Here is a 46348-nt window from a genome sequence, read left to right as displayed (position 1 = left end):
ACTCCCAAGGAGCTGTGGGAGCAGTACCACGCACTCGTGGAGCGCCTGGGCTGAGCCAGGACACGCCCTGAAGAAGGGCCGCGGCTTCGGCGCCGGTGCTCTGTGGGGCGAACCCGAAGGGTCAGACCGTCTCGGGGAGCTCTTCGAGGCCCTCGGCGACCAGCTTCGCGAGGCGGTCCAGGGCGGCCTCCGCGCCCTCGGCCTCGGAGGCGAGGACGATCTCCTCGCCGCCCTGGGCGCCCAGGCCCAGGACCGCCAGCATGGAGGCGGCGTTGACGGGGTCGCCGCCGGACTTCGCGATGGTCACCGGGACGCCGGAAGCGGTCGTCGCACGGACGAAGATCGAGGCGGGACGAGCGTGCAGGCCCTCGGCCCAACCGACGTTGACGCGGCGCTCTGCCATGGTGATGCCCTTCAGGTTCTTACGATTGTCTAGACCAGTCTCTCACGGCGCCCCGAATGCTCGGACCGACCCTCGGCCTGAATTCCTTGTTCTCGCCGCTGGACGAGCGTCCTCAGCTTGCACCGGTTCGTCCCGGCTTGCCTACTGCGCCGCGCGAGCGCTGTCCGGCCCGGTCCGGCCGTAAGGTATGCGCATGACCATAGAGTCGGACCCGTCCTACCCGGCCCACTGGGAAGCCGATGTCGTCCTGCGCGACGGCGGCACCGCCCGGATCAGGCCCATCACCACCGAGGACGCCGGCCGGCTCGTCAGCTTCTACGAGCAGGTCTCCGACGAGTCGAAGTACTACCGCTTCTTCGCGCCCTACCCCCGCCTCTCCGACCGCGACGTGCACCGCTTCACGCACCACGACTACGTGGACCGCGTGGGCCTCGCCGCGACCATCGGCGAGGATTTCATCGGCACCGTCCGCTACGACCGCATCGGCCCCGACGGCCGGCCCGCCTCCGCCCCCGCCGACGAGGCCGAGGTCGCCTTCCTCGTCCAGGACGCGCACCAGGGCCGCGGCGTCGCCTCCGCGCTCCTCGAACACATCGGCGCGGTGGCGCGGGAGCGCGGCATCCGCCGGTTCGCCGCCGAGGTGCTGCCCGCCAACACCAAGATGATCAAGGTGTTCACGGACGTCGGCTACCAGCAGAAGCGCAGCTTCGAGGACGGCTCCGTCCACCTCACCCTCGACCTCGAACCCACCGCCGAGTCCCTCGCCGTGCAGCGCGCCCGGGAACAGCGCGCCGAAGCCCGATCCGTCCAGCGCCTGCTGGCCCCCGGCTCGGTGGCCGTCGTCGGGGTCAGCCGTTCCGGCGCCGGGGTGGGCGCGGCCGCCCTGCGCAACCTGCGCGACAGCGGCTTCCACGGCCACCTCTACGCCGTCAACGAGGCCGTCACCCGCGACCTCCTCGACGGGGTGCGGGCCTACCGCACCGTCGAGGCCATCGGCGCCCCCGTCGACCTCGCGGTGATCGCGGTGCCGGCCGACCGGGTCCCCGACGCGGTGGCCGCGTGCGGCGAGCACGGCGTGCAGGGGCTCGTGGTCCTCTCCGCCGGATACGGGGACAGCGGCCCGGCCGGCCTCGCCCGCCAGCGCGAGCTGCTGCGGCAGGTGCGCTCGTACGGGATGCGCCTCATCGGACCCAACGCCTACGGGGTGATCAACACCGCCCCGGACGTGGAGCTCAACGCCTCGCTGACCCCCGCGCCGATGCCCGTGCGCGGCCGGACCGGCCTGTTCACGCAGTCCGGGGCGATCGGGATCGCCCTGCTCTCGGCGCTGCTGCGGCGCGGCGAGGGCCTGTCGTCCTTCGTCTCCGCGGGGAACCGGGCCGACGTCTCCGGCAACGACATCCTCCAGTACTGGTACGAGGACGAGGCGACCGACGTCGCCCTGATGTACCTCGAAACCCTCGGCAACCCGCGGAAGTTCACCCGCCTCGCCCGCCGGACGGCGGCCGTCAAACCGGTGGTCGTCGCCAAGGGCGGCCGACACACCCCCGCCGGGCACGTCGTCCCCGGCACCCGGCTGTCGGAGGACACCGTCTCCGCCCTCCTGCGGCAGGCCGGCGTCATCCGGGTCGACACGGTCACCGAGCTGGTGGACGTCGGCCTGCTGCTGTCCTCCCAGCCGCTGCCCGCCGGACCCCGGATCGCGATCCTCGGCAACTCCGAGTCCCTCGGGGTCCTCACCTACGACGCCTGCCTGGCCCAGGGCCTGCGCCCGCTGCCGCCCCTGGACCTGACGACCGCCGCGTCCCCGGAGGACTTCCGCACCTCCCTGGCCTCGGCCCTCGCCTCCGACGACTGCGACGCGGTGATCGTGACCGCCATCCCGTGGGTCAGCGAGCACGCCCTCGCCGACGACCTCGCCGACGCGCTGCGCGAGGCCGTCGCCGGCACCCCGGGCAAGCCGGTGGCGGTCGTGCACGTGGAACTGGCCGAGCTGGTGCAGGCCCTGTCCGCGACCCGCGGGCCCGCCGACGAGCCGCCGGCCCGCCCCGCCGACGCGACGACGGCCCACCCCGCCGCCGACGCCCTCCGGACCCCGGCCGCCCCCGCCGCCCCCGGCCGGGCCGCCTCCACCCCCGAGCCGGACCGGATCCCCAGCTATCCCGCCGCCGAGCGCGCCGTCAAGGCCGTGGCGGAGGCCGTGCGCTACGGCCAGTGGCGCCGCGCCCTCGCCGATGCCGGGCAGGTCCCCGAGTACGAGGACATCGACGAGGCCGGCGCCGCCGCACAGCTCGCCGGGCTGCTCGCAGACGTCGACGGCGGCGCCGTGCTGACCCTCAGCGACTGGGACGCCCGCGAGCTGCTCGCGCGCTACGGGATCCGCGTCCTGCCCACGCTCCCCGCGCCCAGTCCCGACGCCGCCGTCCGGGCCGCCGAGGTCCTCGGCTACCCGGTCGCCCTCAAGACCACCGCCCCGCACCTGCGCCACCGCGCGGACCTGGGCGGCGTACGGCTCGACCTCACGAACGAGGCCGAGCTGAGGCGCTCGTACGAGGAGCTCACCGACGCGCTCGGCAAGCCGGCCGAGCTCCAGCCCGTGGTGCAGCCCATGGTGCCGCGGGGCGTCGACACCGTCGTGCGGTCCGTCATCGACCCGGCCGCCGGCGCCGTCCTCTCCTTCGGACTCGCCGGGGTGGCCTCCGAGCTGCTCGGCGACACCGCCCACCGGCTGGTCCCGGCCACCGACCGGGACGCCGCCGCACTGATCCGGTCCATCCGGGGGGCACCGCTCCTCTTCGGCTGGCGCGGCAGCGACCCCGTCGACACCCCCGCCCTGGAGGCGACGCTCCTGCGGCTGTCCCGGCTCGTGGACGACCACCCCGAGGTGATCGCAGTCACCCTGGAGCCCGTCGTGGTCGCCGCCGAGGGCGTCTGCGCCCTCAGCGCGACCGTCCGCGTCGCCCATCCGCCCGCCCGCGGTGATCTCGGCCCCCGGACGCTCCCCAGTTACTGAGCGGGTACGGCGCGGTAGGAGGGCAGCCGGGGGGCCTTACCATTGACCCCATGGCGAAATCCGGTACGACGACCCAGGGGCTGCGCACGGCGATCGAGCGCAGCGGCTACTACCCGGCCCTCGTGGCCGAGGCGGTGGAGGCCGCGGTGGGCGGCGAGCCGATCTCGTCGTACCTGGTCCACCAGGAGACGACCTTCGACTCCAACGAGGTGCGCCGCCACGTCACCGTGCTGGTCCTGACCGGCAACCGCTTCATCGTCAGCCACACCGACGAGCAGGCCGCCGACGCCGGGTCCCCGTCGCCGTACGCTACGACCTCCACCGAGTCGGTCAAGCTCTCCAGCATCTCCTCCGTGGTGCTCAGCCGCGTTGTCGCCAACCCGGAGTCCTACACCCCCGGCACCCTGCCCCGCGAGGTCGTCCTGACCATCGGCTGGGGCGCCGTCTCGCGGATCGACCTGGAGCCGGCCGCCTGCGGAGACCCCAACTGCGACTCCGACCACGGCTACACCGGCAACTCCACCGCCGACGACCTCAGCCTGCGGGTCAGCGAGGCCGGCGACGGACCGGAGGCGGTGCGCCAGACCCTCGTCTTCGCGCAGGCGCTCAGCGAGGCGACAGCGGCCACGTCCTCCCCCTCCGCCCGCTGATGGCTTACTCGGCACCGCAGGACTGGACCGAGCCGGAGCTGCTGGACCTGGCCGGCGCCCCCGTCCCGGAGTACGGCGCCGGGTCGCTCGCCGATCTGCTGCCGACGCTCGTGGCCGGACAGGGCGTCCCCGGCTACACCGCCGCCATCGCCGAGCTGACGCCGGCCGACCGCAACTGCGTGTTCCTGGTCGACGGCATGGGCTGGGAGCAGATCAAGGCCCACCCGGACGAGGCCCCGTACCTGGCCTCCCTCCTCGGCAGCTCGCGCGGCGGCACCGGGCGCCCGATCACCGCGGGCTTCCCGGCGACTACCGCCACCTCACTGGCGTCCGTCGGAACCGGGCTGCCGCCGGCCCGCCACGGCCTGCCGGGCTACGCCGTGCGCAACCCGGCCACCGGTGAGCTGATGAACCAGCTCCGCTGGCAGCCGTGGGCGCCGCCGAAGCCGTGGCAGCCGTACCCGACGGTCTTCCAGGAGGCCGACAAGGCCGGTGTGGCGACCGCGCAGGTGTCCTCGCCCGCCTTCCAGACCACCCCGCTCACCAAGGTCGCCCTGAGCGGCGGCACCTTCCTCGGCCGGATGACCGGCGAGGAGCGGATGGACCTGGCCGCCGAACGCCTCGCGGCCGGCGACCGCTCGCTCGTCTACACCTACTACAGCGAGCTCGACGGGGCCGGCCACCGGCACGGCGTGAACTCCGACGCCTGGCGCGGCCAGCTGATGTATGTGGACCGGCTCGTCCAGCGGCTCGCCGAGCAGCTGCCCGCGCGCACCGCGCTGTACGTGACCGCCGACCACGGCATGGTCGACGTCCCCTTCGACGAGGACTGCCGGATCGACTTCGACGAGGACTGGGAGCTCGGCGCCGGCGTGGCCCTGCTGGGCGGCGAGGGCCGGGCCCGGCACGTGTACGCGGTGCCGGGAGCCGAGGCCGACGTGCTGACCGTGTGGCGCGAGGTGCTCGGCGACCGCTTCTGGGTCGCGAGCCGCGAAGAGGCCCTGGACCTGGGCTGGTTCGGCCCGCCGGGGGAGTGCGACGAGCGCGTGCTCGGCCGGATCGGCGACGTGGTCGCGGCGGCCCAGGCCGATGTCGCGATCACCGCGTCGCGCAACGAGCCGAAGGAGTCGGCGCTCGCCGGAATGCACGGCTCCATGACCGCGGAGGAGCAGCTCGTCCCGCTGCTCGAAATCCGCACCTGACCGGTCACGCCGGCCCCGTCACTCCACCCACGATCCGAAAGGTCCCGTACTTCCCATGCCCGAGCTGGTGTTCTTCTCCGGAACGATGGACTGCGGAAAGAGCACACTGGCTCTCCAGATCGCCCACAACCGTGATGCGCGGGGGCTCCAGGGCGTGATCTTCACCCGTGACGACCGGGCGGGCGAGGGCAAGCTGTCCTCGCGCCTGGGACTGGTGACGGAGGCGGTCGAGGCGCCGGAGGGCATGGACCTGTACGCGTACCTGGTCGCGCAGCTGTCGAAGGGCGGCAGGGCGGACTACGTGATCGTGGACGAGGCCCAGTTCCTCGCCCCCGAGCAGATCGACCAGCTGGCGCGCATCGTGGACGACCTGGACATGGACGTCTTCGCCTTCGGCATCACCACGGACTTCCGCACCAAGCTCTTCCCCGGCTCCCAGCGCCTGATCGAGCTGGCGGACCGGATCGAGCAGCTCCAGGTCGAGGCCCTGTGCTGGTGCGGAGCCCGCGCCACGCACAACGCCCGTACGGTCGGCGGCGTGATGGTCGTCGAAGGCGAGCAGGTCGTGGTCGGGGACGTGAACCGCCCGGCCGAGGAGATCGGCTACGAGGTCCTCTGCCGCCGCCACCACCGCCGGCACATGACCTCCGCCGCGGCCCACGCCGCCGCCCTCTCCCCGGACGTCCTCCCGGTCAACAGCCGCTGATCGAATCGATCAGCCGGGGCGGTGGCGGGCGCCGATGCCCTGGGGATCGGTCGTGCGGGCCAGGGTGCGGCGGGCGGGGTCGGTGTACGCGCGGTCGACGGACTCCCGCAGCAGGGACAGTTCGGTGTCGACGGCCGGCCGGGACACGGCCGGCACGGCGTGGAGGAGGCCCTCCAGCAGGGCGCCGAGCCGCCGGCAGACCTGGACGGACGAGGTGCCGTACTCACGGATCTCCGTCACGGCCAGCTGGAGGTAGTCCTCCCAGTCTCGGCCCTGGACCACCAGCCGCGGGGTGCCGTGCGGGTCGCCGAGCACGTAGCGGTCGCGCAGACCGGTGCGGCCGACCGTGTGGAGGAACGCCTCGATGTGGTTGAGCACTTGCACCGCGGTGGTCGGGTCGTTCACGGCGGGGGAGAGCGCCCGGACGGCGATGTCGACGAGGACCCGCAGCGCGAACGCCGGGTCCTGTTCGATGGTCCGCTCGGAGCCGAAGGCGATCAGTCCGGTCACCCGCCGCGGATCCGGTGCCGATGACCCGCCATGGACCTCGACGACGACCGCGCCCGGCGGTACGTAGTCCCCGACCAGGCGGGTGAGCACGAGGACGCAGTCGTGGCGCGCCGCCAGGGCCGTCAGCCGCCCCGCGTGGCACGCCTGGATCACGCCGCCTCGCTCGGACCGTACGTAGGCGACCGGTCCGCCGTCCGCCGCCGGTACGGGGTCGCCCCCGCGCGGCGCGGCGCCGAGGACCGCCGCTTCCCCGCGGGCCAGGACCGTTTCGCCCATCCGTCCGACCAGTTCGGCGATGGCCACGGGCCGGAGGTTGTGGGTGAACCGGTTGAGGTAGACGAGCAGCAGCAACAGGCTGACGGACACGGCGGCGCCGGCCAGGGTGACCCCGATGTCGGGCACGGAGTCCGCCTCGATGGTGCGCAGCAGGGCGAAGGAGAAGGAGAAGGTCCCGGTGAAGGTGGCCAGCACCGCCTTCTGCAGCCGGTCCCGGTACCACAGGCGCATGTAGCGCGGGGACAGGGTGCCCGTCGCCTGCTGGACCACGAGCACGCCGATCGTGACGACGAACCCGAGCAGGGCGATCATCGCACCGACGATGGCGGTGAGCACGCCGGTGGCCGTGGAGGCGGAGTACCGCCAGCCGGCCGGGAGCCCGCTGGTGTCCACGGAGACGGCCCATTCCGCGAGCAGTACGCCGAGGAGCAGACCGAGCAGCGGCACGATCCAGAGGCTGGCCTTCGTGTACTGCAGCAGCCGGAACCGGGAGGCCCAGGACATCAGGGGCCGCAGCGGAATTCCGGTCGCCGGCCGGGCGGCGTCGTACGTCGGTACGGCACGGGTGACCTCCGACCTCCGGTTCGCGGTTCGGGACGGCCTTCAGCCCCACGGTAAGGCCGCTCGGCGCCCTCCGCACGCCGCCGCCGCAGGCCGCCGCCCCACGCCGCCGGACGTGCTGCCACGCCGCCGCCGGACCCGTCGCGGCCCCCCGGTGCTCCGCAGGAGCGGCCCGGACATTCCTGCCTAAGCTGACCGTGTGACATCGGATCGGCCTTCTCCTGTCCGTGTTCCGGCCGGGCCGTACCCGCGGACCGAAAGGTGTTCCCGATGGACGAGTACCCCCTGATCGAGAACCACGGCCTGATCGGCGATCTGCAGACGGCCGCCCTGGTGGCCACCGACGGGACGATCGACTGGTTCTGCTGTCCGCGCTTCGACTCGCCGAGCGTGTTCGGGGCCCTGCTGGACCGGGAGAAGGGCGGGCACTTCAGGGTCGCCCCCCTGAACGCCACGTACACGACGAAGCAGTTGTACCTCCCTGACACGGCTGTTCTCGTGACGCGCTTCATGACGGAGTCGGGCGCCGGCGAGGTCATCGACTTCATGCCGCCGACGGGGAGGACGGCCACCGACCGGCACAGCATCGTCCGCATGCTCCGGTGCGTGCGAGGCAGCATGACCTTCGAGGTCGACATCGCGCCGCGCTTCGACTACGGCCGGGCGCCCCACACCCTGCACACGACCGAGCACGGCGCGGTGTTCGTGTCGGAGGGGATGGAGCTGACCGTTCACGCCGTCCGCGAGCGGGAGGACGAGCGGTTGCTGACCAGCCTGTCGAAGGAGCACGACCTGCACTTCTCGCTGACCCTGCAGGCCGGCCAACAGCGGGGGGTCGTACTGGAGTCGGCGGCCGGCGGGCCGCCGCGCGAGATCCTGCCCGCCGACTTCGACATGATGTTCGCCGAAGCCGTCGAGCACTGGCGTACCTGGCTGCGCCAGTCCCGGTACACCGGCCGGTGGCGGGAGGCCGTCGAGCGCTCCGCCATCACCCTGAAGCTGATGACGTACGCGCCGAGCGGCGCCCTGGTGGCGGCACCCACGGCGGGGCTGCCCGAGCAACTGGGCGGCGAGCGCAACTGGGACTACCGGTTCACCTGGATCCGCGACGCCTCCTTCTCCGTGTACGCCCTGCTGGGCCTCGGCTTCACGGAGGAGGCGACGGCGTTCATCGGCTGGCTGCGCGACCGGGTCAGGGAGAAGGCTGGCAGCGACGGGGACACCGGGCCGATGAACATCATGTACCGCGTCGACGGCTCGTCCGACCTCTTCGAAGAGACCCTGGAGCACTGGGAGGGCTACCAGGGCTCCCGCCCCGTACGCATCGGCAACGGCGCGGCCACCCAACTGCAGCTGGACATCTACGGCGAGGCACTGGACAGCATCTTCTTCGCCCACCAGCACGGGATCCAGCTGGACCACCGGGCCTGGACCTCGCTGCACACCCTCCTCGACTGGCTGACCGACCACTGGGACCAGCCCGACGAAGGCCTGTGGGAGACCCGGGGAGGCCGCCAGGACTTCACATACGGCCGGGTGATGTCCTGGGTCGCCTTCGACCGCGCCCTGCGCCTGGCGGCCTCCAGCGGCCGGCCCGCGGCCAGCGGCCGCTGGGTCCAGGCCCGCGACGCGATCTACGAGCAGGTCCTCCAGCGGGGCTGGGACCCGCAGCGCAAGGCATTCGTGCAGCACTACGGCAGCGCCGTCCTCGACTCGGCCCTGCTGCGGATGCCGACGGTCGGCATCATCACCCCCGACGACCCGATGTGGACGTCCACCCTGGAGGCGATGGACCGGGAACTGGTCACCGACAGCCTCGTCTACCGCTACAACCCCGAGGCATCGCCCGACGGGCTGCGCGGCTCCGAAGGGACCTTCTCGCTGTGCACGTTCATGTACGTCGACGCGCTCGCCCGCGCCGGACGCACCGACCAGGCACGGCTGGTGCTGGAGAAGATGCTCACCTACGCCAACCACCTGGGCCTGTACTCGGAGGAGATCGACCTGACCGGGCGCCAGCTCGGCAACTTCCCGCAGGCGTTCACCCACCTGGCGTTCATCGACGCGGCCATCACCCTGGACGCGAACCTCAACCGAGCTCGGACCCGGGCGGCGTGAGCGGTACGGGACCGAGCAGTACGAGGAGGTCTCCCTCCGCCGGGGTGACGGCCTCGCCGACCGGGACGAGCCGGCCGTCGGCCCGCACCACGAACAGCGTCTCGAAGTCCGGCGGGGCCGGCCGGGTGGCCGGCTGCACCAGGTACCGGGCGCCCTGCCGGTAGTGCTCCGCCAGGACGTGCCGGACCAGCCGGGAACCGAAGAGGACGTCGCCGCCCGTGTAGGGGGCGATGACGCCGCGGCTGGTGTGCGGCGGGCCGACGCGGTAGACGGGGCCTTCGACGTTGCCCTGCACCATGACCGAGGCCAGGGCGTTGAAGTCGTCGTCGTCCGTGAGCAGGAAGACGGCGGTGACGCCCTCCAGCCGTGCGCGCGGGTTGGTGGCCGTCGCCAGCAGCTCCCCCTGAGCCAGTTCGATCCCGGCGTCCTTGATCCGCTCCCGTTCGGCCTCGTCACCCGCCCACATGAGGACGTCGAGGCCGGCCGACCGCAGCGCCTTCCCCATGTCGACCACCCAGCGGTCTCCGCCCACCAGCAGGGGGCGTGTGCGGGAGGGGCGGACGACACCCAGTCTGCGGGCCACGGGGGCGGCGGTCAGCGCGTAGAGCAGAACCGTTCCCACGATCACCAGGAAGGTGACCGGGAGGATCTTCGAGGCCCCGGGCAGGCCCTTGTCGGACAACGTGGCTGCGAACGCGGAGGCGGTGGAGGCCGCCACGATGCCGCGCGGCGCCATCCAGGCGAGGAAGCCCCGCTCCCCCCGGGTGAGCCCTGAGTTCCGGGTCGACAGGAAGGCGATCACCGGCCGCAGGACCAGGACGAGGAACGCGATGAGGATGAGGGAGGGAAGGAGCACGGGTGTCAGGGACGCCGGGGTGACGGTCGACGAGATCGAGATGAAGAGCAGCCCGATGATCAGCTGGACCAGCGTCTCGAAGAAGGGGCGGCGGGCGGGCATGTCGAAACCGGGGAGGTTGGTGACGGCCAGCCCCGTGACGATCGCGGCGATCAGCCCGGTGTCGTCGCGGACGATGTCGCAGCCGGCCGACACCGTGATCACCACGGCCAGCTGGGCGAGCGTGCCGAGCGTCTCGCCGAGCCGCATGATCCGCAGCGTCAGCCACAGCAGGGCGCCGCCCACGGCCCCGCCGATCAGGCCGACACCCATGCTGATCAGGAACTGGCCGATCTGGTAACCGCGGCCGAGGTCGATCCGGTGGGAGGAGGAGACGGCGTGGAAGACGAGCGCGCCGAGGATGCCGCCGATCGGGTCGATCAGCGTCCCTTCCCAGACCAGGATGCGCCGTACCTTGTCCGTCGGCCGCACGTACTCGAGCAGCGGACCCACCACCGTCGGGCCCGACACCACGAGGATCGTGCCCAGCATCGCGCCGGTGGCGAGCGACATGCCGAACAGGGCGGGGGAGACGAAGCCGACGGCGAGGAAGGTGCCGAGGACGCCGACCGCCAGGAGCCTGCCCACGATGCCCCGGGTGCGGCCGGTGAGCCGGCGCAGGTTGAGTCCGAGACCGGCGTCGTAGAGGATCACGGCCACGGCCAGGGAGACCAGCGCATCGAACTCCGCGCCGATGAGCTCGTCCGGGCGGATGACGTCGGTCAGCGCCCCCGCGACGAAACCGGCCGGCAGCAGCAGGATCAGCGCCGGCACGCGCAGCCTGTTGGCCAGGATCTGCGAGACCGCGGCCAGCGCCACCGTCAGGGCGATGCCGAGGAGGATCTGGTCCTCGCTCACGGGGCCGGTGCCTCTCGGACGAGGCCCGCCGGGGGCCGGCGGCCGTCAGTCACCATCGCTCCTCCCGCCCGGTCCGGCGCCGTCGCGCCGCAGGTCGGCGTCGGTGAGCGACTCCAGCTCGCCGTGCGTGTCCAGCCAGTACAGGAGGGCGACGGCCGGGGCGACGATCACCAGGGCCACGAGCGTGACGAACGCCAGCCACGTCAGGGTGGAGGGGGCGCCCGCGGCGTCGGCCACGGTCAGCGAGGTGGGGATGAGGTAGGGCCGCTGGGCCATGCCCCAGGCGAGGACCGCCGCGGCGACGACCCCCACCGCCGTGACGCGTACCCAGATGCCCGGCGGGCGCAGCAGCAGCCATGCCGTGGCGAACGTGGCCGCCACGGCCAGGAGGACGAACAGGAGCCCCAAGCCGTGGGTGAGGCCGTGCCAGATGTGCGGGGCGTCCGAGCGCGTGACGAACAGCGCGACCACGGCCAGTACGGCGACGACGGCCAGCGCGGCCAGGGCCCGCCCCCGGAAGTGGTCGACCAGATCGGGCACGTCGAAGCGGCGGGCGTCACCGGAGAGGAACACGGCGCCGAGGAAGGCCGTCGTCGCGATGGCCAGCAGCCCGAACACCAGGGAGGTCGGGTTGGACCAGGCCCTGGCCGAGGCCTCCGTGCCGAGCGCGACCCGGCCGGAGGCGATGCCGCCGACGGCCGCGCCGAGGAAGAAGGGCGTCACGAGTGAGGACAGGGCGAACAGGACCCCGAACAGGCGCCTCCCGGCGATCCGCCGGGAGGCCTTGCGGAAGGCGAAGCCAGCGCCGCGCAGGACCATGCCGACGGCGGCCAGGGCGAGCGGCAGCCACATCGCGGAGAAGACCGTCTGGAAGAAGACCGGGAACCCGGTCCACATGATGACGAAGATGAAGATCAGCCAGACGTTGTTGACCTCCCACACCGGAGCCATGGCGTGGTCGATGAGCCACCGGGTCCGCTTGCCCCGCTCCGCCCCTCCCGCGGCCAGGTCCCAGAAGCCGGCCCCGTAGTCGGTGCCGCCCGCACAGGTGTACGCGGTCACGGCGAGCAGCAGCACGAAGGCGATGACGTCGGCGCTCACGGGCGGCCGTCCCCGGACGTGGACGGGACGGGCGAGCGCGGGCCGTACGGAGTGTCCGCCTCCGGGCCCTCACCCGGGCCCTCCGCCTCCTGTTGCGCGTCGGCGAGCCGCCATCGGGTGCGCATCTTGAGGAGGACGGCGAGGAACGCGCCGAAGACGAACACGTACACCACGATCACCAGCCCGAACGTGATCCACAAGGTCGTCGAGCGGGTCGCCGTGACCGCCTCGGCGACCCGCATGTTCTGGTAGACGATCCACGGCTGGCGCCCCACCTCGGTGGTGACCCAGCCGCACTCCACGGCGACGACGGACGCGACGCCCGCGCAGGCCGCGCTGCGCCAGAACCACTTGGATTCCGGCAGCCTGCGGCGCCGCCACCAGACCAGCGCGTACCAGAGGGCGAGCAGCACCAGCACCGACCCGATCACGACCATGAGGTCGAAGGCCCAGTGGGCGAGGGTCGCCTGGGTGGCGTTCGGCCGGTCGCTCGCGGGCACCGAGGTCAGCCCCGTCACCTTGGTGTCCGGGCTGAAGCCCGCCAGGACGGAGTCGAGCTGGGGGATCTTGATACCGCCCGAGACGGTCCCGTCCGGGTGCAGACGGCCGAACAGGTACTCGGGCATGTGGGTGTCGGTCTCCCAGACGATCTCCATGGCGGCGAACTTCACCGGCTGCTTCTGGAACACCTGCCGGGCGATGGAGTCGCCCAGGAAGAACTGGATCGGGGTGGCGATGGCCGCGACGGTGAAGGGCACGGTGAAGCCGAGCCGGTGGTAGTGGTCCCGGCGGCCGCGCAGCCAGCCGACGGCGTACACGCCGGCCACCACGTACCCCGCGGTCAGCAGCATCGCCACGACGAAGTGCCAGTACTGCGGCCCGAACATCGGGGTGAAGACGGCCTTCCAGATGTTCACGTCGACCGGGTTGCCGGCGGAGTCGAGGGAGAAGCCCCGCGGGGTGTTCATCCACGAGTTGGCGGCCAGGATGCCGAACGCCCCCATCAGGGCGGCGGCCGGCAGCGGCAGTCCGAGCAGGAAGTGCGTACGGGGTCTCAGCCGGCGCCAGCCGTACAGGTAGACGGCGATGAGCACCGCTTCGAGGAAGAAGGCCCACGCCTCGACGCCGAAGCCGATCCCGAACACGTCACCCCACTTGCCCATGAGCCCCGGCCAGAGCAGGCCGAACTCGAAGGACAGGACGGTGCCGGTGACGACTCCGACGGCGAACTGCACCGCCATGACGGCCGACCAGCGCCGTGCCAGCAGCAGGGCCGTGGGGTCGTTGTGGCGGAGCCCCCGGTAGTGCATCAGCAGGGTGATGAACGGCAGGGCCACGCCCATCGGCACCAGGATGATGTGCGAGGCGAGCGTGAAGGCCATGAGCTGTCTGGCCGGGAGCAGCTGGGCCGGGGCGTCCGCCGCCAGCAGGAGAACCGTGGTGTGCATGCGTGCCTTCGCTGCTAGGAAGCCGGGCCGTCCAGGCCGTCTCTTTCGGATCTTGCCGGGCCCGCGTCGTACGGCACCGCGCCCAGCCCCGTTGTCGGGGCTCCCGAGTGCGTCCGGTCCGAGAGGGACGACCTAGCCGCCGGTGGCGAACCCGGGGAAGAGGGTCATTCCGCCGTCGACGTAGAGGGTGGTCCCCACCACGTAGTCCATGAGGTCGGAGGCGAGGACGACGACCGCGTCGGCGATGTCCTCGGGATCGCCGATCCGGTCGTACGGGATCAGCTTCAGCAGGTCTTCGCGGGCCTGCGGGGTCTCCCAGGCGCTGCGGTTGATCGGCGTCCTGATGGCTCCGGGGGCGACCGCGTTCACCCGGATCTTCTGCGGTGCGAGCTCCTGGGCCAGGGTCTCCATCATCATCTGCACGCCGCCCTTGGAGGAGGCGTAGTTGACGTGTCCCGCCCACGGGATGAGCTGGTGCACCGAACTCATGCAGATGATCTTCCCGGCCGCCCGGGACACCTCGGGCACGACGCCGCGCCGCACGAACTCCTTCGTCGCCTCGCGGGCGCACAGGAACTGCCCGGTCAGGTTGACGTCCAGGACCTTCTGCCACTGCGCGAGGGTCATCTCGGTGAAGGCGGAGTCCCGCTGCAGACCGGCGTTGGCGACCATGATGTCGATCGTCCCGAACTCCCGGACCATCCGGTCCACCATGGCGACGACCTGGTCCTCCTGCGACACGTCCGCCTCGTACGCCGCCGCGCGCACGCCGAACGAGGTGATCTCCCGGACCACCTCCTCGGCGGACTCCTGATCGGCCACGTAGTTCACGACCACGTCGGCGCCGGCCCTGCCCAGCCCGATGGCGGTCGCCTTCCCGATACCGGAGTTGGCGCCGGTGACCAGCGCCTTCTGGCCCTTGACCAGTTGAGCCGGAACCACACCCTGCGGTGCGCCCACGGTGGAATCCACGTTGTGCTGCCTCCTCGACGAGCTGGCCCCGGCGTGCCCCGGCCGCGGCCGGCCGGACCGACCGCCCACGTAATCACCGGCAGTGGCGGGGGGCCTGCCGGGCGGGTCCTGGTTGGGCCGTTCGGCGGAGGTTCTTCCTCCGGTCGGCGCAGGTCGGCGCGGCTCGGGCGAGGACCCGCGCGAGGGCCCGCGCGCGGCCCGGGGAGGCGGTCAGTTCAGCCGGGACAGGAGGTGGTCGCCGACCCGCAGGGCGTTGGCGATGGCGGTCAGGGACGGGTTGACCGCGCCGATGCTCGGGAAGAAGCTCGTGTCGACGACGTAGAGGTTGTCGAGGTCGTGGGCCTTGCAGTTGACGTCCAGCGCCGAGGCGGCCGGGTCCGTGCCGAAACGTACGGTCCCCGCCTGGTGCGCGGTCGCCCCGATCGGCATGCCCTTGTGCAGGTAGATGCTGTGCGGCAGCAGGTGGTGTTCGTGCATGCCCAGGTGCCCGAGCATGCTCTGGAGCTTGTGCCTGAGCCGCCCCAGGCCCTCGATGTTGTTCTTCTCGTCGAGCGAGAGGTGGATGGCGCCGTCGGCGTCCAGGGTGACCCGGCTGTCGGGCAGCGGAAGGTCCTCCCCGCACAGCCAGAAGTCGACCGCGTGGTGCGCCAGCACCTCGAAGGGCATGTCCGGGGTGACGGCTCCGGCCCAGCGCGGGGCCTCACCGTGGATCTGCTCGGCGTCCGACTTGCCCAGCATCTGGATGCCGCCCAGCGGGAAGTCCCAGTCGTCCGCGCCCAGATACCAGTCGTGCAGCGCGAGGGTCTTCTGGAACTGCGTGGGGTTGGGCTCCTTCGACACCGCCATCAGGGCCAGGTTGTTGTGCCGCATGTAGTGCCGGCCCACCACGTCCGAACTGTTGGCAAGCCCCCGCGGGTGACGGTCGTTGGCCGAGGCCAGCAGTAGGGCGGCGGAGTTGACCGCCCCGCAGGAGACGACCACGACGTCCGCGCAGAAGCGGGTCTCGGACCCGTCGGCGAGCCGGACCACGACCGCCGTGACGGTGCGCCCGGTCGCGTCGGTCTCCAGGCGGACCACGTGGGCATGGGTGACCAGCTCGACGCCCGGGTGTTCCAGGGCGGGCTCCACGCAGATCACCTGGGCGTCGGACTTGCCGCGCACCAGGCAGGGGAAGCCGTCCACCCGGTTGCAGCGGATGCACACGCTGGAGGGAACGGCCCGCCCGTCGGCGTCCTGGACGAGGTCGACACCGATGGGCAGGTGGAAGGGGTGCAGCCCCCGCTTCTCCAGGTCTTCGCTCAACTGCTGGATGCGCGGCTCGTGTTCGACGGGCGGGTAGGCGTACTGCGCGCTCGCCGGCCCCTCGCCGGGGTCCTCGCCGTGCCGTCCGTGGACGCGGTAGAGGTGCTCGGCCTGCGTGTAGTACGGCTCCAGGTCCTCGTACCGCAGGGGCCAGGCGGGGGAGATGCCGCCGTGGTGCCGGATCTCGCCGAAGTCCTCGGGCCGCAGCCGGAAGAGCGCGGCCCCGTAGAACTTGGTGTTGCCGCCGACGTAGTAGTTGACCTCGGGCGGGAACTCGTTGCCGTGCTTGTCGAACCAGAACTCCGGCGCCCGGTACTTGCCCTTGATGAACACGGCGGTGGACTCCCAGTTGTCCCGCTCCCGCGGCAGGTAGCCGCCGCGTTCGAGGAGGAGCACGCGCTTGCCGGAGGGCGCCAGCCGATGCGCGAGGGTACCGCCCCCGGCGCCGGTGCCGATGATGATGACGTCGTAGTGGGGAGAGTCGCCCACGTCGACCACCGTCCTTGGGCTCGTGGCCCCGCCCGGCGGGCCGGACCTGTCACTCCGCGGAGCGGAGGCCAAGCATCCCCACCCATTCGAAGCTAGCCGCCCTTCCACCTGACGGCGACCCGGAGGAGACCCCCGCGGTTCGGCCGCGGCGGGCGGCCCCGGCCGCGGGCCGCCCGTTCACAGCACGGCGATCGGGTTCACGGGCGAGCCGGTGGCGCCGGGCAGGCGCAGCGGGGCGACCACGCACAGGAAGCTCCACCGGCCGGTCAGCGCGCAAGTCCCCGCCAGCTCCTCGAACTGCAGGTAGTCCATGAGGTGCACGCCCATCGCGTGCACCGCCAGCACGTGCACGGGGAAGGCGACGTCCGCCACCGCGCTGGGCGCGGTGTCGTTGTTCCCGTCGCCGCCCAGCACGGCCACCTCCCGCTCGGCCAGGAACTCCATGGCCTCCGGGTGCAGCCCGGCCCTGGCCCGGGCCGCCTCCCACGCCCCGAGCTCCCCGCGGCGACGCCGGTGCCCCACCCGTACGAGCAGCAGGTCCCCGGGGCCGACCCGGACGCCCTGGGCGGCCTCGGCCGCCGTCAGGTCGTCCGCCGTCACGTGGTCCCCCGGCTCCAGCCAGGGCACACCCCGCAGCAGTGGGACGTCCAACAGCACACCCCGCCCGGCGATGCCCTCCCGGACCAGGTCCACGGAGAGCGAACGGACCTCCGCGGCCGTCGCGCCGACGGCTGGGACACCGCCGTAGAGCTCGCCGTCGTACAGCACGTGGTTCAGCGCGTCGAGGTGGCTGTCCGCGTCACCGTGGACGTTCATGGCGAACCGGTCGAGCGCGAAGTGCAGTCCGTCGGCCCCGGCCTCCCCGGGGGCGGGGCCGGTCATGCGGTGCTTCGCCGGCTCCGGGTTGTCCGGGCCCGGCCGGGTCTCGATCGGCGCGGCCAGGGACACCGTGCGGCCCAGCCGGACCTCGGCCGCGGCCGCCGCGACACGGGCGGGCGTCAGATGGCGCAGCGCCCCTCGGTGCGCCCCTCGGCGGCCGCCGTCCGCGCCGCCGTCCGCGCCGCCCTGCACGCCCGCCCGTGCCGCCCGGCGCAGCCGTTCGTGGAGCGTCCGGAAGTCCTCCCCGCTCATGGGCCGTGCGACGGGCGGTTCCGGTTGCCCGGTCATCGGAACGCCGCCCCACCGGCGGTCACCCACGGGCGCAGGCCCCAGCGGAGCGCATGGCCCGCCCCCGGCTCCAGGACGGTGAGAGCGGTACCCGTGCGGAAGGCGTCCGCGGGGCACGACATGGCTTCCACCGCGACACCGCGCCGGCGCCGCTCGGGCTGCCCCAGGGTGTCGCCCGTGTAGACCTGCACGTACCGGGTGCCCTCGCCGAGCCACAGGTCCGTGCCGCGCCGCCCCGACGGATGCGCCAGCCGGACCACGGCGCGGCCGGTCCCGTCGCGTTCGAGTCCGGTGAAGGCGGTGTCCAGCGCCCCAGCGCCGATGGGACGGGCGGTACGGAAGTCGTACTCCGTCCCCTCGACGGGCTCCTCACCCGTCGGCAGGCCCTCGTCGTCGGTGGTCAGCCGGCGGCCGGCGGGCACGGTCAGCAGCGCCGTGTCGACGAGATCGGTGCCGACCGTCAGGTACGGGTGCTGCCCCACGCCGTACGGGGCCCTCGTGGTGCCGGTGTTGACGGCGCCGACCAGGACCTCCAGCCCGTCGTCGGTGAGCCGGTATTCGGCGGACACCTCCAGCAGGAAGGGGTATCCGGGCTGCGGATGGAGGGTGGTGCCGACCCGCACCGCTTCACCGGAGCGGGCCAGCAACCGCCACGGGACCCAGCGCAGCAGCCCGTGGATCGCGTTGTGCCTCTCCGGCTCGCTCAGCGGAAGGTGCAGGTCCGCGCCGTCGAAGCGGTAGCGGCCGCCGCCGACCCGGTTGGGCCAGGGCACGAGCAGCTGCCCGCGCCCCGAGGTGACGGGCTCGTCGGCGGCGAACCCGTCCAGCAGGGGCACGCCGTCGGCCTCGTAGTGGCGCAGGGCGCCGCCCAGTTCGACCACGACGGCGCGCTGCCCGCCGTGGCGCAGCTCCCACTGCTCACCTGTCGGGCCTGCGGACCGGGGTGCCTGCTCGGACACGGGAGCCTCCTCGGACGGGGCGGACGGGGCCGACGAGGCGGTGATGCCCAGTAGGGAGAGTGCGGCCGCCACCACGGCCCGCGGCGGCTGGTCGATCTCCACGACCACGGGGTGCTCGTCGGGCTGCGGTTCCTGGAGGTCGGCGAACTGGCTGTCCAGCAGGGCCGCCGGGAAGAAGTGGCCGTGCCGCGCCTGCAGGCGGGCCCGGAGCAGCTCCCGCGCCCCGTGCAGGTACAGCAGGCGCACGCCGGGCCGCCCCTGCAGCAGCCGGTCCCGGTAGGAGCGTTTGAGCGCGGAGCAGGTGACGACCGCCGGCCGGTGCGCGGCGGCCTCCTGGTCCATCCAGGCGCCGATGGCTGCCAGCCAGGGGGCCCGGTCGGCGTCCGTGAGGGGTTGGCCTGCGGCCATCTTGGCGCGGTTGGCCGGGGAGTGGAACTCGTCCGCGTCCCGGTGGGGCCAGCCGAGCCGCTCCGCGAGCAGCCCGGCCACCGTGGTCTTGCCCGAACCGGACACGCCGACGACGAGCACCAGCGGAGTCGGCTGCCCGGCTTCCGCCGGCATCCGGGCTCAGTCCCCCGTGAGACCGGGTGCCGTGCACAGCGCCCAGACGATCAGGCCGTCGATCGCCAGGAGCACCAGGGCCCAGAACGGCGTGTACGGCAGCCACATGAAGCTCGCCACCATGCTGAGGCCCGCCAGCACCAGGCCCACGATCCGCGCCCACAGGGCGCCCCTGATCACGGCCAGTCCGGCGAGGAGGATCACGATGCCCAGCATCAGGTGGATCCAGCCCCAGCCCGTGAGGTCGAACTCGTAGGCGTAGTGCGGGGTGGGGATGAAGACGTCGTCCCCGGCGATAGCGGAGAGCCCCGAGAACAGCATCATCAGTCCGCCGAAGACCATCAGGAACCCGGCGAAGAGCAGCCAGCCGTTGCGGGCGCCGAAGCCGCCCTTGCGCGCGGCCGGGGCAGCGCTGTTCGGGCGGGCTCCGCCCACGTGACTCGTCATGACACGCTCCTTGCGATCCGGATCGGCGGGCGGCCGCGCCTGTCACCTCGCGGCGGGGGCCGGGGCGCCGACCGCCTTGCCCACCGGGGGAACTTCGGGCCCGGGCGGCAGCAGTTCGGTGACCACGAAGGCGACCACGGCCGAGATGATGACGACGGGGATCATCGCGCCGCTGCCGAGCAGCAGGACGACGAGCACCACGCTGCTGACCGGAAGCCGCAGCGCGCTGGTGGCCGCGGCGGCCATGCCGGCCGCGAGGCCCGGTACGACTCCCAGCCCGGGCAGCGGCGCGAACAGCACACCCGCGGCGGCGCCCAGGAACAGCGCCGGGAAGATGGGGCCGCCGCGCAGGCTGCCCAGACAGAGCGCGTAGGCAGCGCCCTTGCACAGCAGGACGGCGACCAGCGCCCCGATGCCCCAGGCCTGCGGATCGGCGGCCAGGCTGCCCATCACGGCCTGGCCCGAGGAGGCCACGTCGACGGGGGAGTTGCCGGTGACGAGCGCGTACAGCGCGCCGAAGGCGCCGGCCGCCACGGCGCATACGGTCGTGTGGGCCACCGGCCGCCTGGCCACGTACACCGCGGCGTACCGGCCGCCGGCCAGCACCACGTGCATGAAGACGCCCATGACGGCCGCCAGGACCACCGACCACAGGACGTCGCCGGCGTCGAGACGGGGGAAGGGGGCGTTCAGGTCCAGCGTCAGGCTGCCCGACGACAGGCCCGTCCAGCGGCCGAAGCCGGTGAACACGAGCTCGCCGATCCCGCTGGAGAGCAGGGCCGGCAGCATGATCGCGAACAGCTGCGGTCCGCCCACTCCGGCCACCTCCATCAGCAGCACGGCGCCGACCAGCGGGTTGCCGAAGATCGCGGAGATGGCCGCGGCGGCTCCGGCCGCCGCCAGGATGACCGTGCTCTGCGGTGTGGCGGGCGCTTGGGCCAGGTCCCTGAAGAGCAGCGCGAGCCCGCCGCCGAGTGCGATGAGCGGCGCTTCCGGGCCGAGGGTCGCACCGAGCGGCAGACTGAAGACCGCCGCCAGGACGACCCCCGGCAGCGCCGCCGAGGTCGCGCCCCCGGCGTGCAGCCCGGACGCGGGGATGTGGCCGCCCGCCCCGGGCAGCCTGGTCACCACCAGGGCGACCAGGACGCCTGCGACCAGCAGCAGCGGCAGGGGCCACCACCAGGGCGGCTCGTTCCAGCCGAGCGCCTCCGGGAGGTCGGCCCACATCACGTGCTCCAGCTGGTGGAGCGCGACCAGGAACCAGAACGCCGCGAGGGAGACCGGGATGCCGATGAGGGCGCACAGGACGAGCAGCTTCAGGTAGCCCGGCGTGCGCAGCATGTCCCGCAGCCGGTCGCCCTCCGCGGATTCCCCGGCCGGTGCTGGTGCTGGGGTACGCGCTGCCGTCATGGGGCCATCCCCTTCCGTCCCCCGTGACCGACCGGCCTCTCAGCCGAGGAGTCTGCTCTTCTGCTGCGTGAACTCCTCCTCGGTGAGCAGCCCCTGGGCCTTCAGCTCGCCCAGCTTCTGCAGCTGGTCGAGCTTGCTGCTCATGTCGTCGCCGACGGGCGGGGCGGCCGGGGCGGGCGGCGGAGCGGCCTGCGGCTCCTCCTGCTGGGCCCAGCGGCCCGCCTGCCGCCGCGACACGCGGTTGGACACCGCGGTGGCGGTTCCCGCCACCACGGCGGTACGGGCGACACCGCGAAGAAGTCCGGGCATGGATCGTCATCTCCCAGGTTGTTCAAGGGGGGAGACGGCCGCGACGCGCGGCCGTCTCCCCGGATCGGGAAGCAGGGCCGAGCCGTGCGGCCCGCGCTCACGCCTCCATCGCGTCGAGCGAGGCCAGCAGTGCCTGGACCGGAATCCGGCCGCTGGCCACCAGCTGGGCTCCGCCGCGCCGCAGGGCACGGGCGAACGGCGCCGCCCAGACGTTCTCGTACACCAGGATCCCGGCGGAGCTGTTCGCCTCCAGGGCGGCACCGGCCTCGTCGATGTCGTCCTGGCCGAGCAGGCCCGAGGCCGCGCCCTCGAAGACGGACAGGTCCATCTCGCCGCCGCCGACGTCTCTCAGCTCCAGTGCGACGACCGAGCCATCGGCATCCTTGCGGACGAAGACCAGGTCGAGGATGCGGATGATCCCGCGGTCCACCAGATCGACGAGCAGGGGGAAGCCCTCTCCGGTCATCCTGTTGCCCGGGAACTCGACGACCAGGTAGTCGACAGGCCCCATCATCTCGATGTCGTCGCTCATCACCACTCCTCGTGTGCGCCGCGGTGGGGGTGACCGCGCCGTGGGCCGGCCGCCCGATTCCGGTGGCGCATTCCGCGGCACACCGGCTCAGGGGCGGCCCACCAGCTCATTGCAGCACCCCGCCGACGCCTTCGCACCTTCGGCCACCGGGCCGCGACGGACGCGGGTGGACCGGTGTCGTGAACGGCGTATGGCAGTCGTGTTGCGGGCCGCGCCGTCCCCTTCACCCGGGCCGGGCGGTGCGCCTACGGTCGTACCCGAAGCGCCACCACGACCGTGTGCCCGAGTGGCCCAGGGGCCGGACTGCAAATCCGGTGACGCGGGTTCGAATCCCGCCACGGTCTCTACGACGGGGGCTCCGCCCGGTTCCAGTCCATCCGGGACCAGGGCAGGGCCAGTCCGTCCCGGCCCACGACCTGCCGGGGAGCCAGCGAGTCGATCGGCGCGGCCTCGCGGTGCCGCGCGTACACGGTGTCCACGTAGCGGTGGCCGGTGTCGGCGGCGACGAAGAGGACCGTGCGCTCCGGCGACCGGGCGCGCTCCCAGCGGGCGGCGAGGTAGCCCGCCCCCGTGGACAGTCCGGCGAAGACCGCGTGCCGGCGCAGCAGGTCGACACTGCCGGCCAGCGCCGCGTCGAACGAGATCCAGTGGAGCGTGTCGTACGACGCGTGCCTGACGTTCCCGAAGGGGATGGAACTGCCGATCCCCGCGATGATGATCTCGGGGTCGGCGACGTGCTCGGCACCGAAGGTGACGCTTCCGAAGGGCTGTACGCCGACCAGCTCGGTGCCGGGAGCGTCCTCGCGCAGGTAGTGGGCGAGGGCCCCGGTGGAGGCGCCCGACCCCACGCCGCCGACGACGGTGAGCGCCTCGCCGCCCGTGGACGAGCGGACCAGGTCGGCCACGGCCCGGTAGCCGAGGTAGTGGATCTCGTCGTGGTACTGACGCATCCAGTGGTGACCGGGGTGTTCGGCGAGGATCTCGTGGACGCGCTCCACGCGCCGCTTCTGGTCCAGCTTCAGGTCACTGCACGGCTCCATCTGCTCCAGCGTCGCCCCGAGGACGGCGAGTTGGGTGCGCAGGGTGTGGTCGACCGTCGTCGAGCCGACGATGTGGCAGTGCATGCCGTGCCGGTGGCAGGCCAGGGCGAGGGCGTACGCGTAGATCCCGCTGGAGCTGTCCAGCAGGGTGTCGCCGCGCCGCACCACTCCGGCGTCGAGCAGATGGCGGACCGCGGCGAGGGCGGAGACCACCTTCATCGTCTCAAAGCGCAGGCAGACGAGCCGGTCGTCGAGGCGTATCAGGTCCGGTCGGCCGATGGCCTCCGCGATGTGCTGGTCCACTCGGGGACTCCTTGGGCGTCGGGAACTTCGGGAGGGTCGGATCATTCGGGCAGGGCGTGGGGTGGGGGAAGGTCGTGAACGTACGGGTGGCGGGGATGCCGTCGCTCTCCAGGGCCCGTACGCAGCCGCGGACCCGGTGGCGCAGCCCCGGGGCGGCCGGGTCCAGGAGCAGCCCGGCCACGGCGCCGCTGTGCGCGATCTGGACGCCCACGGCCCCGAGCCTGCGGGCGATGCCGACGAGCGCGTCGAACTCCGGGTGGCGCAGGACCCGCTGACCGCGCCGGGCGCTCGCGGTCGCCACCCGGCCGAGCAGTCCGGCGTCGCCCGTGGCCACGGCCCGCCGCAGCAGCACGCGCAGCCGCTCGAAGGCGCGTACGTCGTGGTCGTCGTGCACCCGGGCCGGGAGGGAGAGCGTGTCCACGGGCACGCCCCCGCCCAGCGCGCAGCCCACGACGACCAGCGGCGGCAGGCGGCTGCCGAGTACCTCCAGGACCCGTCCCTCGCGCTGGGCGAAGAGCACCGGGCGGGCATCGAGCATCAGCGGGTCACAGGCCAGCTCGGCACGGACGGCGAGCCGGGCGACGACGGCGGGCGCGAGCCGCACCGCGTACGAGTCCGCGACCGCGCGGATGACGGCGATGACGTCGCTGGTGGAGCTGCCCATGCCCAGGCCCAGCGGGATGTCGCCGGAGATCCGCAGCTCCCCGCCGCAGGGCGGCTCCCCGCGCCGCCGGGCGCACTCCTCGACGGCCAGGGCCGCCGCGCGCGCGGCCTTCGTACGGTCTGCGGGCCGTACGGTGAGCGCCGTCGGCGGGCTGCCGGCCCGCAGGGTGAACTCCGCCCGGCTGCCCGGGCCGCTCATCGGCAGGGTGACCAGGCCGGCGCACCGGCGCCCGGCGGAGTCGAGGAAGGTGCCCTGGAGGATCTCACCGTGGTGGCAGGAGGCGTGCCCGGCACCGCGTCGGTCGGTGCCGGGGTGATCCCGGCGGCCCGCCGGGATCACGCCGGCCCCGCCGTGCGGTAGCGGTACAGCGTGGTCGCATCGGCGCTGAACTGGGAGAAGGGGAAGGGCTCCGCGGACACGGCGGTCACCCCGGAGCCGAGGAAGGCGCGGGCCACCGCGCTGCCGCTCTGGGCGTAGACGACGAGCGGGATCCCCCTGGCGCGGCAGCGGTCCAGGATGGTGTCGAAGGAGCCGTTGCTCAAGGTCATGCCGGTGGCGACGACGGCGTCGGCGCGCTCCAGCACCTCGTGCATGTCGCTGGTGACGGGGTCGCCCCACTGGGTGGCCTTGAGGTTGAAGTCGCAGGGCAGCGGTTCGCCGCCACGCTCGCGGATCGCCGCGACCAGCGGGTTCACCACCCCGATGAGGCCGACCACGGCGCCGCTGCCGATGTCCAGCAGTCCGGCGATCGCCGCGTCGCGGGCCCTCGCGCGGACTTCGGGGGTGCCGGCGGGCAGGGTGACCGGTTCCGCCCCGGAGTCGCGGTGCGGGCGCTGCCGGGCGAGGTAGGCGTCGAGGGCGGCGATCCGCAGGGGACGCGGCGCCTCCCGCAGCAGGATGTCGAGCGGGGCGCCGGAGGAGTCGCGGCAGACCGCGGGGTCGATCTCGCCGGCCTCGAAGGCACAGCCGCCGAAGGAGTCGCCGAGGCGGACCAGGACGTACTGGTTGAGGTAGGTGGTGTCGCCGCCGGCCAGCCGGGTGCCGTGGTGGATCCAGAACACGCTGGTCGCCACCAGCTCGGAAGGCAGCGGGCCGTGCTGGCCGGCCAGTACGGCCTCGATGAGGGCGTCGACGGTCGCCGCGGGAGCGGTTCGGGTCCGGGGCGGGGTCTGGTTCGTCATGGGGTTCCTTCTCGGAGAGCGGATCGGGGCGCAGAGCGGGGCGCGGAGCGGCGCGCGGCGTCGCGGATCGGACCGCGGTAGGTGACCGCCGGCCGGCCCAGGGCGTCGGCGGACAGTTCGGCGTCCACCTCGAAGAAACGGGCGAGGTTCCCGGAGGTGAGGACGTCGGCGGGGGCGCCGGAGGCGACCAGCAGGCCGTCGTGCATGAGCAGCAGCCGGTCGCAGTGGCGGGCGGCCAGGGTGAGGTCGTGCAGGGCGACGAGGACCGTACGGTCGGCGCCGGCGAGGAGCTCCATCAGCTCCAACTGGTGTTTGACGTCGAGGTGGTTCGTGGGCTCGTCCAGGAGCAGTCCGTACGGTTGCTGGGCGAACGCGCGGGCGATGTGGGCCCTTTGCCGTTCACCGCCGGACAGGCCCTTCCAGGGGCGTCCGGCCAGCCCCGTGAGTCCGACGCGGTCGAGCGCGGCGGCGACGACGGCCCGGTCGTACGCGTCCGGTCCGCGCCAGCGGTCGCGGAAGGGGGTCCGCCCCAGCCCGACGACGTCGGCGACGCGCAGGTCGGTGTCGAGAGCGGAGTCCTGGGCTACGAAGGCGACCCGGCGGGCGATCTGTCGGGCGCCCAAGTCCCGTACGGGCACGCCGTCGTAGCGCACCGTTCCCGCGTCGGGCACGCGCAGCCCGGCCAGGCAGCGCAGCAATGAGGACTTGCCCGAGCCGTTGGGGCCGACCAGAGCGACGGTCTCGCCCGGTGCGATGTCCAGGCCGATCCCGCGCAGGACGGGCGTGCCCGAGGCCGACCAGCTCAGCCCTTCGGCGGTGATCCTCACAGTTCCCCCCTCCTGCGCAGGACGAGGAGGAAGAGCGGGACCCCGATCAGCGCCGTGATCACGCCGACGGGCACCTCCCGGGGGGCGAAGGCCACCCGGGCCAGGGCGTCGGTCCACACCAGGAACACCGCGCCCGCGAGCGCCGCGTAGGGCAGCAGCACCCGGTGCAGCGGCCCGGCCAGGAAGCGCACCCCGTGCGGGACGATCAGCCCGACGAAGCCGATGGCGCCGACGGTGGCCACCGCGACCGAGGTCAGCACGGCGGTCACCACGAGCAGCAGCATCCGGGTGCGCCGTACGCCGATCCCGAGGGAGGCGGCGGTGTCCGCGCCGAAGGCGAGCCCGTCGAGGGCGTTCGCGCACAGCAGGGCGGCGGCCAGCCCCAGGGGTGTGACGACCGCACAGACCACCACGGCGTCCCAGCGGGCCGGCGCCATCGATCCCAGCAGCCAGTGGGTGAGGGCACGCGTGGTGTCGGCGTCGGCCGACGCCATCAGGGTGAGCGAGGTCAGGGCGGTGAACAGCTGGCCGACGACCACCCCGGTCAGCACGATGCGGACCGAGTCGAGCCCCGTGCGGCGCAGCAGGAGCAGCAGTCCCGCGAAGGCGAGCAGCGCCCCGGCGAGGGCGCCGCCGGTGATGCCGAGGGTGCCGGCGCCGAAGCCGAGGACGACGACGGCGACCGCGCCCGCCCCGGCGCCCGAGGAGACCCCGAGCAGGTACGGGTCGGCGAGCGCGTTGCGCGTGACGGCCTGGAGCACCGTCCCGCAGACCGCGAGCGAGGCGCCGACCAGGGCGGCCATCAGGACCCGGGGCAGGCGCAGGTCCCAGACGAGCGAATCCAGCAGCGGCGGCAGCGGTTCGGTGCCCAGTCCGAGCCGCGCCCCGAGCACCCGGCCCAGGTCGGTCCATCCCACGTCGGCGCTGCCGATCCGGGTGGCGGCCGCCACCGAAGCGGCCAGTACGAGCCCCAGGGCGAGCAGCACCCCCGTCCGGGCCCGGAGTCGCCGGGGCGGCGCGGGCGGCGCGGCGACGGCCGCCCCGGGCGCGCGGGCCGCGGGATGCAGCAGGTCAGCGGACATGTCCGAGGTCCTTCATCCCGGCGGCCAGCAGGCCCAGGGCGTGCACGGAGCGCACGGAGGGGTCCAGCTCGATGCCGGGCACCTCGATGATCCTGTTGTCGCGCACCGCCGCCAGCCTGGAGACCACCGGGTCCTCGGCCATCGCCTTGCGCTTCTCGGCGGCGCTGTCACCGGGCCGGCCCCGCTCGGACAGGTCGCCGATCACGATGAAGTCCGGGTCGCGCTTGGCGACTTCCTCCCAGGACACCTCCGGCCAGTCCTCCTCCATGTCGTCGAAGGCGTTCCGCGCGCCGACGATCCGGCTCATCTCGCTGGGCAGCCCGGTCCGGCCGGCGACGTAGGGCATGCCGTTGAAGACGGAGTAGAGGTAGACGACGGTGGGCTGCTTGCCGTCCCGGGCCGTGCCGGAGGCGCCCTCGGCGGCCTTGGCGACGGCGGCGCGCTGCTCCTGGGCGAGCCCTGCGGCCCGCTCCTCGGCGCCGAAGGCCTTGCCGAGCTGCTCGTAGTCGGAGAAGAGCAGTTCGAAGGGGGACTTCCCGGCCTCGTGGTGCTGGGGGCAGTCCACGGCGCTGACGAAGGAGGGGACCCCCAGGGCCGCCAGTTCCTCCCGGGTGCCCGCCCGGTCCTTCGTGTAGAGGTCGGTGGAGCCGGCCACCACGAAGTCCGGTGTGGCGGCCCGTAGTTGCTCACCGGTCGCGATCTTCGGGGCGATCACCGGGACCTTCGCGTACGCGTCCCGGTACTGCGCGGGGATCTTCGTCTTGAGGTTGGCGGTCCCGGCCATCCGGTCCTGGAGGCCCAGTTCCAGCAGGGTCTCGGTCGAGGTCTGGTCCAGGGTGACGGCGCGCTGCGGGGACCGGTCGAAGGAGAGCTGACGGCCGCAGCTGGTGACGTCCGGCCGGGCGGCGGCCGCGCTCTGCGGGCTGCGGTCGGTGGTGGCCGAGCAGCCCGCGGCGACGGCCGTGGATACGAGGGCGAGGGTCAGGGCGATGCCCGTTCGGGCTCGGTGGCGCATGGGTTCTCCGGTCTGCGAGGCGGTGTGGGCGTGGAGGTGCACCGGGCAGGAGTGCCGCGTTCACAGAGTACTGTAATGGTTATCGTTTTCATTAACCGAATGAGGAGCACCACATCGTGGCGACCACACCTGCCCCCACGGAGTCCAAGAGCCGTCCGCCGGGGACGTGTTCCGTCCTGCGCGACATCGCCTTCCTGCGCCTGTGGGCCGGCACCACCGCCTCCGGACTCGCTACCTGGGCCCTGCCCTTCGTCCTCGGTCTCGCGGTCCTGCAACGCGAACTGGGTGCGGCCGGCCTCGGCCTCGTCCTCGCCGCGCGCACCGCGGGCTTCCTCGCCGCGGTGGCCGTCGGCGGAGTGCTGGCCGACCGGCACTCCCGCCGGGCCGTGGTCCTCTGGTCCGCCCTCGCCGCCGCGGCCGCCGCCCCCCTTCTCGCCGTCGGACTGGGCCGCTCGCTCCTGCTGATGACCGCCGCCGCCGCACTCGCCGGCGCCGGCCAGGGCGCATGCCGCCCCGCCTTCCAGGCGCTCACGGCCGAGGTCGTCGACCCCGGCCGCAGGCAGCAGGCCAATGCCGCGACGACCCTCGCGGTGCGCAGTTCCACACTGGCCGGGCCCGCCCTGACCGCGCTGCTCGCCGCCTTCGTCGACGTCGCGACCCTGCTGCTGGGGATCGGCCTGCTCTGGCTGGTCGCCGCACTCCTGCCGGGCCGGGGCGGCCCCGCCGCGGCCGGCGCACCGGGATCGCCCCAGCCGCAGCGGGCCTCGCTGCGCGCCGAGTTCGTCGACGGGATACGCGAGGCCCGCCGCCACCCCTGGTTCCTCGCCGGGCTCGGCGCCCTGACCGCCGTGATCGCGCTGGGCTACTCCGCCACCAGCGTCGCCCTGCCCCTGATCAGCCGCGACCGCTACGCCACCGAGTGGGTGCTGGCCGCCGCGATGACCGCCTACACCGTGGGCGCGCTCGGCGGCGCCCTGGCCACCGCCCGCTTCCGGCCGAGCTCCCAGGGCTGGGCCGCGTTCGCGGGCCTCGCCGCCTACGGCTTCGCACCGCTGAGCCTGGTGTTCCCGGTGCACCCGGCCGTGGTGATCGGCGCCTACGCGGTCGCCGGGATCGGGATCGAACTGTTCAACGTGCCCTGGTTCACCGCCACCCAGCGCGAGGTCGCCCCGGACAAGCTCGCCCGGGTCTCCTCACTGGACTTCCTCGTCTCCTACGGCCTCGCCCCGGTGGGCCTGGCCCTCATCGCCCCGGCCATCGACACCTTCGGGGTCACCGGGGTCCTCGGTGCGTGCGCCGCGGCCTGCTTCCTCGTCCCCGCGGCGGCCGCACTCGCGCCCACCGCCCGGCACTTCGGGCGCCCGCCGGTGCGGCACACCGCCTGAGCCGCGCCGAGCCGAAACTCAGGGCCGCGACCGTACGAGGACGAACACGGCACCCTCCGGGTCGGCCACGGTGGCCTGCCGCCCCCGCATGCCCTCGCGGGGGGGATCGACGACGCGCCCGCCGAGCTCCTGGACCCGGCGCGCGGCCGCGTCGGTGTCCTCCACCTCGAAGTAGGTCAGCCAGTGCGGGCCCCGGTCGTGCGGCAGCGAACGTCCCACGCCGTGCACGGCGGCGACGGGACGGCCCGCCAGGTTCAGGGTGAGGTGGTCGAAGTCGTCCGAGGCGGTGCCGTAAGTCTGCGCCTCGTGGCCGAACACGTGCTCGTAGAACTTGCCGACCGCCGAGGTGTCCTGGGTGATCAGCTCGTGCCAGACGGGGGTGCCCGGCCCGCCGTGCGGCCGGGCGGCCAGGCCGGGCTGCGCCTGCCACAGCCCGAAGACCGCTCCCAGCGGGTCCGAGCAGATCGCCACCCGCCCCGCGGCACCGGCGTCCAGCGGTCCCACCGCCACCGTGCCGCCGCACGCCCGGACCGACTCGGCGGTCGCGCCGGCGTCGTCCGTGGCCAGGTACGTGGTCCAGGCCGTCGGGAGGTGTGCGTCCGGCGGCATCTCGCCGATCCCGGCGACCTCGTGGCCGTCCAGCACGGCACGGACGTACGGGCCGAGCTGCTCGGGCCCGGGCACGTACTCCCATCCGAACAGATCGGCGTAGAAATCCTCGGTGCTCCCGAGGCCGTGCACCATGAGGCTCACCCAGCACGGGGTGCCGGGCGTGCGCCGGGTTGCTTCCGCTGCCTCGGTCATGTCAGCCGTCTCCTCCGTCGTGCCGTCACCGGTGCTGATGGTTCCACTCCGACGGACGCGGCGCGCCCCGACCGCGCCGCATTCCGGTGGTCCGGAACTGAGTTGACCGGATCAGGGTCCCCCGCGATGACGGCCCTGTTACGCGGGTGCCGGGTGGGGAGGAAGATGGCCGACATGACTGCGAGAACTGCGATCCTCTCCGCCGCCGAACTGAGGGACGAGCTGGCCGGTGCCCGGCCGCCGGTCCTGCTGGACGTCCGCTGGCAGCTGGGCGGCCCCGACCAGCGGCCCGCGTACGAGGCCGCACACCTGCCCGGCGCCGTGTACGTCGACCTCGACCGCGAACTGGCAGGTCCGGCCGGGTCCGGCGGGCGCCACCCGCTGCCGGACCCGGAGGCCTTCGGCGCGGCGATGCGCAGGGCCGGGGTCGTGGCGGACACGCCCGTGGTCGTGTACGACGGCGGCCAGGGCTGGGCGGCCGCCCGTGCGTGGTGGCTGTTGCGCTGGACGGGTCACCCGAACGTGCGAGTCCTGGACGGCGGCCTTGCCGCGTGGACGGCATCCGGCGGCGCCCTCACGGCTGAACGAGTGATTCCGGTTGAGGGCGATTTCAAGCCAAACCCCGGGGCGCTCGGGCTGCTCGACGCCGACGCGGCGGCCCTGCGGGCGCGCGAGGGCGTCCTCCTGGACGCCCGGGCGGGGGAGCGGTACCGCGGCGAGGTGGAGCCGATCGACCCGGTGGGCGGCCACATCCCGGGCGCGCTGTCGGCCCCGACCACCGAGAACGTGGGCCCCGACGGCCGGTTCCTGCCGGCGGACGCACTGCGGGCCCGGTTCGGGGCGCTCGGCGCGTCGAAGGGCACCCCAGTGGGCGTCTACTGCGGCTCGGGGGTCTCCGGAGCCCATGAGGTGCTCGCCCTGGAAGTGGCCGGTATCGAGTCCGACCTCTACGCGGGCAGTTGGTCGCACTGGTGCACGGACCCGGCCCGCCCGGTGGCCACGGGCCCGGACCCCCAGTAGGCGGGACGGGGCCGGCGTATGCCGGGGCGTCCCCGCGGGTCGCCGAACGCGATGTGCCCGGCAGCTGCGGCCCCTCCCTCACGTTCGCCGTCGGAGGAGGGGCCTCGGCGGACGCGCGGGCCCGGTCCGACCCGCTCGCACCGGTCCTGCCGTGCTGTGAGGCCCGCCGTTCCGGGCGTCGGCGCTATTCCTGCTTCTTGCGGCGGGTGCCGAAGACGATCTCGTCCCAGCTCGGCACCGCCGCACGGCGCCCGGGACGGACCCCGTCGGCCTCTGCCTGCCGGTCGGTGGTGCCCGTCAGCCGGTCGCGGTGGCCCGCCACCGTACGGGGCATCAGGACGTCGGCGTACGCGGCGCCGGCGCCGGCCGACGCGGCGGGCGCCGGCGGCTCCTCCGCCTCCGCTTCCGCCTCCGCCGGTTCGGTGCGCTCCGGGACGACCATGTCCCCGCGGAAGCTCGGTACCGCCTCCAGCAGGCTGGTCAGCGTGTCCCGTTCCTCCTCCGGCTCCGGCACCGGCGCGGGTCGGGGCTCGGCCCGCTCCAGCTGCCGGTCCAGGGCACGGTCCAGCGGCCGGTCACGCGGCAGGCGCGCGATCCTCGGCACGAAGGGGAAGCTCGGCTCCGGCGTCGCCGGCAGGTCAACCGACTCGCCGATGAGCGAGCGCGCCTCGTCGTCCACGGCCACGACCAGCCGGCGCGGCGGGTCGTAGGTCCAGCTCGCCGAGTGAGGCTCGCCGGCGACCCGGTAGACCAGGAGGACCTCCCAGGTGCCGTCGTCGCGGCGCCACGAGTCCCACTGGACGGATTCCTTCTCGGCCCCGCGCAGGGTCAGACGTTCCTGCACGGCCTCACCGAGCTGCGGCCCGGTGTTCTCGCCGGGGCGGCGCACCGGGGTCTTGCGGGCGCGTTCGGCCATGAAGGCGCGCTCGGCGAGCACGGGACCCTCGAAGCGGCGTACGCGGTCGACGGGGATGCCGGCGAGTTGGGCGACCTCCTCCGCGGAGGCACCGGCTCGTATGCGTGCCTGGATGTCGCGGGGACGGAGGTGGCTCTCGACCTCGATCTCGATCTGGTTCAGGCGCGCGCGGTCGTTGCGTACGGCAGCCCGAAGCCGCTCATCGATCGGAAGCGTGTACTCCGTGCTGTCCGCAGCCTTGAGCACCAGTCGTGTGCCGTCATTGGAGACGGCCACGACACGCAGTTCGGGCATGGGGACCTCCCGGGTGGTGCCTGCCGACGTCACGTGCGTCGCTGCTTCCGCTAGTCGAGTGTGGCCTGCCCGGGTGCAGCCTGCCACAACCTTGCCGTGTTAAACCGGCGTGTCGGGCATGCGCCCTTGATCGCCGTTATGGCACGGTTACCTGTTGAGCACGCACAGTGACCGGACGGTTACTGTGCGCAGCAGGATCCGTGCCATGCCGCGGCATCGCCGGTCTTCGAGTGCCGCTTTCCGTCAGCCGGCCCCCTCTCCCGGGTCCGGACATCCGAAAGGAAGGACAGCCCCAGGGCTCGCCACAGTACTCCATTCGGGCCACCTGGGTGGACCGCCGCGCCGCCGAAGTTTCCCCGGACGGCGGGAGTTGGGCTGCCCGCTGTCAGGTCCCACCTGTGTCCGCGGCCCGACGCCGGGTGTTCGGCTTCACAGAATCACCCGAAACGGAACTATCCCCTTCGCTCACCTGTCGGCAACTGCTGAAAGAGGAGGAGCGCGAGAGGTCGGGCACACGTGGGGCGGCGATGGGTCGGAGGACGACGCGTGCGGACCGACCGCCCCCCCGCCCCACCCGGACACGTCCGGGCGGCGGGGAGAAGAGCGGCGGGGCGGCGCCGAGACCCCCGGTCCGGGACCTCCCCGACCCCCTTCCGTCCGCACGGCGACCGGAGCCCGGACCCCGCCCCGCCGACGCCGAGCACCGCCGACGCCGAGCCCCGGCGGCGCGACGACGAGGCCGAGCGCCTCCGTGACCCGGGGACGTCGCCGATCAGGCGCCCAGGACGCGCCGCAGGTAGTCGTTGCCGAAGACCCGGTCCGGGTCGAGACGGTCCCGCAGCGCGGTGAACTCGCCGAAGCGGGGATAGATCCGGGAGAAGTACTCCGCGTCCCGCGTGTGCACCTTGCCCCAGTGCGGACGCCCGCCGTGCGAGGTGAAGATGTGCTCGGCCGCGGTGAAGTAGGCCTGGTAGGGGGTGCCCCTGTACATGTGCACCGCGATGTAGGCCGTCTCGCGCCCGGAGGCCGTGGACAGCGCGATGTCGTCCGCCGGAGCCGTCCGCACCTCCACGGGGAAGCTGATCCGCAGCCGGGAGCGGTCGACCATCGCCCGCAGCTCCCGCAGCGCCTCGACCACCGCCTCGCGCGGAAGGGCGTACTCCATCTCCACGAACCGCACCCGGCGCGGACTGGTGAACACCTTGTACGGGATGTCCGTGTAGGTGCGCGCCGACAGGGCGCGGCTGGCCACGCGGGCGATGGACGGGATGGTGGCCGGGACCGCGCGGCCCAGCGAGTTCACGGCCTGGAAGAGGCCGTTGGAAAGCAGCTCGTCCTCGATCCAGCCGCTCACCGGTCCGGGCGGGGCGGCGGGGCCCTGGCTGCGGTTGTTGCGCTTGGTGTTGCAGTTGCCGGTGTGCGGGAACCAGTAGAACTCGAAGTGCTCGTTCTCCGCGAAGTGCTCCTCGAACTCGGCGGCCACCCGGTCGAAGCCCATGGGCTCCTCACGGGCGGTCAGGAAGAAGAGCGGCTCCACGGCGAAGGTGATCGAGGTGACGATGCCGAGCGCGCCGATGCCCACCCGGGCCGCCGCGAAGACCGCGCGCTCCTCGGCGGTCCCCGACTCCGAACACGTCAGCACACTGCCGTCGGCCGTGACCAGCTCCAGGGCGCGGATCTGGGCGGCGAGGGAGGCCGAGTCACGGCCGGTGCCGTGGGTGCCGGTGCTGGTGGCGCCGGAGACCGTCTGCTCCATGATGTCGCCCATGTTGGTGAGCGAGAGGCCCTCCGCGGCGAGGGCCCGGTTGAGGTCCTTGAGGGTCGTGCCCGCCGCCACCGTGACGGTGCCCGCGGCGCGGTCGACCGACCGGATCCCCGCCAGGGCCTGCGGCCGTACGAGGACCCCGTCGGTCGCGGCGGCCGCGGTGAAGGAGTGGCCGGTGCCGACCGCCTTCACCCGCAGCCCGTCCTCGGCGGCCCTGCGGACCGTCTCCTGGAGCTCCTCGACCGAGGCCGGGGTCGCCACGCGGGTGGGCGTGGCGGTGACGTTGCCCGCCCAGTTACGCCACGCGGTCGCCGTGCTGCTGTTCCGTGCTGTCGCCGTCCCCATCGGTTGCTGGCTCCTCCCCTTGCGCCGGCCTCGTCAGCCGGCGGTATCCCGCGAACGCCACCGCCGCCGCGGCCGCCCCCGCCGAGATGGAGACGACGTATCCCGTCCGCGCGCCGGCCGCGTCGACGACCCAGCCGGTCACGGAGGACCCCAGCGCGATACCGACCGCGAGGCCGGTGCTGATCCAGGTCATGCCCTCGGTCAGCTTCGCGTGTGGTACGTGCGCCTCGATCAGGGCCATCGTGGTGATCATCGTGGGAGCGATGGCGAGGCCCGAGACGAAGAGCGCCACGGCCAGAAACGGAAGGTTCCCGGCCAGTAGGAGGGGGATCATACTCACGGCCATCGCGCATACGCCCAGTACCCAGCGCAGTTCTGTCCGGCCCTTGAGGTGGAGCAGGCCGAAGACGATGCCCGCCAGGCAGGATCCGGCCGCCCAGATGGCCAGGATGAAGCTTGCGGCGGACTTCTGTCCCTGCTCCTCGGCGAAGGCCAGCGTGGACACGTCGATGGAGCCGAAGATCGCGCCGGTCGCCACGAACGTGGCCGTCAGGACCTGCAGGCCGGGGGAGCGCAGGGCCGAGGTGCGGTGCCCGTCCGGCGCGCGCGGGTGCGGGGCGGGCTCGGTGGACCGCTGCGCGGTCAGCAGCCATACGCCGACGAGCAGGCAGACGGCGGCGATCAGCGGACCGGCCTCGGGGAACCAGGTGGTGGACAGTCCGATGGCGAGGATCGGGCCGAAGATGAAGCACACCTCGTCGACGACGGACTCGAAGGAGTAGGCGGTGTGCAGTTCGCGCGGGGAGTCGCGGTAGATCACGGTCCACCGGGCGCGGACCATCGATCCGACGCTGGGCACGCAGCCCGCCACGGCCGCACAGACGAAGAGGGTCCAGTCGGGCCAGCCGTTCGCGGCGGCCACCAGCAGCACGGCGACCGCGGCCACGCAGATCAGCGTGGCGGGGCGGAGCACCGCCCGCTGCCCGTGCTGGTCCACCAGCCGGGACACCTGCGGGCCGACCACCGCCGCGGCGAGGGCGAGGGTGCCGGTCAGGGCGCTCGCCATGGCGTAGCGGCCGGTGATCTCGGAGATCATCGTCAGGATGCCGACGCCGACCATGGATATCGGCAGGCGGCCGATCAGGCCGGCGGCACTGAACCCCTTGGTGCCGGGGGCCGCGAAGATCGCGCGGTAGGGACTGGGCAAGGGAGCCCTCCGTAAGGGACGTGATCGGCCCGTACAGGTTACGACGGCCGACCGGGCACCGCACGGGAGAGTTTCCGCGAGCCGGAACTTAGGTTCACCTTACCTTTATCGGTGTCCGCCTCGCGGACAGGGTGGTTCTCTCCGGAGCGGGCCGGGTGGCAGGATTCGAGGCATGTCAGACCAGCTCCCCCCGCCCGCCGGCGGGCCCGCCGCCCCGTACGACGCCCTGCTGCTGCTGTCCTTCGGCGGTCCCGAGGGACCCGACGACGTCGTGCCCTTCCTGGAGAACGTCACGCGCGGGCGCGGTATCCCGCGCGAGCGGCTCAAGGAGGTCGGGCAGCACTACTTCGGCTTCGGCGGGGTCAGCCCGATCAACGCGCAGAACCGCGCGCTGCTGGACGCGCTGCGCAAGGACTTCTCCGAGCACGGGCTGGACCTGCCGGTCTACTGGGGCAACCGCAACTGGGCCCCGTACCTGACCGACGTGATGCGGGAGATGGCCGCCGACGGACGCCGCCGCATCGCCGTGCTGGCGACCAGCGCCTACGCCTCGTACTCGGGCTGCCGGCAGTACCGCGAGAACCTCGCGGACGCACTGGCCACCCTGGCCGAGGAGGGCGTGGAGCCGCCGCGGGTCGACAAGCTGCGGCACTACTTCAACCACCCCGGCTTCGTGGACCCCATGATCGAAGGCGTGGTGGCGGCGCTCGGCGAACTGCCCGAGGCGGTCCGCGAGGGCGCCCACCTCGCCTTCACCACCCACTCCATCCCGACCGCCGCGGCGGACACCTCCGGCCCCGTGGAGGACCACACCGGGGGCGGCGAGGGCGGCGCTTACGTCAAGCAGCACCTCGACGTCGCCCGGGTGATCGCGGACGAGGTGGCCGTGCGCACCGGCGTCGCCCGTCCCTGGAAGCTCGTCTACCAGTCCCGCAGCGGCGCCCCGCACATCCCGTGGCTGGAGCCGGACATCTGCGACCACCTGGAGGCCCTGCACGCCGAGGGCGCGCCCGCCGTGGTCATGGTGCCCATCGGCTTCGTCTCCGACCACATGGAAGTCCTGTACGACCTGGACACCGAGGCCACGGCCAAGGCGGCGGAACTGGGCCTGCCCGTCGCGCGCTCGGCGACCGTCGGAGCCGACCCGTCCTTCGCCGGGGCCGTACGGGAGCTCGTGCTGGAGCGTGCCGCCAAGGAGCGCGGGGAGCCGGCCGAGGAGTGCTGGGTGGGCATGCTGGGCCAGAGCCATGACCTGTGCGCGGTGGGCTGCTGCCCGGCGCGCAGCCCCCGGCCGGCGGCCGCGGGCGCGGACAGCCCGTACTAGCGGGCGGCCCGTTCGAGGCGTACGAGGAAGAGGAACCGTGATTTCCGAAGAGCTGAAGGCCGAACTGCTGGACGTCGGCATGGAGGCCGCCCGGCAGGCCGGGGCTCTGCTGCGCGACGGCCGGCCGGCCGACCTGGCGGTGGCGGCGACGAAGACCAGTCCCATCGACGTGGTGACCGAGATGGACATCGCGGCGGAGAAGCTGATCACCGGCATCCTGGCCGAACGGCGGCCCGAGGACGGGCTGCTGGGCGAGGAGGGCGCGGACACCCCGGGGACGAGCGGGGTGCGCTGGGTCGTCGACCCGCTGGACGGCACCGTGAACTACCTCTACGGGCTCCCAAGCTGGGGCGTGTCCATCGCCGCCGAGTACGGGGGCGAGACCGTGGTCGGCGTCGTGGCGGCGCCGATGCGCGGGGAGGTCTACCACGCGGTCCTCGGCGGCGGCGCCTGGCTGGGCACGGCCCGCCTCGCCTGCCGCCCGGCGGCCCCGCTGGACCAGGCGCTGGTCGGGACCGGCTTCGCCTACGTCCAGACCCGGCGGGCGCACCAGGCCGACGTGGCGCAGCGGATCATCCCGCTGGTGCGGGACATCCGGCGGGGCGGCTCGGCGGCGCTGGACCTGTGCGACGTGGCCGCGGGGCGGCTGGACGGCTACTACGAGCGCGGCCTGAACCCCTGGGACCTGGCCGCCGGCGAGCTGATCGCCCGCGAGGCGGGGGCCGTGACCGGCGGCCGCCCGGGGGAGCCGGCCTCGGGCGAGCTGGCACTGGCCGCCAGTCCGGCCGTCTTCGCCTCGCTCCAGCCGCTGCTGGAAGAGGCCGGGGCCTGGCACGACTGAGTGCGGCGGCGGTCAACGCACGTGGACCCCGGCCGCCCGAAGGGGCGGCCGGGGTCCACGTCGTCCTTGAGCCGGCGCTCAGCGGCCGGTCGGCTGCCGGGCAGGGCCGGTCAGCGGCCGGCCAGCAGGCGGGTACGGCGCCCGGTCAGCAGGCGGGTACGGCGGCCGTGACCGGGACGCCGTGCTCGGCGGCCAAGCGCTGGAGGTCTTCCAGCTCCGCCTGTTCCACTTCCGCGAGGAAGTCGTCGCCCGTCTCACGGGCGTGCCTGAGATCCGACTGCGTGGCCCTGATGCGGTGCAGGAGACCCGCGGTGAATGCGTCCATGATGGGTTCGCCCCCTCTTCGTGGGTCGGCGGCGGCACGTGGCTATACCGCCGTCAGGGAGTGGATGGGGTGTTCTCACGTCCTCCCCGGCACCCCGGGCCCAGAAACCTCTGAAGGCCGGGGAATCCTCACTTCAGCCCCGGGAGCCCCTCCCTGACCCGCCTTACAGCCGGTTTACGGCTGAAACGTGCAGGATGTACGACGCAATACAGGTGTGCCCTTCAGGGCTCGGAGGAAGGAAACGACGTGCGCGTACTCGTCGTCGAGGACGAGCAGCTGCTCGCCGATGCGGTGGCCACCGGGCTGCGCCGGGAGGCCATGGCCGTGGACGTCGTGTACGACGGCGCCGCCGCCCTGGAGCGGGTCGGCGTGAACGACTACGACGTGGTCGTGCTCGACCGGGACCTCCCGCTCGTACACGGCGACGACGTGTGCCGGAAGATCGTCGAGCTCGGCATGCCCACCCGCGTGCTGATGCTGACCGCCTCCGGTGACGTGAGCGACCGCGTGGAGGGCCTGGAGCTCGGGGCGGACGACTACCTGCCCAAGCCCTTCGCCTTCACCGAGCTGACCGCCCGGGTGCGGGCCCTCGGCCGGCGCACCACCGTCGCGCTGCCGCCCGTACTGGAGCGGGCCGGGATCAAGCTGGACCCCAACCGGCGCGAGGTGTTCCGCGAGGGCAAGGAGGTGCAGCTGGCCCCGAAGGAGTTCGCGGTGCTGGAGGTCCTGATGCGCAGCGAGGGGACCGTGGTCTCGGCCGAGCAGCTGCTGGAGAAGGCCTGGGACGAGAACACCGACCCGTTCACCAACGTGGTGCGCGTGACGGTGATGACCCTGCGCCGCAAGCTGGGCGAGCCGCCCGTCATCGTGACGGTGCCCGGCTCCGGATACCGGATCTGACCGCGTGGCGACCACCCCGGCGCCACCGGCGGCGCCACCGAAACCGACGTGGGACCCCGGCCAGCCCGAGGGTCCCTTCCCGTGGCTGAGGCCGACCATCCGGATACGCCTCACCCTGCTCTACGGCGGGATGTTCCTGATCGCGGGCATCCTGCTGCTGTCGATCATCTACCTGCTGGCGGCGCAGGCCCTGCGGCAGGGCAACGCACTGCCGTTCCAGATCGTCGGCGGCCAGGTCAAGGTCACCAGCAGTTCCTGCCCCGGAGTGGTGGGTCTCGAACTGACGCCCGACCAGTTCAACGCCGCGATCGGCCAGTGCATCCTCGAACAGCGCAGGCACGCCCTGGACGACCTGCTGAGCCGCTCGCTGATGGCCCTGCTGGGCCTGAGCATCATCGCCTTCGCCTTCGGCTACGCGATGGCCGGCCGGGTGCTCTCGCCGCTGGGCAAGATCACCCGTACCGCGCGCCGGGTGGTCGGATCCGACCTGACCCGGCGCATCGAGCTGGACGGCCCGGACGACGAGCTCAAGGAGCTCGCCGACACCTTCGACGAGATGCTCGACCGGCTGGAGCGGGCCTTCACGGCCCAGCAGCGGTTCGTGGCCAACGCCTCGCACGAGCTGCGGACGCCGCTGGCGATCAACCGGACCCTGCTGGAGGTGCACCTGTCCGACCCGGGTGCCCCGGTGGAGCTCCAGCAGCTCGGCAAGACCCTGCTCGCCACCAACGAGCGCAGCGAACAGCTGGTCGAGGGTCTGCTGCTGCTGGCCCGCAGCGAGAACCAGATCGTCGAGCGCAAGCCCGTGGACCTGTCGGAGGTCGCCTCGCGCGCCGTCGACCAGGTGCGGGGCGAGGCCGATGCCAAGGGCGTGGAGTTCCGCGGCGAGCGCGCGCCGGCCGTCGTGCAGGGCAATGGCGTCCTGCTGGAGCGGATCGCTCTCAACCTGGTGCAGAACGCCGTCCGGTACAACGTGCCGGAGGACGGCTGGGTGGAGGTCACCACGGTCGCCCAGCACGGCCAGGCGGTGCTCCTGGTGTCGAACACGGGTCCCGTTGTTCCCGCGTACGAGGTGGACAACCTCTTCGAGCCGTTCAGGCGGCTGCGTACGGAGCGTACGGGCAGCGACAAGGGTGTCGGACTGGGCCTGTCGATCGCGCGCTCCGTGGCGCGCGCACACGGCGGCAGGATCCAGGCGATGCCCCGGGAGGGCGGTGGCCTCGTGATGCGTGTCACTCTTCCTTTGTGACACCCTCACCCCGTGTTCGCTTTTGGCTGAATACTTGGCCGCTGAATCCATCCGCCTCTGTGTGATCGATCACAGTCGGTGGTGTCCGGCCATGTGCGTTCGGTGACTCGGGGGCGGCCGGAACGCCCGGGAAGTCCGGGTTTCCGGCCCGCCGAATGGCGGGAAATACACGGGGTGGCGTTTGTGCAAGACGGCACCCGGACCGTGTACGGTCCCGGTCGTCATCCCAGCCAATCGCCGCTTCAGGCGGGCGGCTGGGTGTCGATTGAGTAACAGACCTTGATGTGAGGCAAAATCTCCGCCTCAGGTCGGGCACAAGTCCGGCCTCTCGTGCGTTACGTGCGCTGAGACACCGCTAACACCCAGAGGGGGAGAGCGAACAATGGCAACGGACTACGACACCCCGCGCAAGACCGACGACGACGTCGACAACGACAGCATTGAAGAGCTGAAGGCTCGACGCAATGAGAAGTCGTCCTCGTCCGTCGACATGGACGAGTTCGACTCGGCCGAGAGCCTGGAGCTTCCCGGCGCGGACCTCTCCAACGAGGAGCTGGCCGTCCGGGTCCTGCCCAAGCAGGCCGACGAGTTCACCTGCATGAGCTGCTTCCTGGTGCACCACCGCAGCCAGCTGGCGCGTGAGAAGAACGGTCAGCCGATCTGTCGCGACTGCGACTGAGAGGCGTCGGCCGTGGCTGGCTCGACACCCTTTCGGAAGCGCCGCTTCCGAAAGCCAGGTGATGCGGCGGAGACGCAGGCGGTGACCACGGACCCTCAGACGGGTCCCGAAGCCCCCGGCGGCTCCGCCAGTGCGGCGCTCGTCGTGCCCTCCGCCGCCGCCCCGGCGGCGTCGGCCACGGAGCCCGGCGAGGGATCCCGGCGCGGCCCCGGGGGACGTCGCCTGCAAGCCGTCAAGAACGGTGTGCGCAGGGGCGGCGAAGGCGTGCGCGGCGCCGCTCTGTACATCACCGACAGGATCATCGAGAACGCACCGCGCGTTCCGGTCAGGGACCTCGCGACGCTGCGCGCGCAGTTCCCCGGCCTCGGCCCCGAACAGCTCGCCGACAAGCTGATCTCGGGCGCCGCAGCCGCCTCGGCGACCGTCGGGGCGAGCATCGGCGCGGCAGCCATGCTGCCGGTGCCGCCCGCGATGCCCGCCGAACTGGCTGCGGAGATCACCGGCGTCGCGGCGATCGAGCTCAAGCTCATCGCGGAGCTCCACGAGGTGTACGGCCAGCGGCCGCACGGCAGCCTCAAGGAGCGCACGTTCGCCTACCTGACCGCGTGGACCGAAGAGCGCGGGGTCGACCTGACGAAGCCCACGACGCTGAACGCGGCGCTCGGCGGTCAGATGAAGCGCGAACTGCGCCAGCAGATCGTCAAGCGGATGATCCGCAGCCTGCCGAACCTCATGCCGTTCATGGTGGGGGCGGCGGTCGGAGCGGTCATGAACCGCCGCGACACCCGCAAACTCGCCGAGAAGGTCCGTGGGGACCTGCGCCGGCAGGCGGTGGCCTGGGAGGCCCTGCGCACCCTGCCGCCCCTGGAACGGCCCGTGGAGCCCCTTCCCGAGGCCACCAGGGCCGCCCTTGAGGGGCCGGAGTACTTCACGCGCGACTGATGCCGTCCGCCGCCCCCGCCGAGGGCCCGGCGCGTCAGGCCGCCCGCGCCGCGCGCAGGGCCGAGACCAGGGCCTGCGGCTCGCGGGTGGAGACGTAGACGTACGGGGTCGGGTCGGCGGGGTCGGTGACCTCGACGCGGACCGCCGTCGGCACGTAGCTGCGCATCAGCATGAAGGCCCGGGTGTCCGCCTTGTACGTCCGCCAGGCGCGGGCCTCCTCGGCGTCGAGGACCTCGGGCTCGCCCAGCGCCGACACCGGGATCCGCGCGTCGCCGACGGCCAGCGCACCGTTCACCACGCGCACGCGCGCGGAACCGTACGAACTCACCAGCAGTCCGGCCAGCGCGGTGCCGCCGACCAGGCCGGCCAGCAGCGGCAGCGTGCCCAGGGGCAGCAGCATCAGCGCGCCCGCGAGGCCGGTCAGTACGGCGATGCCCCACCAGGAGCGAGGGGCGGTCAGGCGTTCGTCGTGGTGCGCGGTGGAGAGCTGCATGCGCTCAAGCCTGCCACGAGGCGACCGGCGGGTAGCCGCGCGGGTAAGGTCTGCGGCTGTGAGTGGACGAAACACAGTGCTGACGCCCCCGGCCGATGCCGCCGCACCGGTCCGGCATCCCGACGCGCCGGCGCCCGGCGAGCTCCTCGGTGCCCACTACGAGCACTGCTTCGGCTGCGGCGGGAGCCAGCCGCACGGTCTGCACCTGGAGGCCCGCGCCGGTGACGGCGTGCGCGTCACCGCCGAGTTCACCGTCAAGCCCGCCCACCAGGGTGCGCCCGGGCTCGCCCACGGCGGGGTGCTCGCCACCGCACTCGACGAGACGCTGGGCTCGCTGAACTGGCTGCTGCGCGTCATCGCCGTGACGGGCCGGCTGGAGACGGACTACGTGCGGCCGGTGCCCGTGGAGACCGTGCTGCACCTGGAGGCCGAGGTCACCGCCGTCGCCGGTCGCAAGATCTACTGCACGGCCGTGGGCCGGATAGGCGGGCCGGACGGCCCGGTCGCGGTCCGGGCCGACGCGCTCTTCATCGAGGTGAAGGTCGACCACTTCACCGACAACGGACGGCCCGAGGAGATCCGGGCGGCCATGGCCGACCCGGACCAGGTCAGGCGCGCACGCGCCTTCGAGGTGAACCCCTGATGCCCCTGAACGACAACGGATCGCGCCATGACGTCGACGTGCTGATCCGCCGCCTCGACCCGGAGGTTCCCATTCCGGCGTATGGGCACCCGGGTGACGCCGGCTGCGACCTGGTGACCACCGAGGCCGCCGTGCTGGAGCCCGGCGAGCGCGCGGTGCTGCCCACCGGGGTCTCGATCGCCCTCCCCGACGGGTACGCGGCCTTCGTGCACCCGCGGTCGGGTCTGGCCGCACGCTGCGGGCTCGCGCTCGTGAATGCCCCGGGGACCGTGGATGCCGGGTACCGTGGAGAGATCAAGGTGATCGTGGTCAATCTCGACCCTCGCGAGAGCGTCCGGTTCGAGCGTTTCGACCGCATTGCCCAGCTGGTTGTCCAGCGGGTCGAGAAGGTGCGCTTCCACGAGGTGGCGGAACTTCCCGGCTCGGCCCGGGCCGAGGGGGGTTTCGGCTCCACCGGCGGTCATGCGGCCGTGGCCGGATCCGGGGCTGGTCAGCAGGGTGGGAATGGCTACGCTTCGGTCGTAACCGACCGGGAAGGACAGTGACGTGTTCGGACGTCGCAAGAAGAACGACTCCGCCCATGACGGCGGCGCGGCCGAGCAGGTCGTAGACGGCGTCGCCGCCGGTGAGCAGGACGACGCGGAGGAGTCGGACAGCGCTGCCGCGCCGCGCCGGATCAACCTGCCCCCGGCCCCGCGGCCGGACGGCCCCTGGGACATCTCCGAGGTGCTCGGGAACCCGGCCGACGGCCGGGTCGACCTGGGCGGCATCTTCGTACCCGGTGTCGACGGCATGGAACTGCGCGTCGAGGTCGCCGGAGACGCGATCGTGGCCGCCACCGTGGTCCTGGGCGACAGTGCCGTGCAGCTGCAGGCCTTCGCCGCGCCCAAGAAGGAGGGCATCTGGGGCGAGGTCCGCGACGAGATCGCCGCGGGCATCACCCAGCAGGGCGGCATCATCGACGAGGTCCAGGGCACGCTGGGCTGGGAACTGCGTGCGCAGGTGCCCGTCCCGCTCCCGGACGGGCAGACCGGCGCCCAGCTGGTCCGCTTCGTCGGCGTCGACGGCCCGCGCTGGTTCCTGCGCGGCGTCATCTCCGGCCAGGGCGCGGTGCGCCCCGAGTCGGCGGGCGTCCTGGAGCAGATCTTCCGGGACACCGTCGTCGTCCGCGGCGACGGCCCGATGGCCCCGCGCGACCCGATCGTCCTGAAGCTGCCGAACGACGCCCAGATGGTGCCGGACGGCGTGCAGACGGAGGAGCAGGAAGGCTCCCGCTTCGGCGGCGGCATGGGCCAGCTCGAGCGCGGCCCGGAGATCACCGAGGTCCGCTGACCCCGGACGGCCCCCGCGCAGAGGGGGTGCGTCGTGTTTCCGGCCGGTGGGCCCCATCCCGACGGGGTGGGGCCCACCGGCTTTCGCGCGCCCGCCTGCGACCCGCGCCGTACCCCGCGTCAGAGATCCGTCAGGGATCGGTCCCGCCGCCGCGATCGGTGCGTGCGCCGCCCGGACGTCCCCGAGAATGAGCCCATGGGACGCGGCAGGCTCAGGATCTATCTCGGCGCGGCACCCGGTGTGGGCAAGACCTACGCGATGCTCTCCGAGGGGCACCGCAGGGTGGAGCGGGGCGCGGACTGCGTCGTCGGCTTCGTCGAGCACCACGGGCGGCCGCGTACGGAGGTCATGCTCCACGGCCTGGAACTGGTGGAGCGCAGGACCCTGGCCCACCGCGGCGCCTCCTTCACCGAGATGGACGTGGACGCGGTCCTCGAACGCCGGCCGGCCATAGCGCTCGTGGACGAGCTCGCGCACACCAACGTCCCCGGCTCGCGCAACGCCAAACGCTGGCAGGACGTGGAGGAGCTGCTGCGAGCCGGTATCGACGTCGTGTCGACGGTCAACATCCAGCACCTGGAGTCGCTCGGGGACGTGGTCGAGTCGATCACCGGGGTGCGGCAGCGGGAGACCGTGCCCGACGAGGTCGTCCGCCGGGCCGACCAGGTCGAGCTGGTCGACATGTCCCCGCAGGCGCTGCGCCGGCGGATGGCGCACGGAAACATATACAAGCCCGAGAAGGTCGACGCGGCCCTCTCCAACTACTTCCGGCCCGGCAACCTCACGGCCCTGCGCGAGCTGGCGCTGCTCTGGGTCGCCGACCGGGCGGACGAGTACCTCCAGCAGTACCGGGGCGAGCACGGCATCCGCTCGACCTGGCAGGCGCGGGAGCGGATCGTCGTCGGGCTCACCGGCGGACCCGAGGGACGGACCTTGATCCGGCGCGCCTCGCGGATGGCGGCGAAGGGCTCGGGCAGCGAGATCCTCGCCGTCTACATCGCCCGCAGCGACGGCCTGACGGCGGCCTCGCCGAAGGAGCTCGCGGTCCAGCGGACGCTGGTCGAGGACCTCGGCGGAACGTTTCACCATGTCATCGGCGACAACATCCCCGACGCCCTGCTCGCCTTCGCGCGCGGGGTCAACGCCACCCAGATCGTGCTCGGCTCCAGCCGCCGCCGCTCGTGGCAGTACGTCTTGGGCCCCGGTGTCGGCGCGAGCGTGGCCCGCGACTCGGGACCCGACCTCGACGTCCACATCGTCACGCACGAGGAGGTCGCCAAGGGGCGGGGCCTGCCCCTGGCCCCCTCCGCCGCCCGCCTCGGACGCAGCCGGATCCTGGCCGGCTGGGTCGTCGGCACGGTCTTCCCGGTCCTGCTGTGCCTCCTGCTCACGCACATCGCCGCGGACCTCGGCATCGCCAACGACATGCTGCTGTTCCTGGCGCTGACCGTGGCGGCCGCCCTGCTGGGCGGGCTCTGGCCGGCCCTGGCCTCCGCCGCCGTCGGCTCACTGCTGCTGAACTACTACTTCGCCCCGCCGCTGCACCGCTTCACCGTGTCCGACCCCAGGAACATCGTCGCCATCGCCGTCTTCTTCGGTGTGGCCGTCGCGGTGGCCTCCGTGGTGGACCTGGCCGCCCGGCGCACCCACCAGGCGGCCCGGCTGCGCGCCGAGTCCGAGATCCTCTCCTTCCTCGCCGGGAGCGTGCTGCGGGGCGAGACCACCCTGGACGCGCTGCTGGAGCGGGTGCGCGAGACCTTCGCCATGGAGTCGGTGGCCCTGCTGGAACGGGCGGACGACCGGGACCTGTGGAAACGGGCCGGCAGCGTCGGCCCCCGCCCGGTCGCCCGCCCCGAGGACGCCGATGTGGACATGCCGATCGG

42 protein-coding genes and 1 tRNA gene (1 of these 43 running past the window's edge) are annotated in these 46348 nt (G+C 73.0%); 18 read left to right on the top strand and 25 right to left on the bottom strand.

Features of this window, described 5'->3' with window-relative positions; all coding sequences use genetic code 11:
* Positions 1 to 121: 121 nt before the first annotated feature.
* Positions 122 to 403, bottom strand: coding sequence for an HPr family phosphocarrier protein (locus AB0F82_RS22725; protein ID WP_030026990.1), 282 nt, complete (start codon positions 401 to 403; stop codon positions 122 to 124).
* A 187-nt stretch (positions 404 to 590) separates the two neighbouring features.
* On the opposite strand from AB0F82_RS22725, the gene AB0F82_RS22720 reads away from it, so the two are divergent.
* From AB0F82_RS22720 to AB0F82_RS22705, 4 genes are read left to right on the top strand one after another with little or no spacing between them, the layout of a single operon-like run.
* Positions 591 to 3416, top strand: coding sequence for a bifunctional acetate--CoA ligase family protein/GNAT family N-acetyltransferase (locus tag AB0F82_RS22720; protein WP_436842133.1), 2826 nt, complete (start codon positions 591 to 593; stop codon positions 3414 to 3416).
* 50 nt (positions 3417 to 3466) lie between these two features.
* On the top strand, positions 3467 to 4066 hold the full coding sequence (locus tag AB0F82_RS22715; protein ID WP_069924106.1) for a DUF5998 family protein: 600 nt from the start codon (positions 3467 to 3469) through the stop codon (positions 4064 to 4066).
* Entirely contained in the window at positions 4066 to 5268 is a 1203-nt protein-coding gene (locus tag AB0F82_RS22710) for an alkaline phosphatase family protein (protein WP_362630655.1), read from the top strand. Before AB0F82_RS22715 ends, AB0F82_RS22710 begins: the two co-directional genes overlap by 1 nt.
* A 55-nt stretch (positions 5269 to 5323) precedes the next feature.
* The gene (locus AB0F82_RS22705) at positions 5324 to 5974 is read left to right on the top strand and encodes a thymidine kinase (RefSeq protein ID WP_356814503.1); all 651 of its coding nucleotides are present in this window, start codon (positions 5324 to 5326) and stop codon (positions 5972 to 5974) included.
* A gap of 9 nt (positions 5975 to 5983) precedes the next feature.
* Here the strand turns inward: AB0F82_RS22705 and AB0F82_RS22700 are convergent, their stop codons facing one another.
* Positions 5984 to 7264: a DUF2254 domain-containing protein gene (locus AB0F82_RS22700; RefSeq protein WP_362630651.1), complete on the bottom strand. Its 1281-nt coding sequence runs from the start codon at positions 7262 to 7264 to the stop codon at positions 5984 to 5986.
* Between the two features lie 327 nt (positions 7265 to 7591).
* Between AB0F82_RS22700 and AB0F82_RS22695 the strand changes: the two genes are divergently transcribed.
* Complete coding sequence (locus tag AB0F82_RS22695; RefSeq protein WP_362630648.1) at positions 7592 to 9439, top strand: glycoside hydrolase family 15 protein; 1848 nt, start codon at positions 7592 to 7594, stop codon at positions 9437 to 9439.
* Here AB0F82_RS22695 and AB0F82_RS22690 read toward each other — a convergent pair.
* The 11 genes from AB0F82_RS22690 to AB0F82_RS22640 all read right to left on the bottom strand — a co-directional run bounded on the left by AB0F82_RS22690 (position 9411) and on the right by AB0F82_RS22640 (position 21889).
* A complete protein-coding gene (locus AB0F82_RS22690; RefSeq protein WP_362630645.1) occupies positions 9411 to 11192 on the bottom strand; it encodes a cation:proton antiporter in 1782 nt (593 codons plus the stop codon). The genes AB0F82_RS22695 and AB0F82_RS22690 overlap by 29 nt on opposite strands.
* 45 nt (positions 11193 to 11237) lie before the next feature.
* On the bottom strand, positions 11238 to 12293 hold the full coding sequence (locus AB0F82_RS22685) for a cytochrome d ubiquinol oxidase subunit II (RefSeq protein WP_362630642.1): 1056 nt from the start codon (positions 12291 to 12293) through the stop codon (positions 11238 to 11240).
* Complete coding sequence (locus AB0F82_RS22680) at positions 12290 to 13741, bottom strand: cytochrome ubiquinol oxidase subunit I (RefSeq protein ID WP_362630640.1); 1452 nt, start codon at positions 13739 to 13741, stop codon at positions 12290 to 12292. Before AB0F82_RS22680 ends, AB0F82_RS22685 begins: the two co-directional genes overlap by 4 nt.
* A 132-nt stretch (positions 13742 to 13873) precedes the next feature.
* The gene (locus AB0F82_RS22675; protein WP_362630637.1) at positions 13874 to 14713 is read right to left on the bottom strand and encodes an SDR family oxidoreductase; all 840 of its coding nucleotides are present in this window, start codon (positions 14711 to 14713) and stop codon (positions 13874 to 13876) included.
* A gap of 210 nt (positions 14714 to 14923) precedes the next feature.
* Positions 14924 to 16504: a GMC family oxidoreductase gene (locus AB0F82_RS22670; protein ID WP_362630634.1), complete on the bottom strand. Its 1581-nt coding sequence runs from the start codon at positions 16502 to 16504 to the stop codon at positions 14924 to 14926.
* Between the two features lie 177 nt (positions 16505 to 16681).
* The gene (locus tag AB0F82_RS22665) at positions 16682 to 17635 is read right to left on the bottom strand and encodes a cyclase family protein (RefSeq protein ID WP_362630631.1); all 954 of its coding nucleotides are present in this window, start codon (positions 17633 to 17635) and stop codon (positions 16682 to 16684) included.
* A 32-nt stretch (positions 17636 to 17667) separates the two neighbouring features.
* Positions 17668 to 19191 (bottom strand): gluconokinase, GntK/IdnK-type, encoded by a 1524-nt coding sequence (locus tag AB0F82_RS22660; RefSeq protein WP_362630629.1) that lies wholly within the window; start codon positions 19189 to 19191, stop codon positions 17668 to 17670.
* A 6-nt stretch (positions 19192 to 19197) separates the two neighbouring features.
* Entirely contained in the window at positions 19198 to 19638 is a 441-nt protein-coding gene (locus AB0F82_RS22655; protein ID WP_356814493.1) for a DUF7144 family membrane protein, read from the bottom strand.
* A gap of 42 nt (positions 19639 to 19680) precedes the next feature.
* A complete protein-coding gene (locus AB0F82_RS22650; protein ID WP_362630627.1) occupies positions 19681 to 21048 on the bottom strand; it encodes a chloride channel protein in 1368 nt (455 codons plus the stop codon).
* Positions 21049 to 21087: 39 nt separating this feature from the next.
* On the bottom strand, positions 21088 to 21357 hold the full coding sequence (locus AB0F82_RS22645; protein WP_362630625.1) for an SHOCT domain-containing protein: 270 nt from the start codon (positions 21355 to 21357) through the stop codon (positions 21088 to 21090).
* 97 nt (positions 21358 to 21454) lie between these two features.
* Positions 21455 to 21889, bottom strand: a complete 435-nt coding sequence (locus AB0F82_RS22640; RefSeq protein WP_362630623.1) for a DUF6325 family protein — start codon at positions 21887 to 21889, stop codon at positions 21455 to 21457.
* A 272-nt stretch (positions 21890 to 22161) separates the two neighbouring features.
* Between AB0F82_RS22640 and AB0F82_RS22635 the strand changes: the two genes are divergently transcribed.
* Positions 22162 to 22233: transfer RNA gene (locus AB0F82_RS22635), tRNA-Cys, on the top strand.
* Here the strand turns inward: AB0F82_RS22635 and AB0F82_RS22630 are convergent.
* Genes AB0F82_RS22630 through AB0F82_RS22605 form a run of 6 tightly spaced genes read right to left on the bottom strand, consistent with a single transcriptional unit; the run spans position 22234 to position 28001 of the window.
* Complete coding sequence (locus AB0F82_RS22630) at positions 22234 to 23232, bottom strand: pyridoxal-phosphate dependent enzyme (protein ID WP_356814489.1); 999 nt, start codon at positions 23230 to 23232, stop codon at positions 22234 to 22236.
* Positions 23153 to 24235 carry a GHMP family kinase ATP-binding protein gene (locus tag AB0F82_RS22625; protein ID WP_356814488.1) on the bottom strand — a complete coding sequence of 361 codons (1083 nt, stop codon included), beginning with the start codon at positions 24233 to 24235 and terminating at the stop codon, positions 23153 to 23155. Before AB0F82_RS22625 ends, AB0F82_RS22630 begins: the two co-directional genes overlap by 80 nt.
* A complete protein-coding gene (locus AB0F82_RS22620) occupies positions 24232 to 25077 on the bottom strand; it encodes a Rossmann-like domain-containing protein (RefSeq protein WP_362630619.1) in 846 nt (281 codons plus the stop codon). The genes AB0F82_RS22625 and AB0F82_RS22620 overlap by 4 nt, the downstream gene beginning before the upstream one ends.
* Entirely contained in the window at positions 25074 to 25904 is an 831-nt protein-coding gene (locus AB0F82_RS22615; protein WP_362630616.1) for an ABC transporter ATP-binding protein, read from the bottom strand. The genes AB0F82_RS22620 and AB0F82_RS22615 overlap by 4 nt, the downstream gene beginning before the upstream one ends.
* Positions 25901 to 26986: a FecCD family ABC transporter permease gene (locus AB0F82_RS22610; RefSeq protein WP_362630613.1), complete on the bottom strand. Its 1086-nt coding sequence runs from the start codon at positions 26984 to 26986 to the stop codon at positions 25901 to 25903. The genes AB0F82_RS22615 and AB0F82_RS22610 overlap by 4 nt, the downstream gene beginning before the upstream one ends.
* The gene (locus AB0F82_RS22605) at positions 26976 to 28001 is read right to left on the bottom strand and encodes an ABC transporter substrate-binding protein (RefSeq protein ID WP_362630610.1); all 1026 of its coding nucleotides are present in this window, start codon (positions 27999 to 28001) and stop codon (positions 26976 to 26978) included. The genes AB0F82_RS22610 and AB0F82_RS22605 overlap by 11 nt, the downstream gene beginning before the upstream one ends.
* A 116-nt stretch (positions 28002 to 28117) precedes the next feature.
* Here AB0F82_RS22605 and AB0F82_RS22600 point away from each other — a divergent pair, with 116 nt between their 5' ends.
* Positions 28118 to 29386, top strand: coding sequence for an MFS transporter (locus AB0F82_RS22600; RefSeq protein ID WP_362630607.1), 1269 nt, complete (start codon positions 28118 to 28120; stop codon positions 29384 to 29386).
* 18 nt (positions 29387 to 29404) lie between these two features.
* Here AB0F82_RS22600 and AB0F82_RS22595 read toward each other — a convergent pair whose 3' ends face one another.
* Positions 29405 to 30190, bottom strand: coding sequence for a VOC family protein (locus AB0F82_RS22595; protein WP_362630604.1), 786 nt, complete (start codon positions 30188 to 30190; stop codon positions 29405 to 29407).
* A gap of 174 nt (positions 30191 to 30364) precedes the next feature.
* On the opposite strand from AB0F82_RS22595, the gene AB0F82_RS22590 reads away from it, so the two are divergent.
* On the top strand, positions 30365 to 31210 hold the full coding sequence (locus tag AB0F82_RS22590; RefSeq protein WP_362630601.1) for a sulfurtransferase: 846 nt from the start codon (positions 30365 to 30367) through the stop codon (positions 31208 to 31210).
* A 184-nt stretch (positions 31211 to 31394) separates the two neighbouring features.
* Here the strand turns inward: AB0F82_RS22590 and sepH are convergent, their stop codons facing one another.
* The 3 genes from sepH to AB0F82_RS22575 all read right to left on the bottom strand — a co-directional run bounded on the left by sepH (position 31395) and on the right by AB0F82_RS22575 (position 35737).
* Positions 31395 to 32420, bottom strand: coding sequence for a septation protein SepH (sepH, locus tag AB0F82_RS22585; protein ID WP_362630598.1), 1026 nt, complete (start codon positions 32418 to 32420; stop codon positions 31395 to 31397).
* A 772-nt stretch (positions 32421 to 33192) separates the two neighbouring features.
* Positions 33193 to 34530, bottom strand: a complete 1338-nt coding sequence (locus tag AB0F82_RS22580) for a D-arabinono-1,4-lactone oxidase (protein ID WP_362630595.1) — start codon at positions 34528 to 34530, stop codon at positions 33193 to 33195.
* Positions 34481 to 35737, bottom strand: a complete 1257-nt coding sequence (locus tag AB0F82_RS22575; RefSeq protein WP_356814478.1) for an MFS transporter — start codon at positions 35735 to 35737, stop codon at positions 34481 to 34483. The genes AB0F82_RS22580 and AB0F82_RS22575 overlap by 50 nt, the downstream gene beginning before the upstream one ends.
* Before the next feature lie 172 nt (positions 35738 to 35909).
* Between AB0F82_RS22575 and AB0F82_RS22570 the strand changes: the two genes are divergently transcribed.
* Together AB0F82_RS22570 and AB0F82_RS22565 are read left to right on the top strand one after the other, a co-directional pair.
* Positions 35910 to 37061 carry a ferrochelatase gene (locus AB0F82_RS22570; RefSeq protein WP_362630591.1) on the top strand — a complete coding sequence of 384 codons (1152 nt, stop codon included), beginning with the start codon at positions 35910 to 35912 and terminating at the stop codon, positions 37059 to 37061.
* 79 nt (positions 37062 to 37140) lie between these two features.
* Positions 37141 to 37902 carry an inositol monophosphatase family protein gene (locus tag AB0F82_RS22565; RefSeq protein WP_362630667.1) on the top strand — a complete coding sequence of 254 codons (762 nt, stop codon included), beginning with the start codon at positions 37141 to 37143 and terminating at the stop codon, positions 37900 to 37902.
* A 145-nt stretch (positions 37903 to 38047) separates the two neighbouring features.
* Here the strand turns inward: AB0F82_RS22565 and AB0F82_RS22560 are convergent, their stop codons facing one another.
* A complete protein-coding gene (locus AB0F82_RS22560) occupies positions 38048 to 38227 on the bottom strand; it encodes a hypothetical protein (RefSeq protein ID WP_030821464.1) in 180 nt (59 codons plus the stop codon).
* 246 nt (positions 38228 to 38473) lie between these two features.
* Here AB0F82_RS22560 and AB0F82_RS22555 point away from each other — a divergent pair, with 246 nt between their 5' ends.
* The 4 genes from AB0F82_RS22555 (at position 38474) to AB0F82_RS22540 (ending at position 41997) form a co-directional block, all read left to right on the top strand.
* Positions 38474 to 39127 (top strand): response regulator transcription factor, encoded by a 654-nt coding sequence (locus AB0F82_RS22555; RefSeq protein WP_030008767.1) that lies wholly within the window; start codon positions 38474 to 38476, stop codon positions 39125 to 39127.
* Positions 39128 to 39131: 4 nt separating this feature from the next.
* Positions 39132 to 40376 carry a sensor histidine kinase gene (locus AB0F82_RS22550; RefSeq protein ID WP_356811651.1) on the top strand — a complete coding sequence of 415 codons (1245 nt, stop codon included), beginning with the start codon at positions 39132 to 39134 and terminating at the stop codon, positions 40374 to 40376.
* A gap of 382 nt (positions 40377 to 40758) precedes the next feature.
* Positions 40759 to 41055, top strand: a complete 297-nt coding sequence (locus AB0F82_RS22545; RefSeq protein ID WP_030036261.1) for a DUF4193 domain-containing protein — start codon at positions 40759 to 40761, stop codon at positions 41053 to 41055.
* 12 nt (positions 41056 to 41067) lie between these two features.
* Complete coding sequence (locus AB0F82_RS22540; RefSeq protein WP_362630585.1) at positions 41068 to 41997, top strand: hypothetical protein; 930 nt, start codon at positions 41068 to 41070, stop codon at positions 41995 to 41997.
* Between the two features lie 34 nt (positions 41998 to 42031).
* Here AB0F82_RS22540 and AB0F82_RS22535 read toward each other — a convergent pair whose 3' ends face one another.
* A complete protein-coding gene (locus tag AB0F82_RS22535) occupies positions 42032 to 42490 on the bottom strand; it encodes a DUF3093 domain-containing protein (protein ID WP_356811653.1) in 459 nt (152 codons plus the stop codon).
* A 58-nt stretch (positions 42491 to 42548) separates the two neighbouring features.
* Here AB0F82_RS22535 and AB0F82_RS22530 point away from each other — a divergent pair, with 58 nt between their 5' ends.
* The 4 genes from AB0F82_RS22530 to AB0F82_RS22515 form a co-directional block, all read left to right on the top strand.
* Positions 42549 to 43133: a PaaI family thioesterase gene (locus AB0F82_RS22530; protein ID WP_362630582.1), complete on the top strand. Its 585-nt coding sequence runs from the start codon at positions 42549 to 42551 to the stop codon at positions 43131 to 43133.
* Entirely contained in the window at positions 43133 to 43678 is a 546-nt protein-coding gene (dut, locus tag AB0F82_RS22525; protein ID WP_362630579.1) for a dUTP diphosphatase, read from the top strand. The genes AB0F82_RS22530 and dut overlap by 1 nt, the downstream gene beginning before the upstream one ends.
* A gap of 1 nt (position 43679) precedes the next feature.
* On the top strand, positions 43680 to 44465 hold the full coding sequence (locus AB0F82_RS22520) for a DUF3710 domain-containing protein (protein ID WP_356811656.1): 786 nt from the start codon (positions 43680 to 43682) through the stop codon (positions 44463 to 44465).
* Positions 44466 to 44660: 195 nt separating this feature from the next.
* On the top strand, positions 44661 to 46348 hold the 5' portion of the coding sequence (locus tag AB0F82_RS22515; RefSeq protein WP_362630576.1) for a sensor histidine kinase KdpD. Its footprint extends 955 nt past the window's final position; the window shows 1688 of its 2643 coding nt (coding positions 1–1688); its start codon is at positions 44661 to 44663; its stop codon lies off the right edge, out of view.

The organism is Streptomyces virginiae, from assembly GCF_040638905.1.
GTDB lineage: Bacteria > Actinomycetota > Actinomycetes > Streptomycetales > Streptomycetaceae > Streptomyces > Streptomyces virginiae_B.
The sequence above is the reverse complement of the archived record's forward strand: the minus strand, read 5'-3'. Positions and strand labels throughout refer to the sequence as shown.

Coding starts and splice junctions, on each gene's coding strand:
- AB0F82_RS22725 (WP_030026990.1), bottom strand. CDS start 403: ATGGCAGAGCGCCGCGTCAACGTCGGTTGGGCCGAGGGCCTGCACGCT.
- AB0F82_RS22720 (WP_436842133.1), top strand. CDS start 591: ATGCGCATGACCATAGAGTCGGACCCGTCCTACCCGGCCCACTGGGAA.
- AB0F82_RS22715 (WP_069924106.1), top strand. CDS start 3,467: ATGGCGAAATCCGGTACGACGACCCAGGGGCTGCGCACGGCGATCGAG.
- AB0F82_RS22710 (WP_362630655.1), top strand. CDS start 4,066: ATGGCTTACTCGGCACCGCAGGACTGGACCGAGCCGGAGCTGCTGGAC.
- AB0F82_RS22705 (WP_356814503.1), top strand. CDS start 5,324: ATGCCCGAGCTGGTGTTCTTCTCCGGAACGATGGACTGCGGAAAGAGC.
- AB0F82_RS22700 (WP_362630651.1), bottom strand. CDS start 7,264: ATGTCCTGGGCCTCCCGGTTCCGGCTGCTGCAGTACACGAAGGCCAGC.
- AB0F82_RS22695 (WP_362630648.1), top strand. CDS start 7,592: ATGGACGAGTACCCCCTGATCGAGAACCACGGCCTGATCGGCGATCTG.
- AB0F82_RS22680 (WP_362630640.1), bottom strand. CDS start 13,741: ATGCACACCACGGTTCTCCTGCTGGCGGCGGACGCCCCGGCCCAGCTG.
- AB0F82_RS22665 (WP_362630631.1), bottom strand. CDS start 17,635: ATGAGCGGGGAGGACTTCCGGACGCTCCACGAACGGCTGCGCCGGGCG.
- AB0F82_RS22660 (WP_362630629.1), bottom strand. CDS start 19,191: ATGCCGGCGGAAGCCGGGCAGCCGACTCCGCTGGTGCTCGTCGTCGGC.
- AB0F82_RS22655 (WP_356814493.1), bottom strand. CDS start 19,638: ATGACGAGTCACGTGGGCGGAGCCCGCCCGAACAGCGCTGCCCCGGCC.
- AB0F82_RS22650 (WP_362630627.1), bottom strand. CDS start 21,048: ATGACGGCAGCGCGTACCCCAGCACCAGCACCGGCCGGGGAATCCGCG.
- AB0F82_RS22645 (WP_362630625.1), bottom strand. CDS start 21,357: ATGCCCGGACTTCTTCGCGGTGTCGCCCGTACCGCCGTGGTGGCGGGA.
- AB0F82_RS22640 (WP_362630623.1), bottom strand. CDS start 21,889: ATGAGCGACGACATCGAGATGATGGGGCCTGTCGACTACCTGGTCGTC.
- AB0F82_RS22620 (WP_362630619.1), bottom strand. CDS start 25,077: ATGACGAACCAGACCCCGCCCCGGACCCGAACCGCTCCCGCGGCGACC.
- AB0F82_RS22610 (WP_362630613.1), bottom strand. CDS start 26,986: ATGTCCGCTGACCTGCTGCATCCCGCGGCCCGCGCGCCCGGGGCGGCC.
- AB0F82_RS22605 (WP_362630610.1), bottom strand. CDS start 28,001: ATGCGCCACCGAGCCCGAACGGGCATCGCCCTGACCCTCGCCCTCGTA.
- AB0F82_RS22595 (WP_362630604.1), bottom strand. CDS start 30,190: ATGACCGAGGCAGCGGAAGCAACCCGGCGCACGCCCGGCACCCCGTGC.
- AB0F82_RS22590 (WP_362630601.1), top strand. CDS start 30,365: ATGACTGCGAGAACTGCGATCCTCTCCGCCGCCGAACTGAGGGACGAG.
- sepH (WP_362630598.1), bottom strand. CDS start 32,420: ATGCCCGAACTGCGTGTCGTGGCCGTCTCCAATGACGGCACACGACTG.
- AB0F82_RS22580 (WP_362630595.1), bottom strand. CDS start 34,530: ATGGGGACGGCGACAGCACGGAACAGCAGCACGGCGACCGCGTGGCGT.
- AB0F82_RS22570 (WP_362630591.1), top strand. CDS start 35,910: ATGTCAGACCAGCTCCCCCCGCCCGCCGGCGGGCCCGCCGCCCCGTAC.
- AB0F82_RS22565 (WP_362630667.1), top strand. CDS start 37,141: ATGGAGGCCGCCCGGCAGGCCGGGGCTCTGCTGCGCGACGGCCGGCCG.
- AB0F82_RS22560 (WP_030821464.1), bottom strand. CDS start 38,227: ATGGACGCATTCACCGCGGGTCTCCTGCACCGCATCAGGGCCACGCAG.
- AB0F82_RS22545 (WP_030036261.1), top strand. CDS start 40,759: ATGGCAACGGACTACGACACCCCGCGCAAGACCGACGACGACGTCGAC.
- AB0F82_RS22535 (WP_356811653.1), bottom strand. CDS start 42,490: ATGCAGCTCTCCACCGCGCACCACGACGAACGCCTGACCGCCCCTCGC.
- dut (WP_362630579.1), top strand. CDS start 43,133: ATGCCCCTGAACGACAACGGATCGCGCCATGACGTCGACGTGCTGATC.